The organism is Marisediminitalea oceani (assembly GCF_003731635.1).
In the GTDB taxonomy this organism is placed as follows: domain Bacteria; phylum Pseudomonadota; class Gammaproteobacteria; order Enterobacterales; family Alteromonadaceae; genus Alteromonas; species Alteromonas oceani.
This window is the reverse complement of record NZ_RCUA01000002.1, coordinates 1-57,671: the sequence shown is the minus strand read 5'-3', so window position 1 is coordinate 57,671 and position 57,671 is coordinate 1. Positions and strand designations below refer to the sequence as shown.

At 50.2% G+C, this 57,671-nt stretch carries 48 protein-coding genes (1 of these 48 running past the window's edge); 22 read left to right on the top strand and 26 right to left on the bottom strand.

Features of this window, described 5'->3' with window-relative positions; all coding sequences use genetic code 11:
* From D9T21_RS00435 to D9T21_RS00405, 7 genes are all read right to left on the bottom strand, one after another.
* A protein-coding gene (locus D9T21_RS00435; RefSeq protein WP_123323228.1) for a response regulator crosses the window boundary here: on the bottom strand, window positions 1–563 show its start. It extends 1,396 nt beyond the left edge of the window; only the first 563 of its 1,959 coding nucleotides appear in the window; the start codon lies at window positions 561–563; its stop codon lies off the left edge, out of view.
* Window positions 564–576: 13 nt separating this feature from the next.
* Window positions 577–1,029: a response regulator gene (locus D9T21_RS00430; RefSeq protein WP_105934155.1), complete on the bottom strand. Its 453-nt coding sequence runs from the start codon at window positions 1,027–1,029 to the stop codon at window positions 577–579.
* Complete coding sequence (locus tag D9T21_RS00425; protein WP_123323227.1) at window positions 1,016–2,530, bottom strand: sensor histidine kinase; 1,515 nt, start codon at window positions 2,528–2,530, stop codon at window positions 1,016–1,018. Before D9T21_RS00425 ends, D9T21_RS00430 begins: the two co-directional genes overlap by 14 nt.
* Entirely contained in the window at window positions 2,527–2,769 is a 243-nt protein-coding gene (locus tag D9T21_RS00420) for a hypothetical protein (RefSeq protein ID WP_123323226.1), read from the bottom strand. Before D9T21_RS00420 ends, D9T21_RS00425 begins: the two co-directional genes overlap by 4 nt.
* 6 nt (window positions 2,770–2,775) lie before the next feature.
* Window positions 2,776–4,110: a sigma-54-dependent transcriptional regulator gene (locus D9T21_RS00415; RefSeq protein ID WP_123323225.1), complete on the bottom strand. Its 1,335-nt coding sequence runs from the start codon at window positions 4,108–4,110 to the stop codon at window positions 2,776–2,778.
* A 92-nt stretch (window positions 4,111–4,202) separates the two neighbouring features.
* A complete protein-coding gene (locus D9T21_RS00410) occupies window positions 4,203–5,114 on the bottom strand; it encodes a LysR family transcriptional regulator (RefSeq protein WP_123323224.1) in 912 nt (303 codons plus the stop codon).
* Between the two features lie 74 nt (window positions 5,115–5,188).
* Complete coding sequence (locus tag D9T21_RS00405; RefSeq protein ID WP_105934150.1) at window positions 5,189–5,536, bottom strand: rhodanese-like domain-containing protein; 348 nt, start codon at window positions 5,534–5,536, stop codon at window positions 5,189–5,191.
* A gap of 197 nt (window positions 5,537–5,733) precedes the next feature.
* On the opposite strand from D9T21_RS00405, the gene D9T21_RS00400 reads away from it, so the two are divergent.
* On the top strand, window positions 5,734–6,033 hold the full coding sequence (locus D9T21_RS00400; protein ID WP_123323223.1) for an ArsR/SmtB family transcription factor: 300 nt from the start codon (window positions 5,734–5,736) through the stop codon (window positions 6,031–6,033).
* Here D9T21_RS00400 and D9T21_RS00395 read toward each other — a convergent pair.
* On the bottom strand, window positions 6,030–6,704 hold the full coding sequence (locus tag D9T21_RS00395; RefSeq protein WP_123323222.1) for a PRC-barrel domain containing protein: 675 nt from the start codon (window positions 6,702–6,704) through the stop codon (window positions 6,030–6,032). The genes D9T21_RS00400 and D9T21_RS00395 overlap by 4 nt on opposite strands.
* A 204-nt stretch (window positions 6,705–6,908) precedes the next feature.
* Complete coding sequence (locus D9T21_RS00390) at window positions 6,909–7,265, bottom strand: MaoP family protein (RefSeq protein ID WP_123323221.1); 357 nt, start codon at window positions 7,263–7,265, stop codon at window positions 6,909–6,911.
* A 347-nt stretch (window positions 7,266–7,612) separates the two neighbouring features.
* Between D9T21_RS00390 and D9T21_RS22655 the strand changes: the two genes are divergently transcribed.
* The 5 genes from D9T21_RS22655 to D9T21_RS00370 all read left to right on the top strand — a co-directional run bounded on the left by D9T21_RS22655 (window position 7,613) and on the right by D9T21_RS00370 (window position 15,215).
* Window positions 7,613–7,780 (top strand): hypothetical protein, encoded by a 168-nt coding sequence (locus D9T21_RS22655; RefSeq protein ID WP_164464524.1) that lies wholly within the window; start codon window positions 7,613–7,615, stop codon window positions 7,778–7,780.
* A 98-nt stretch (window positions 7,781–7,878) separates the two neighbouring features.
* Window positions 7,879–8,721, top strand: a complete 843-nt coding sequence (locus D9T21_RS00385) for a LysR family transcriptional regulator (protein ID WP_123323220.1) — start codon at window positions 7,879–7,881, stop codon at window positions 8,719–8,721.
* Between the two features lie 46 nt (window positions 8,722–8,767).
* Complete coding sequence (locus D9T21_RS00380; protein ID WP_105934145.1) at window positions 8,768–9,121, top strand: DUF2750 domain-containing protein; 354 nt, start codon at window positions 8,768–8,770, stop codon at window positions 9,119–9,121.
* 280 nt (window positions 9,122–9,401) lie between these two features.
* A complete protein-coding gene (locus D9T21_RS00375; RefSeq protein ID WP_123323219.1) occupies window positions 9,402–10,703 on the top strand; it encodes a ribonuclease J in 1,302 nt (433 codons plus the stop codon).
* A 318-nt stretch (window positions 10,704–11,021) separates the two neighbouring features.
* Window positions 11,022–15,215 (top strand): EAL domain-containing protein, encoded by a 4,194-nt coding sequence (locus D9T21_RS00370; RefSeq protein WP_164464523.1) that lies wholly within the window; start codon window positions 11,022–11,024, stop codon window positions 15,213–15,215.
* 63 nt (window positions 15,216–15,278) lie between these two features.
* Here D9T21_RS00370 and D9T21_RS00365 read toward each other — a convergent pair whose 3' ends face one another.
* Together D9T21_RS00365 and D9T21_RS00360 are read right to left on the bottom strand one after the other, a co-directional pair.
* Window positions 15,279–17,537, bottom strand: a complete 2,259-nt coding sequence (locus D9T21_RS00365; RefSeq protein ID WP_123323217.1) for a xanthine dehydrogenase family protein molybdopterin-binding subunit — start codon at window positions 17,535–17,537, stop codon at window positions 15,279–15,281.
* Window positions 17,534–18,001: a (2Fe-2S)-binding protein gene (locus D9T21_RS00360; protein ID WP_123323216.1), complete on the bottom strand. Its 468-nt coding sequence runs from the start codon at window positions 17,999–18,001 to the stop codon at window positions 17,534–17,536. The genes D9T21_RS00365 and D9T21_RS00360 overlap by 4 nt, the downstream gene beginning before the upstream one ends.
* A 245-nt stretch (window positions 18,002–18,246) precedes the next feature.
* On the opposite strand from D9T21_RS00360, the gene D9T21_RS00355 reads away from it, so the two are divergent.
* Both D9T21_RS00355 and D9T21_RS00350 read left to right on the top strand, forming a co-directional pair.
* Window positions 18,247–19,926 carry an AMP-binding protein gene (locus D9T21_RS00355; RefSeq protein WP_123323215.1) on the top strand — a complete coding sequence of 560 codons (1,680 nt, stop codon included), beginning with the start codon at window positions 18,247–18,249 and terminating at the stop codon, window positions 19,924–19,926.
* 16 nt (window positions 19,927–19,942) lie between these two features.
* The gene (locus D9T21_RS00350; protein ID WP_123323214.1) at window positions 19,943–20,320 is read left to right on the top strand and encodes a hypothetical protein; all 378 of its coding nucleotides are present in this window, start codon (window positions 19,943–19,945) and stop codon (window positions 20,318–20,320) included.
* A 45-nt stretch (window positions 20,321–20,365) separates the two neighbouring features.
* On the opposite strand, the gene D9T21_RS00345 is transcribed toward D9T21_RS00350, so the two are convergent.
* Window positions 20,366–21,022: a dUTP diphosphatase gene (locus tag D9T21_RS00345; RefSeq protein WP_123323213.1), complete on the bottom strand. Its 657-nt coding sequence runs from the start codon at window positions 21,020–21,022 to the stop codon at window positions 20,366–20,368.
* A gap of 548 nt (window positions 21,023–21,570) precedes the next feature.
* Here D9T21_RS00345 and recC point away from each other — a divergent pair.
* Genes recC through recD form a run of 3 tightly spaced genes read left to right on the top strand, consistent with a single transcriptional unit; the run spans window position 21,571 to window position 30,292 of the window.
* Complete coding sequence (gene recC / locus D9T21_RS00340; protein WP_164464522.1) at window positions 21,571–24,858, top strand: exodeoxyribonuclease V subunit gamma; 3,288 nt, start codon at window positions 21,571–21,573, stop codon at window positions 24,856–24,858.
* Window positions 24,855–28,427 (top strand): exodeoxyribonuclease V subunit beta, encoded by a 3,573-nt coding sequence (gene recB, locus D9T21_RS00335; protein ID WP_123323211.1) that lies wholly within the window; start codon window positions 24,855–24,857, stop codon window positions 28,425–28,427. Before recC ends, recB begins: the two co-directional genes overlap by 4 nt.
* Window positions 28,427–30,292, top strand: coding sequence for an exodeoxyribonuclease V subunit alpha (gene recD / locus D9T21_RS00330; RefSeq protein ID WP_123323210.1), 1,866 nt, complete (start codon window positions 28,427–28,429; stop codon window positions 30,290–30,292). The genes recB and recD overlap by 1 nt, the downstream gene beginning before the upstream one ends.
* Here the strand turns inward: recD and D9T21_RS00325 are convergent.
* Window positions 30,282–31,370, bottom strand: coding sequence for a M14 family metallopeptidase (locus D9T21_RS00325; protein WP_123323209.1), 1,089 nt, complete (start codon window positions 31,368–31,370; stop codon window positions 30,282–30,284). The two genes, recD and D9T21_RS00325, sit on opposite strands and share 11 nt — an antisense overlap.
* Before the next feature lie 2 nt (window positions 31,371–31,372).
* Window positions 31,373–32,833 (bottom strand): glutamate-cysteine ligase family protein, encoded by a 1,461-nt coding sequence (locus tag D9T21_RS00320; RefSeq protein WP_123323208.1) that lies wholly within the window; start codon window positions 32,831–32,833, stop codon window positions 31,373–31,375.
* Between the two features lie 301 nt (window positions 32,834–33,134).
* Between D9T21_RS00320 and D9T21_RS00315 the strand changes: the two genes are divergently transcribed.
* Window positions 33,135–35,483, top strand: a complete 2,349-nt coding sequence (locus tag D9T21_RS00315; RefSeq protein ID WP_241155591.1) for a zinc-dependent metalloprotease — start codon at window positions 33,135–33,137, stop codon at window positions 35,481–35,483.
* 435 nt (window positions 35,484–35,918) lie between these two features.
* Here D9T21_RS00315 and D9T21_RS00310 read toward each other — a convergent pair whose 3' ends face one another.
* Window positions 35,919–37,055 carry a M14 family metallopeptidase gene (locus tag D9T21_RS00310; RefSeq protein ID WP_123323207.1) on the bottom strand — a complete coding sequence of 379 codons (1,137 nt, stop codon included), beginning with the start codon at window positions 37,053–37,055 and terminating at the stop codon, window positions 35,919–35,921.
* A 9-nt stretch (window positions 37,056–37,064) separates the two neighbouring features.
* Window positions 37,065–37,832: a molybdopterin-synthase adenylyltransferase MoeB gene (moeB, locus tag D9T21_RS00305; RefSeq protein WP_123323206.1), complete on the bottom strand. Its 768-nt coding sequence runs from the start codon at window positions 37,830–37,832 to the stop codon at window positions 37,065–37,067.
* 82 nt (window positions 37,833–37,914) lie between these two features.
* Here moeB and moaB point away from each other — a divergent pair, with 82 nt between their 5' ends.
* From moaB to D9T21_RS00270, 7 genes are read left to right on the top strand one after another with little or no spacing between them, the layout of a single operon-like run.
* Window positions 37,915–38,424, top strand: coding sequence for a molybdenum cofactor biosynthesis protein B (gene moaB / locus D9T21_RS00300; RefSeq protein WP_123323205.1), 510 nt, complete (start codon window positions 37,915–37,917; stop codon window positions 38,422–38,424).
* Between the two features lie 2 nt (window positions 38,425–38,426).
* Window positions 38,427–38,906, top strand: a complete 480-nt coding sequence (moaC, locus tag D9T21_RS00295; RefSeq protein ID WP_123323204.1) for a cyclic pyranopterin monophosphate synthase MoaC — start codon at window positions 38,427–38,429, stop codon at window positions 38,904–38,906.
* Window positions 38,896–39,138 carry a molybdopterin converting factor subunit 1 gene (gene moaD / locus D9T21_RS00290; protein WP_241155588.1) on the top strand — a complete coding sequence of 81 codons (243 nt, stop codon included), beginning with the start codon at window positions 38,896–38,898 and terminating at the stop codon, window positions 39,136–39,138. Before moaC ends, moaD begins: the two co-directional genes overlap by 11 nt.
* 1 nt (window position 39,139) lies before the next feature.
* Window positions 39,140–39,613, top strand: a complete 474-nt coding sequence (locus D9T21_RS00285; RefSeq protein ID WP_123323202.1) for a molybdenum cofactor biosynthesis protein MoaE — start codon at window positions 39,140–39,142, stop codon at window positions 39,611–39,613.
* A 6-nt stretch (window positions 39,614–39,619) separates the two neighbouring features.
* On the top strand, window positions 39,620–40,381 hold the full coding sequence (gene modA / locus D9T21_RS00280; protein ID WP_123323201.1) for a molybdate ABC transporter substrate-binding protein: 762 nt from the start codon (window positions 39,620–39,622) through the stop codon (window positions 40,379–40,381).
* Window positions 40,382–40,383: 2 nt separating this feature from the next.
* Complete coding sequence (modB, locus tag D9T21_RS00275) at window positions 40,384–41,058, top strand: molybdate ABC transporter permease subunit (RefSeq protein ID WP_240621960.1); 675 nt, start codon at window positions 40,384–40,386, stop codon at window positions 41,056–41,058.
* Window positions 41,043–42,068, top strand: a complete 1,026-nt coding sequence (locus D9T21_RS00270) for an ATP-binding cassette domain-containing protein (RefSeq protein ID WP_123323200.1) — start codon at window positions 41,043–41,045, stop codon at window positions 42,066–42,068. The genes modB and D9T21_RS00270 overlap by 16 nt, the downstream gene beginning before the upstream one ends.
* A 12-nt stretch (window positions 42,069–42,080) precedes the next feature.
* Here D9T21_RS00270 and D9T21_RS00265 read toward each other — a convergent pair whose 3' ends face one another.
* Window positions 42,081–43,055 (bottom strand): diguanylate cyclase domain-containing protein, encoded by a 975-nt coding sequence (locus D9T21_RS00265; RefSeq protein ID WP_123323199.1) that lies wholly within the window; start codon window positions 43,053–43,055, stop codon window positions 42,081–42,083.
* A gap of 321 nt (window positions 43,056–43,376) precedes the next feature.
* On the opposite strand from D9T21_RS00265, the gene D9T21_RS00260 reads away from it, so the two are divergent.
* Together D9T21_RS00260 and D9T21_RS00255 are read left to right on the top strand one after the other, a co-directional pair.
* Window positions 43,377–46,787: an ATP-binding protein gene (locus D9T21_RS00260; RefSeq protein ID WP_123323198.1), complete on the top strand. Its 3,411-nt coding sequence runs from the start codon at window positions 43,377–43,379 to the stop codon at window positions 46,785–46,787.
* A gap of 109 nt (window positions 46,788–46,896) precedes the next feature.
* Window positions 46,897–47,802: a diguanylate cyclase response regulator gene (locus tag D9T21_RS00255; protein WP_123323197.1), complete on the top strand. Its 906-nt coding sequence runs from the start codon at window positions 46,897–46,899 to the stop codon at window positions 47,800–47,802.
* Here the strand turns inward: D9T21_RS00255 and hemN are convergent.
* From hemN to D9T21_RS00205, 9 genes are all read right to left on the bottom strand, one after another.
* Window positions 47,799–49,169, bottom strand: coding sequence for an oxygen-independent coproporphyrinogen III oxidase (gene hemN / locus D9T21_RS00250; protein WP_123323196.1), 1,371 nt, complete (start codon window positions 49,167–49,169; stop codon window positions 47,799–47,801). The two genes, D9T21_RS00255 and hemN, sit on opposite strands and share 4 nt — an antisense overlap.
* 160 nt (window positions 49,170–49,329) lie before the next feature.
* Window positions 49,330–51,909 (bottom strand): TonB-dependent receptor, encoded by a 2,580-nt coding sequence (locus D9T21_RS00245; RefSeq protein ID WP_123323195.1) that lies wholly within the window; start codon window positions 51,907–51,909, stop codon window positions 49,330–49,332.
* Between the two features lie 128 nt (window positions 51,910–52,037).
* Complete coding sequence (locus tag D9T21_RS00240; protein ID WP_164464520.1) at window positions 52,038–52,310, bottom strand: hypothetical protein; 273 nt, start codon at window positions 52,308–52,310, stop codon at window positions 52,038–52,040.
* Between the two features lie 240 nt (window positions 52,311–52,550).
* Window positions 52,551–52,946 (bottom strand): DUF3718 domain-containing protein, encoded by a 396-nt coding sequence (locus D9T21_RS00235; protein WP_123323193.1) that lies wholly within the window; start codon window positions 52,944–52,946, stop codon window positions 52,551–52,553.
* A gap of 297 nt (window positions 52,947–53,243) precedes the next feature.
* Window positions 53,244–53,639, bottom strand: coding sequence for a DUF3718 domain-containing protein (locus tag D9T21_RS00225; RefSeq protein WP_123323191.1), 396 nt, complete (start codon window positions 53,637–53,639; stop codon window positions 53,244–53,246).
* A gap of 315 nt (window positions 53,640–53,954) precedes the next feature.
* Window positions 53,955–54,350 carry a DUF3718 domain-containing protein gene (locus D9T21_RS00220; RefSeq protein ID WP_123323190.1) on the bottom strand — a complete coding sequence of 132 codons (396 nt, stop codon included), beginning with the start codon at window positions 54,348–54,350 and terminating at the stop codon, window positions 53,955–53,957.
* A gap of 303 nt (window positions 54,351–54,653) precedes the next feature.
* Complete coding sequence (locus tag D9T21_RS00215; protein ID WP_123323292.1) at window positions 54,654–55,577, bottom strand: LysR family transcriptional regulator; 924 nt, start codon at window positions 55,575–55,577, stop codon at window positions 54,654–54,656.
* A 125-nt stretch (window positions 55,578–55,702) separates the two neighbouring features.
* On the bottom strand, window positions 55,703–55,846 hold the full coding sequence (locus D9T21_RS00210; protein WP_105935396.1) for an entericidin A/B family lipoprotein: 144 nt from the start codon (window positions 55,844–55,846) through the stop codon (window positions 55,703–55,705).
* 33 nt (window positions 55,847–55,879) lie between these two features.
* Window positions 55,880–56,854, bottom strand: coding sequence for a mechanosensitive ion channel family protein (locus tag D9T21_RS00205; protein ID WP_123323189.1), 975 nt, complete (start codon window positions 56,852–56,854; stop codon window positions 55,880–55,882).
* A 289-nt stretch (window positions 56,855–57,143) separates the two neighbouring features.
* Here D9T21_RS00205 and D9T21_RS00200 point away from each other — a divergent pair, with 289 nt between their 5' ends.
* Entirely contained in the window at window positions 57,144–57,449 is a 306-nt protein-coding gene (locus tag D9T21_RS00200) for a 4a-hydroxytetrahydrobiopterin dehydratase (RefSeq protein ID WP_123323188.1), read from the top strand.
* The last annotated feature ends 222 nt before the right edge of the window (window positions 57,450–57,671 follow it).

Here is a 57,671-nt window from a genome sequence, read left to right as displayed (position 1 = left end):
AAGATGGTTGAGAGTTCAGCGTTAATTCGCTCGTTACCAGGGCTGTCGAGCAACAGCTCGGTATAACCGAGAATAGAGGCCAGTGGGGTTCTGAGTTCATGGCCAAGATGGGCGAGGAATTTATCCTTGGCTTTGTTTTGCTGCTCGATGCGATTACGTTCTAATCGTTCAGTTTCAATTTCGCGGCGTACCAGTGCATAGCGGATAGTCCGCATAAAGCGTGGCGTATCGACTTCGGCTTTGGTTAAAAAGTCCTCGGCACCGGCGCGCATTACCCTGTCATCAACGATACTGTCTGCCTGGCCTGTGAGGACCACTACAGGAATGGTTACCGACAGACTTTTAAGCTTTTCCAGCACGTCCATGGCATTTTCCTGACCCAACAGATAATCGAGCAGGCACAAATCGAAGGTATCTGTTTGCAGATGTTCAATGGCTTCTTCACCCGTTTTGGCCCATACCAGCTCGAACACCGGCGACTTGCACTGCGAGAGTGAGTCGGCGGTCAGAAAATAATCGTCTTCGTCATCTTCAACCAGCAGTATGCGAACATGGTCAGTCATGGGTCACGAATGCCTATTTATTGTGAGGGAGTTCAACAAATTCTATCCAGTAGCGACCGATAGCGCGCATCAGATCCACCAGTCCCTCAAAGTTAACCGGTTTAGTAATGTAAGAGGCTGCGCCGAGGTCGTAACCGCGGATCATGTCTTCTTCTTCTTTCGAAGTCGTCAGGATAACCACCGGAATGCTGCGTAAGTTTGGGTCGGCCTTGATGTGCTGCAAGGCTTCCCGGCCATCCATGCGCGGCATGTTCAAATCCAACAAAATTAAACTCGGGCGGGGCGAAGTGGCAGGATCGGCAAATTTACCCTCCCGACGCAGATACTCCAGCAGTTCAACGCCATCTTCTACGCAGTGTAAATTGTTAAGCACCCGGCCTTCTTTTAACGCGTCGAGCGCCAGTAATCTGTCGTCCTCGTCGTCATCGGCCATTAATATGGTAACGGGTAAGCTACTGTTCGGCATGACTTATCACTCCCTGTTGTTGCAAGTTGGTAAACGGCTGGCCGTCTTCGGGCAGGTACAATTCGAACCTGGCTCCCTGGCCGGGCTCACTAAAGGCTTCGATGGTGCCGTTATGACGTTCGATAATGCGGCGGCAAACCGCTAAGCCGATACCGGTACCTTTATACTCTGAGCGCCCGTGTAAGCGTTGGAACGGGGCAAATATTTTTTCGGCAAAGCTCTGTTCAAAGCCTATACCATTGTCCTGTAAGGTTAGTTTAAACCAGCTCAGGCCTGGTAACAGATGAAGGGCTTCTGCCTGCTCCTCATCGATAGCCTCATAGCGTAAAGTAATAATCGGTGGCTGGTCTGGCTTGGTAAATTTCAGTGCATTAGACAACAAATTTAAAAACAGCTGACTCATTTGTGAGGCATCGGCTTTCATCACCGGTAATGAATCGGTGTGAATTTCTGCCTGCTTTTCTTCGATGGTGATTTCGAGATCTTCCAATACCGAGGCAACGACGGTATTTAAATCGGTATCTTCAAAGTCCTTACCGCGGGTAGTTACCCGGGAGAATGACAATAAATCACTGATCAGCATAGACATACGCTCGGCGGCATTGAGCATGCGGCGCAGGAAGTCCTGACCACGCTCATCCAGTGCATCTTCGTAGCCGGTGCTGATGCGATTGCCAAAGGCGCGTATCTTTCGTAAAGGTTCCTGTAGATCGTGGGAGGCGACAAAGGCAAAATCTTCCAGTTCACGATTGCTGCGAGACAGCTCTTCCGCGTAAACCTGTAACTCCACGGTACGTTCTTTTACCCGTGATTCCAGCACCAGGTTATGTTGCTGCAATTCCCGTCTGTGGCGGATGGTTCCGCGGATGTTCATACGTAGTAACATGAAAATACTGATCACCAGCAGGCCGGTGGTCAGTGAGGAGATAATCAGGTTAGTGACTGAGTCTGATCGCAGTTTAAGTAGCGAATCAATGTGCTGTGCCTGTACTTTGTATTCTTCTTCGGCAATCTGGACAAACACCTCTTCAAACTCGTTATAGAGTTCCAGTCCAACGTCAGACTGAAAAATAGTAATGGCTTCGTCCTTGCGGCCCTGACGTGCCAGTTCGACCGTTTCAATAAGCTCTGACAGCTTGGCTTTTGATAGATCTACCAATTGCTGCAGCCGCACTTCCTGTTCGGTAAAGTCTGAACGAATTGCGTTGGCTTCTACCTGCTCAATAATGTTGTTGACCTTATTAAGTGTTTTTTCGTAGTCAACTAAATAACGTTCCCGTTCGGCGAGTAAGTAGCCGCGCTGGCCGGACTCGGTTCTGAGTACGGCAAGGTGGAGGGTATTAATAGAGTTAATCACCTGGTTGGTGGTAAATAACCGCCGCTCAAGCGAGGCCAGCTCATCCATGGTGTGGATGGTGTAAGTGGAATTAGCGGCAATAACTATGATAACCAGGGTAACCAACAATATCGACGAAGCTGTATTGCGGATAATGGTCTTCATTCTGTGGGACTGCCTTCGTCGTTTGCGTCTGGAGAAAACTGCGCTACCAGCTCACTAAGACCATCACTGCAGTCTTTACTACCGGCAATGATCTTATCCAGTGCCGTCAGCGCTTTTTCCTTTGGTACAGCACCTTCAAGGGCCAGCTTAATCAGCTCCGACTGCATGGTAATTCGATTTAACGGGCGGCGCGCGTCGTGCACCGCCTTTTGTAATCGTGCAAATTCACCTTCATCCATATTGTATTATTCCGAATCACTGTTAAGGTCGCCATAGGCATGTAATCGGTTATACAGGGTTTTGGTGCTGATCCCAAGCATTTCCGCTGCAGTGGTTTTATTGCCATCTACTTTTTCTAAGGTCGCGTAAATTAACTCTTTTTCGACCTCTTCAATGGTTCTGCCCGCCTTCAGGCCCGTTGAAAGCGTTTGCTTTTTGGCAAACGGTGACTCAATGGTTTTGGGTAATTCGATCTCGGTACCTTCCGGGTCACTCATGATGGCAGCGCGGTGCACGAAATGGCGCAGCTCGCGAACGTTACCAGGCCAGTCGTAGGTTTGCAGTTTTTCCAGCTGTACAGGCTGCCAGCGAAACTGACTGCCATTTTCTTCGTTGAGCTGGTTAATAAAGTGTTCAGCCAGAAGCGGAATGTCTTCCTTCCGTTCCCGTAGCGGCGGGATCGTGATAGGGAATACGGCCAGACGAAAATAAATGTCTTCACGCAATACCTTGCTTTCGGCGATTTCTTCCATGCTGCGGTTGGTGGCCGAAACTACCCGGCAGTTTACCGGCATCGCCTTGGTGCCGCCTACCCGGATCACGACTTTGTTTTCCAGAACCCGTAACAGGTTGGGCTGCATGTCGATAGGCATCTCGGTAATTTCGTCGAGGAAAAGTGTGCCGTTTTCTGCTTGTTCAAAGACGCCTTCCTTGCGGCCTACAGCACCGGTAAACGCGCCTTTTTCGTGGCCGAATAACTCACTGCCGATAAGTTCTTTTGAGAACGCGCCGCAGTTGGTGGCTACATAAGTACCTTCACAATCAGACGCTTCGTGAATCGCGGCAGCAACCACTTCCTTACCCACACCACTTTCGCCAAGCAGCATCACATTGGCTTTGGTTTTACTGACCCGGCCTATCAGCTTATATAGCTCCTGCATCGGGGCTGATTCACCAATAAGCTGGCCGAAATGTTTGGTAATGGCGGTGGTTGAACGTTTACTGGCAGGTTGCTTTTTGCCCTGGAGTACCGACTCTAAATCTTCCCGTTGAATGGGCTTCACCAGATAATCGATATTCGGACCGCACATGTCCTTGATAATTCCTTTTACCGAGGGGTGACCGGTGATGAGGGTTACCCGGGTGTTCTGCTCGGGCTGCAACGATTCCATCAGGTGCAGTCCTGAACCATCAGGTAACATGAAATCTAACAGGATATGGTCAAAGGTTTCTTTAGAGAGCCACTCGCGAGCTTCGGCGAGGGTAGACGCGGTTAATACTTCATGACCAAGAAATTCGATGATTGTACAGGCGACGTCGGAAAACTCCGCGTCATCATCCACTAAAAGTACGGTTAACATTGTCGCATCCTTGTATGCTGATTATTTGGTCAATTTAACTGATACGACAATGGGTTACATTAAGATCATCAGTTTTTAGTTTAATTACAGGGTTAGTTGTTATCCAGTGAGTCGGCGCTGGGCAACAGCATGGTTTGATAGCGTAACTCACCAATGAAAGCCCGGGCAGCCGGACCAAGGCGATCGCCGTCGGCAAAACACAGATGCAGCATTGCTTTACGTAATCCGCCTTGCTCCATGGGTAGGGGCTTTAAGGTGCCATCTTCAAGTTTATCGCTGATAATTGCAAGGGGTAACCAGGCGAAGCCTAACCCCTGACTGATTATGTCGATAGAAGTGCGAACATGACTCACAGTCCAGCGCTGTTCTGCACCGAGCCAGCCGGACTCAGCTTTACGTTCCGTGGAGGAATCGCGCACCACAATCTGGCGATAACTTTTTAGATCATCCAGGGTCAGCGTGCGGTTTAATTCGTGCAATGGGTGGCTGGGATGGGCAACGGCAATAAACTCAATATCGCAAAGATCCTCACTGAAGCCGTTGGGGTAGGGGAAAGGTGAAATACCGATATCCACATCGCCATCCTTAAGTAAGGTGTTGGCGCCGTTTAACACCGTTTCCATCAGTTCAATACGCAGTAACGGGTACTCCTGGGAAACTTTATTGAGTGCGTGGTAAAGCATTTGTGGCGGAAAAATAATGTCCGCCGCCACACGTAAATAGGTTTCAATTCCCGACGTAAGGCTGCTGGCCACACTTTCGACTTTGTGAGCTTCTTCCAGCAGGAAACAGGCCCGGCGGTACATCAGCTCGCCGGCTTCGGTCAGGGTAACGCGACGGCCCTCATTGAGAAACAGGGTAAGGTCCAGGGCGTGTTCGAGTTTCTGCACCGCATGGTGGATGCTGGACTGACTTTTATGGACCTGCTCAGCGGCCTGATTAAAACCGCCGGCTTCCACGACAGCCTTAAACATGCGCCACTGTTCAAGGGTTGCTTTTAACATACCGGGTAAACTCCACGAAAACTGGCTTATACGGCCAGCTTATTGTTTTTTGCGAGCTTACACCGGTTAGTAAATTAGTTAAATGCCTTTTGAATGGTTGGCACGTCGCAGGTCATTACAGCAACGTGCTGATAGCCCATTTTCGCCAGTTGTTCGGCGGCGAGCATTGCCCGGGCACCTGAGGCGCAGTGTAGGAAAATCGGTGTGCCGGGATCCTTCACCAGTTCCAGCATCTTCATTTCAAGTACGCCGCGGGGAATATTAATTGCGCCGTTGGCAGGGGAATTAGCATGTTCTGCAGGTTCTCTGACGTCAATTACATAGCCATTAAGTTCCGCTCGTTCTTTAGCGGCTTCTGCCGCGGTGATTTTTCTGGGGGCCGGGTCGATGGCCGCTAAACGTTCCGGGATAGTTAAAAGCATAATGTCCTCTGGTAAAAAACAAGTTATATTAGTTAAAGCTAATATTGAGGGTTGTTCTTGTCAACAGCAAGCGTTAATGAGATAACTACTCTCAATTTTGTGATATTAAATGATAACCATTACTTGCTTAGGCGACCAGTTTGCAGTTCAATATGCCCATAGCGTGCAGTGAGCCTGAACAAGACAAGGTAAAAGCTATGGACCCAACGCAAATGCTGAGCCGCTCTGAAGAAGCTGAGCAATTTCTAAAACAATTATCGAATAAAACCCGGTTGATGGTGCTTTGTTCTCTGCTGGAGGGAGAGCGCTCGGTGACTGAATTACTCGACGACGTGCCAGTAACTCAGCCTGTGCTCTCACAGCATTTGGCATTGCTCCGTGAAGCCGAGTTTGTAGCCACCCGCCGCAGCGGCCAAACCATTTATTATCGTCTGGCGGATAATCGCATTATCCAAATCATGAATCTGTTATACGGTTTTTTCTGTGCGGACGACTAGTCCGCACTCACCGCACCCTCAAGTTCTTTCTTACTGATATCAAGCTCAATGGCATGACCGGCCCAGTCAATTTTTACAATATGACGGCAGTCTACTTTTACCCTTTTGCCTCCGGGCAGCCAGTCGTTAAGATTAATAATCAGGTGTGTAACAGACCACTCTGGCAGTTGGATAACAAAGTCTTCAACATGGCCTGCCTGGCCATCACTAAGCGCGATGGTATATCCGCTGAGCTCGTCACAGGAACGCAGGTGCGAATTGTCTTCTTCTACCTCTGCTTGCTCCTGGGCATAATTATCAACCAGTTCCAGAGGGTGGGCGTACTCGCCCCAGGCACCCGGCCCCGTCCAGTAGTAGCCGTAGCCAAAATATTTATAAAGCAACGATTCGTACTCGCGGGATACAGGCTGGTGCTCTTCAAGAGAAGGGCTGTTCTTCAGCGCTTCTTTAGTAAGGGAAACGGCCAGGCTTTCCTCATCGGGCAGTAAACTTTCGATGGAGACTGGCGTGATGACTACCTTACGACTCAATGGCAGCCAGGTGTTGGTATCGGCAACGATATATCTGACGACCCACTGGACATCGTCAATTAATACATCCTGACAGCCGCCTATATCGCCATCAGTCGCGTGAATTGAATAGTGGCTTAACTGCGAGAATCGCGTTTCCATAATAACCTCCTTGCTTTACTGACCTGAATTACCGGTCACTAATTTATAAGGTGCGGTGCATAGGACGGATCACTCTGATACCCATGAGCCGGGGGTGATCACATCTTTAAAATGAGTGTAGACAGGAGAAAACAAAAAAGACAGCCGGCAGTCGGGAGACTGCCGACGGGTGTATGCTGAATGACGGGTATACGGCGGTAACGGTTAAGCTACGTCAAACTCGTCGTCAGAGTAATCCTCGTCATAGTCAGACTGATTACTGGCTGAACTATGCAGGGTATAGAATTGTTTGCGGTTGCGCGCCAGCTTGATGTATTTCAACCAGGCTTTTTCCAGCAGGCTGTTGGCTTGTTGTTCACCTTTCAGCACCGCGATGAAACGTTGCTCTTCGGCGTTTTCCGGGCTCAGTTCACCAGACTCCAAGCCAGCCAGAGTTTTGCCATAGGCGCTCAGCACATCGGCTTCGGGAATACTAAAGTCACCCGACTTACGGAAACCGTAAGGAAAGTGTTGGCGGTCAATAAATTGCTTAGCAGGTACACGTATATCTGTCGTCTTCATGATACGAATTCTCTTGGTTGAGTAATTTCGTGCACTTTTAATTTATAAATCTGCAAATGAAAAACAAAAAATTTTTACCTTCACAATAAAAAAAATTGTTTCACAAAACTGCCATCTTTCGATTCATAAAATGAGTGATAAAAACCAGTCATGGTAAGGGCTTTGCAGCCTCTGACAGCGCTGGGATGAGGCCCCGTAAGCAGTACTTTGTTAGCGAGTGAAAATGTAAATTGGTTAAAAAATGCTCAGAAATAAAGTTTATCGTGACGATAAAAACTATTCATTTCCTATTTTTTAACAGCGAGGAATAATAAATGGGTTAGTGTTCAACCAACCCAGAGAAGACAATGAGCAAAGACTATCGTTACCAGCGGGAAGAATGGGACTCGGTAGATGACGAAGATGGTGGCGATTACCGCAAAGACCATAAACGTCAGCAATCTATGAAAGACAAGAAGAAGGCGATGCACCGACGCGATAAACAGCGGCGCGCTCAGCACGATAGCTTCGAGTGAACGCCAAATAAAACGGGCCGCCCGGCACGTTTTATTTTACTTTACTGAAAACTTGTGCCAGCTTATGCGTATGGACGAGAGTCATAGTACGTATAAGCATGGACATTCGTTTTCTGACCACATTTGTAGAAGTAGTTAAAACACGTCATTTCGGCAAAGCAGCCGAGAATCTTTATTTAACCCAATCGGCAGTCAGCGCCAGAATTAAGCAGCTGGAAGAATACTTCCACACGACTTTATTTGTGCGCCACCGTAATAGTATCCAGCTCACGCCAGCCGGCGAGCGGCTGTTGCCTTATGCCGAGCAGCTTAGTGCTACCTTGTTACAAGCTAAACAAGAGTTACAGCGCGAAGCTGGTGAGTATCTGGTATGCGGTGCCGGCCAGTTAAACAATGAGATCTGGATGCCTGAATTGCTCCGCCAAATCCACGGAGCGTTTCCCGAGTGGGCAATCAAAGCCGAGGTATTGCCATCTGAGCAAATTTCCCGGCAGTTGCATGACCGCAGCATCGATATTGCTTTTTCCAGTGAACCGCTTAAGTCGGAAGAATTTACCGGGCAACTATTGAAGGCTATGCCTTTGGGCTTGTTCAGTATAAATCAGGCCGAAGTGGACACCGGACCGGAGCAGTTTGTGTCGATAGACTGGGGCAGTAAGGCCCGTGATGAGCTCCTGACCCGTTTTACTGAATACCGGGATGCCAAGTTTACTACCAACTCCCTGCGTCTGGCCCTTGCGACATTGCAGCAAGAGGGCGGTGTAGCGGTGTTACCGGTTGGCCTGGACTGGTCACAGTGGGGGCTGGAAAATGTGCGTTGTATTGATCATTTCACGCATGCCCAGTGTAAACTGTATATGTATTACATGAAGTCTGTCAGACGAGCCATTGTGCCTGATGTAGTGAGTGTGGTGAGTCAACACTTTACTCAGGACGTATAATAACAGAGCAACATGCTCAGCCTGAATTGAAACAAAGAGAATTATAATGTTGAAAGACGACGAATTTATTAGCCAGAACCCTGAACAACGCCTGGCCAGCTTTTTTGCAACGGTAAAAGAGCAGGGCGAATTGTTTATCCTCAATGATGATGATGGTTGCGTAATGCTGACCTCAGATGATGAGGAAGGCGTCCCGGTGTGGCCAACGGCCAGCCTGGCGAGTATGTGGGCCGATCAGGAGTGGGCTCACTGTGAACCCAAAGCGATTAGTCTCGATGTCTGGCTGTCACGCTGGACTTCAGGTTTGTCCAAAGACTTTCTCAACGTCATTATTGCCCCCATGCCAGCCGAGGAAAGTGAGCTTATGGCCCCGGAAGATTTTGCCGATAAGCTCGCCTGAGCTGAACCATAATCCGCAATAAACGTAATAATTTCCAGGGTGTGTTGGCTTTGCTGATTAAGGTCAATAACATCCTCGGTAAAGACCATCATAATCGCGTCTTTGTCATTGCATAAATGCTTGTCAGTAATGACGGCTATGGTGTGACAAACTAATTTCGTAAACCACAACCATCAGTTAGCAAATTGCTCAGGAGGAGACTATTTCAAGCTTTTCAACCTTAACACCCGGTGCAAATGATTTATGGTTTTTACCCCTGGGCGGAACGGGTGAGATTGGCATGAACCTCAATTTGTACGGCCATGACGGCCAATGGTTGATGGTGGATTGTGGGGTTACGTTTGATGAACCTCTGGTGGCGCCGTATCTCAACCAGAATACGGGCTCCAGGTATCATGTTGTGGCGCCGGATCCGGCGTTTATTGTGCAGCAGAGAGAGCAACTGGCTGGTTTGGTTATTACCCATGGTCATGAAGATCATGTAGGTGCGGTTGCGGCATTGTGGCCGCGCTTACGCTGCCCGGTTTTCGCGACGCCGTTTACGGCAGAAATTTTACATCGCAAACTGGGTCAGGTAGGCCTTGCTGGCAAGGTCCCTGTTCAAATAGTCAGCCCGGATGCCACCTTAACCGTTGGGCCATTTGTCTTATCCTGGCTGGCAATTACTCATTCGATCCCTGAGCCTCAGGCGCTGCTGATTAGCACCTCTGCAGGCACGGTCTTTCATACCGCAGATTGGAAGATTGACGCGCAGCCAGTTAGTGGCAAACCTTTCAACGCTAATCTCTACCGGCAATTGGGTGAAACAGAACTACTGGCTTTGGTTGGCGATTCTACCAATGCGTTAAAGCCCGGCTTCTCCATCTCCGAACGGATTTGCGCCGAGGGCCTGAATACTGTTATCAAACGCTGCACCGGCAGGGTGGTAGTGAGCTGCTTTGGCAGTAATATTGCCCGCCTGATGTCACTGGCACGTATTGCTCAGCAAACCGGGCGGTATATGGCCCTGTTAGGGCGATCGTTGGAAAACATGCACGGCGTTGCCAAAAAAACCGGTTACTGGCCCGATAATTTGGACGTATTGGAAAAGGCGCACATTGGCTACCTGCCCCCGGATGAGGTGCTGGTAGTTGCCACTGGTAGTCAGGGAGAGCCGCGCGCGGCGCTTAACAGAATGGCCATTGATGCTTCCCCTTATTTTGAACTGGAGGCCGGTGATACGGTGATTTTTTCAAGTATTGTTATTCCCGGCAACGAAAAAGCAGTGGAGCGCCTGCTTGAAAAGCTGCGCAAGAAGGGCGTTGAAGTCGTTTTATCCGAAGACAGCGATGTGCCCATACATGCCAGTGGGCACCCCTGTGTCGAGGAATTAAAGCTCATGTATCAGTGGACAAAACCGCAGATCGCCATCCCTGTACACGGTGAACCGGAGCACCTTGAAGCCCATGCCGCAGTGGCGCGTGAGATGGGCGTAAAGCGCACTTATGTGGGCCGTAATGGCGATTTATATCTGCTCGCACCGCAACCGGGTATCCGTCGTGCCAGGGTCAAAGCAGGCCGGCTTGCGATTGATCAGTCCTGAATAATTCTTTGCAACATGCCATTTGAGGCATGCCTGAATACATACAGGAATGAATACCTTATGGTGAGATTCCTGCCCCATCTCCTGCCCGCAAAATCGTAATTTTTCTGTCTAAAAGTATAAAATTCGCGCTTAAGCTGTGTTTTATAGGGCTTACGCATACAATTTGTGGCGTTTCTATGCTATGAATAATAGGTCTGGTGTGGCTTTTACGCCCCGGACTGCATAGCTTCCATAATTCCATAAACAGATAATAATATCCCGGACAAACGGGGAAGGTTGAATATTTTAATGGTTAGTAGTTGGTTGTCCTCCACAATGTCTCGCTGTCTGCTGTTTTGCTGCTTGTTGCTCAGTATCCCGCAAGTTGCTCTGGCGGTTAGTCTCAACAGCGAACCGCTGGTAAGTAATCCACTGGGTACGGTGTTATCGACTCAGCAAGGACTCAAACAGGACAGCATTCAGGACCTGCTAATCGATAATGACAGTTTTTTGTGGATCGCTACCGAAGGCGGCCTGGACAGGTTTGATGGCCATCGCGTAGAGCATATTGCCGGTGAAGACGGATTGCTGGCGTCCACACCTATTCAAAACCTTTTTCTGGACAGTAAAAACCGTTTGTGGATCAGCACCTTCTACCGTGGCCTTTATCAGCTGGATTTGGCAACCAATAAGCTCCGCCTGGTGATGGAGCTGCCACAACTGGAAATTACCGAGTATAACCAAACGGCTGTGCAATTTATTGAAATGGCCAACAGCGACATGCTGGTATTGTTCGATCAATCGCTGGTCTTTTACGACACCAGCAATGACTCCCACGAAGTGTTATATCAGGTAAATCTGCAGGATAAAGACCGTGCGCCCTATTTCAGGGACATGTTGCTGGTTGATAACATGTTATTAATCGCATCTTCAGAGGGCTTGATGCTAGCTGACTATTCGGCGCAACAGCTTACTTTTAAAGATATTGAACACCGCGTAGATGAAGATTTTAATTTCGATAATGGCAATACTAAAAGGTTGTTGCTGGACGATGACGGCGCGCTGCTGGTAGGCACTGTTTCGGGCCTGTATAGCCTGCCCTGGGAGTCGTTAAAAAGGGCGCACCGGGGTGATGGTGTGGTGAAGGACAGTAAGCTGATTATCCGGGATCGAAACATCTGGGAGTTGAAAGCAAAAAACAATAATTTAGTGTGGATTGGTTCCGACATCGGTTTATTGCAATTAGAAAGGAATGACAGTGGTTGGCAAGCTTCTTACGTATTAGAGCCATCTACCGGTGATGTAGCCCTTTCTCGCTCTGACGTCCGCTCAATTGCGCTGACTTCTGATAACAATCTGTGGATTGGCTCCTATTTTAACGGAGCATTGTTCTGGTCGCCGAGCAGTTTCAATTTTAAAACCGTGCAAAATCAGGGCAACAAAAAGCCGCTTAGTGATAATGTGATTTGGTCAATTTTTGAAGACAGCGACCAGACATTATGGATAGGGTCAGATAATGGCCTCACGCACTACGACCCCGTCAGCGCAGACAGCCAGTTTTATTTGGTCGCGGATGGCATCCCGGACCCTTACAGTATTCATACCATCGGTAAAATCATGCCGGCAAGCGAACCGGGTAAATTATTACTTTCTACTTACAATGGTATGGTGCTTTTCGATAAGGCGAACGGCGATTACGAACGATTAAATTTTGGCCTCAGTTCAGAAGAGGCTGACTACGTGGCCGGGGCTTCTTTCGGGCCAGACGGCGAATTGTACTTTTATGCCAACCATTTATACCGCTACAACTTTGCGAGCGAGACGCTGACCAGACTGGATACCCTGGAGGACCAGATAGCACTCAATCAGGTAATGAACTTTATCGGGATTAACCCCCTTAATCCCGAAGAAATGTTGATGGCCATGTACGATGGCCTGTGGACCTTTAACGTTAATACCCAACAAGCCCGGCAATTGCACCGTTTACCTGATCGCCTGGTCAATACCGAATTATGGCCCGACGTCGTGAACCTGGACGGCCACGTATTGTGGGTGGGTTACCCTGGATACGGTCTGGTAGGCCTTGATGCTACTACCTATGAAGAACGTTATCATTTTGGTCGTGATGCGCTGGGCCAGGCGGTGGTATTATTTGATTTGCTGGAAGATGATGACGGCTATTTCTGGTTTAGCTCGCTCAATGGCATCCACCGTTTTTCGTCAACCGAACTTACCTTCACTCAGTATGAGTATGGCCGGGAACTCAGTATCGCCGAGTTTAACCAGGGTGCCAACGCCAAGTTACAAGATGGCCGCATGGTCTTTGGATCGCCAAAAGGCCTGGTGTTTTTTGAACCGCATAAATTAAATCAGCTCAAGCAATCTCAGTTATTATCGGATGAATCGCGGCAAATGGTGATCACTGGTATTCAGTTATCCTCCCGCGACCTGAATTTGCCTAAGCAAAACCTGGCTAATACCAACCTGAAACTGTCCCATGATGACTATGGTTTAACCATTGAGTTTTCTTCCTTGCTGTATCATCAGGACAGGGATGCGCAATACAGGTACGTGTTAAGCAAGGGTAAGCAAGTTCTTAGTGAAGATATTACCAAGGACACCCGGGTGATCCTGCCTTCGCTGGCAGCAGGTGATTACCGCTTTGAGGTGATGCCGGTGTCACAGGCCCGGGAGCAGACATTGTTGCCCGCCAGCCTGACCATTCACATGGCATATCCACCGTTTGGTTCGCCTCTGGCCTATACCCTTTATGCAATGGTGGTAGTAGGCTTACTGGGCGCTTATCTGGTCAGTCGTCACCTGCAGCTACTGCGCTTAAAACAGGCCCAGCAGCAGGTTAAGTTATTTGGTAATGCTTTTCGCCATACCAGTGACTGGGTGGTTATTTTTGATGAATCTCACTTGCCGGTAGCGGCTAATCCGGCTTTCGAAAAGACCTTCGGTATCAGTGATAAAGAACGGCTCGACCGTCAGCTTTATCGGGTATATCAGCAGGTACCCAAGTTGGAAGCACAGCTATCGGGCCACCTTAAACTGCTAAGCGATGATGCAGTCTGGAAAGGCGAGGAGCGTATTCAGACGCCCGATGGACGCCAGTATGATGTGCTTGTAGACATTAATCGTATGACAGGCGAAAAGGGCGGTGATGACACGCACTATCTGGTGGTAATTTCCAACATCACCGAACAGAAAAACGCCGAACGTAAGCTGGTGAAAATTGCCAATTTTGACAACCTCACCGGTCTGGTGAATCGCAGTTTGCTGCTGGATCGCCTGGAACATGCTATTGACTCCGCCGCGGCTCACGATCACACCGTTGCGGTATTGTTCGTTGACCTCGACCGCTTTAAAGGAATTAACGATTCTCTAGGCCATGATTATGGCGACAAGTTGCTTAGAGTGATTGCAAATCGCATGCTCAATCAGGCATCCAAGAGCGATACGGTAGCTCGCTTAGGCGGTGATGAGTTTGTTATCGTTATGGAAGAGGTTGAGAGCGAGTCGGCGGTATCAAGTTTCGTGTCGCAGCTCATAGAGTCTATTGAAACCCCCATTTCACTGGGTAAAGAAGTCCTGCGGGTGTCCTGTTCAGTGGGGATTTCATTTTTCCCTGATGATGCGACCGACCCGGCAGAACTGCTTAAACAGGCCGATGTGGCCATGTATACCGCTAAGAAGAATACGCTGAGTGCGTTTATTTATTACACCAAGGAAATGAACGAACGGGCAATTGAGCGCCTGGCACTGGAAAACCGGGTGAAGTCGGCTTACGAAGAAAACGTATTTGAAAACTACTATCAGCCCATCGTGAATCTGACTACCGGTAAAACCGAAGGGGTTGAGCTGCTATTGCGTTGTCATTTTAACAACGAGTGGATCTCGCCAGCCGCATTTATCCCGGTGCTGGAGGAGCTTCGTCATATTATTGAACTAACCCGCAAAGCAACTGACACTGCCATTAATGATTTACAGCAGTGGTATGCAGAAGGTTACACCGGGTACGTATCCATCAACCTGTCGGCACTGCACTTTAAAACCCATTTTGATCTGGACTACATCGAGGAGCGCTTAACCGAGGCGGGTCTGCCTCGTACAGCCTTACGTTTTGAAATTACCGAAGGGGTGCTGATCGATAAATCAGACGAAGTGCTGCTTGAGCTGAAACGCATCCGCGATGCCGGCTTCAAGCTGGCACTGGACGACTTTGGTACGGGTTATTCGTCGTTGAGTTATCTGCGCCGCTTCCCGCTGGATGTGTTAAAAATTGATAAAAGCTTTATCGATGACGTTAAGGAAAGTGTGGAAGAAAACGCGCTAGTGCAAACAACGATTAATCTGTCTTTAAGTTTAAAAATGGACTGTATCGCCGAAGGTATTGAGCACACTGAACAGGTGCAGTACCTGCTTAATCACGGCTGTTATCGAATGCAGGGATATTTCTTCTCACGGCCGGTGAATGCCGATGATATCAGGCCATGCCTGTGTAAAACCTGGTCGTTGCCAGAATAATCATTCAGATCAAAAAAAGCCCGGTCAATTTGTATAGACCGGGCTTCTTTTATTGCTTAGCTGTTAGGCGGTTTTAATATTCAATGGAATAGGCAGGTTACGGAACCGTTGGCCTGTCGCGGCAAACAGCGCATTGGCCAGCGCAGGCGCTGCAGGTGGTGTCGGCGGCTCACCCACGCCACCCGGCAGGGCTTCGGTTTCGATGATTTCCACGTCAATACTCACCGGGGTTTGCGGCATGCGCGCAACCAGGTAGTCGTGGAAATTGCTCTGCGTGATTTCACCATTAAGTGCAGTAATCTGGCCAATAGCACAGCTGATACCGTAAATCAGACCGCCTTCACACTGCGCCTTAACATGGTCAGGGTTAACCACGGTGCCGGCATCAATAGCGATGTAGGCTTTAGGAATGGTCCATTCACCACGACTGTTAACCTTCACCTCAATAACGGCTGCTGAATAACTTAAAAATGACCGGTGCGCGGCCAGACCCAGATATCGGCCTTGTTGTTCACGCTTATCCCAGTCTGCCATGGCAGTCACTTTATTAATGACATTTTTCAGTCTGGCAGTATCCACCGGGTAGTCGTTGAGGTCATCGCCATAGTTGCCATATTTGGCGTTACTGGCGGCAAAATCCACATGCCGGTCTTTACCAATCAGTTGCAGCAGGAAGTCCTTGTGGTCCACTTCGGTTTGGTGGGCCAGCTCTGCCACAAATGACTCTTTGGCAAACGCGTGGTAGACATTAGCTACACTGCGCATCCAGCCGATACGCACATGAGCATTCGCTTCACCGCGCTCCAGTTGCAGATTAGGGACATCAAACGGTGTATCCAGATGACCTAAATCCAGTTCGCCGTCGCTGGGCTTATTGGCTGCCGGATTGAAGGTTGATGAAATCGGCGGGAAGACCGTTTTGTGGTACCAGCCGGTAACGTTGTTATTGTCATCCAGCGTTGCACTTAAGCGCTGGCCACTGACTGAATGATAATAACCATGTTTTATGTCGTCTTCACGACGCCACACCACCTTCACCGGACGACCGGCTTGTTTGGCCAGCAGGGCAGCCTCAACCGCAAAGTCCGGCTTCGCTTTTCGGCCAAATCCACCACCGAGTAAGGTAACGTTAATGGTGACGTTTTCCACCGGGATTTTTAAGGCCCCGGCAACTTGCTGACGAGCAGTTTGTGGTGATTGCACACAAGCCCATATTTCAGCGCTATCGTCGGTTACTACAGCGGTTGCGGCCGGCGGCTCCATTGGGGCCTGCGCCAGGTGCGGCGCATAATAACTGGCATCCACTACTTTAGCGGCGTCGGCCGTGGCCTGTTCAAAATCACCCAGCTTACGCATCACTTCGCCAGGTTTGGCTGCGTTATCTAACAACGCCTGCTGGTAGTCTTCGGAGTTGTAGCTGACATGATCGCTGGTTTGCCATTCGGTTTTCAGTGCGTTACAGGCCTGCCAGGCCAGCCAAGTATTGGTGGCCAGTACCGCAATACCACCCAAAGGATTAAACAGCGCCGGGGCAGAGGCCGCTGGCATGTCGATAACATCGACCACACCGGCCATTTTTTTCACTTCAGCCTGATTTGAGGATTTTACGCTGCTGAATAATACCGGCGGGCGTTGGATAACCGCGTAAAGCATGTTGTCCATGACCACGTCCTGACCATACACGGCGGTGCCGGTGGTCATGCCGGTTAGATCAACGCTGGGCACTGCCTTACCAATTTGCGTCCACTTATCGCGGGATTTCAGCTTTAAATCACTCGGCTTGGGAACCGGTAACTTAGCCGCTACGGCCACCACATCGGCAAAAGGCACTTTACGGCCGGTGGGTTTATGCACGACAAAATGCGCCTGGGTCTCACATTCATAGGGATCGACCTGCCAGCCTTTGGCGGCAGCCGTACACAGCATCAGGGCAGCGGTGGCGCCGGCTTCGCGTAAACGCTGGAAGTTGCGTCGAACACTGCGGGAACCATCAGTGTTCTGATCGCCATACTTAGCATCGCCGGTAGCTTGCTTAATGGTTACGTGTTGCCAGTCGGCACCAAGTTCTTCCATCATTATTTGCGGAATACTGGTACGCACCTGTTGACCCATCTCTGAGCGGTGGCAGGTAATTTCAACTTTACCGTCATCGGCAAAACTAATGAAAACATTGGGGGCAAAACTATCTTGCTCCGGCGCATTGGCAAACATTGCCTGTGGGCGGGTACCTGGTAACAGGGCCAGACCAAGAGTAAAGCCTGAGGCAGTAACGCTGCGTTTCAGAAACGTGCGGCGGGATTGGGAAACGGTTGAATCACTCATTTGGTCACCTTCACAGCGATTGACTCCGCCGCCGATTTAACCGCAGCGCGAATACGTGGATAGGTACCACAGCGGCAGATATTGCCCGACATGTGGGATTCGATTTGTTCGTCAGTCACTGGTTGTTGTTTGTCGACCAGTGAGGCCGCCTGCATCATCTGACCACTCTGACAGTAACCACATTGCGGCACGTTATGTTCACGCCAGGCTTGTTGCACCGGGTGCGAGCCATCTTCTGAAAGGCCCTCGATTGTGGTGACGGCTTTGTCACCAATCGCTGCCATGGGAAGCTGGCAGGAACGGGTCGGCTCGCCGTCAAGGTGTACCGTGCAGGCACCGCAAAGGGCCATACCACAGGAATACTTGGTACCGGTCATCTTCAGTTCATCACGGATGAACCAAAGCAACGGCATACTGGGATCCCCCTGGTAGTCAAACTCCTGTTGATTAATAGTGACTTTCATAACGTTCCTCTTTTTATCCCAGACGATAGTTTCGTTAAGTGGGATTAGATCAACATGTTCACGTTGATGATTCAATAAAAACGGGTTAAACGGCGGTACACCACGACTAATTTCGCCCGATTAAAACAACTGTTTTAACCCATTTAACCACAATTCGTTAGCTTTATTGCCCTTGTTTTTGTAAAGTCTTTGTTAAGTATTCTACAAATAATAATAACCAATAGATATAAAAGGTGGAAACGACAATGTCAGATGCGTCTGCAGACCACACAACTTCTCAAGTAATGTCGCCTCTCGAATGCTTTTATTACCGTGAACAACATAGCCCGGATCATCTTTGCCTGGTGCAACCGGTAGAGGGGAGCTATCACACCTATTCCTGGGCAGAGGTTGCATCTCAGGTGCGCAAACTCGCCTGGCGCCTCAGCAATATGGGTCTGGATAAGGGCAGTCGGATTGCCATTTTGTCAAAAAACTGTGCCGAATGGCTGATGGCTGATTTGGCGATCATGCTGGCCGGGCATGTGTCTGTGCCAATTTTTGCCACCGCTGGTGAAGATACTATTCGTTACGTACTCCGGCATGCCGATGTGAAAGTCGTTTTTGTTGGCAAACTGGATGACGGCCCTAAGCAGGCGACGGCCATAGATGATGAAATTACCACGGTTTCCTTTCCTTATCCGGGCGTGAAAACCACTTATAGCTGGGCAGAGTTCAGCCACTGTGACAGTTTTACCGACAGTCCGACTCCGGCCGCTGATGAGCTAATGACAATTATCTATACATCGGGCAGTACCGGCAGTCCTAAAGGTGTTATGCATTCTTATAGCGCCATGGCCTGGGCGGGCGCCCAGGCGAAAACCGATCTGTCACTGGGAGAGGATGACCGGCTGCTCAGTTATTTACCGCTGGCGCACATTACCGAACGGGTATTGATTGAAATGGCGGCGTTACAATCGGGCATGACGCTCTATTTTATCGAGTCACTGGATACCTTCCAGCGTGATGTACAGGAATGTCAGCCTACCTTATTTGTTTCAGTACCGCGCTTATGGACTAAGTTTCAGCACGGTATTCTGCATAAACTGTCACAAACCAAACTCAATATTCTGCTGCGCATACCGGTAGTGAATGGCGTGATTAAAAACAAAATTCGCAATGGTCTGGGATTATCTCAAACCAAGTTGTGCGCTAGCGGATCTGCGCCGTTACCGCCGGTGATCACTGCCTGGTTTGAAAAGCTGGGCATCGAAATTTGTGAAGGGTGGGGCATGACAGAAAATGCCGCACTGGGCACGGCGTGTCTGCCATTTCGCAAGGATAAAATTGGTTGTATAGGCCGCCCCTGGGGAGGCGTATCGCTGAAGCTGTCTGAACAGCAGGAGTTATTGAGTAAGTCGCCGGGCAACATGATGGGCTATTACCTCGACCCGGAGCGAACGGCCGAAGCCTTTACCGGTGACGGCTATTTGCGTACCGGAGATAAGGCTATCGCCGATGGTGATGGTTACTATTCTATTACCGGTCGTATAAAAGACATCTTTAAAACCGCTAAAGGTAAGTACGTCACACCGGCGCCCATTGAAGCCAAACTAATGGAAAACAGTGTCATTGAGCAGGTTTGTGTAACGGGGGCGAGTTTACCTCAGCCCATTGCGTTACTGGTGTTATCCGAAGAAGCCCAGGAACAGTCAAAAAATCAGATTACAGCTTCCCTGCAACAAACGTTGAATAAAATTAACGGCGGGCTGGAGAGCCATCAGCGTCTTGATCACCTGGTGGTGATGGCCGAGCCCTGGACTATTGAAAATGATCTGCTGACACCAACGCTTAAGGTAAAGCGTCATGTACTTGAGGAACGCTTTCCAGAAGTGATCCATCAGGCCTATAATGACAAAGTCGTCTGGCAACATGATTCAAACTAAGAACTAAGGAGATATTATGAAACGTAGCAAGGGATTGTTATTAGGCTGCATGTTGATGGGCTTTTCGGCCGGCGCTCTGGCCGACCTCGCGGCGTTAAATGACGCCGCCAAAAAGCTTTGCAATAAAAGTAAGGTTTGCCTGCAGCAGGAAATGGCCGCCGAGGACGATTTACCACCAGGTATGGCAGCCATGCTCGATAACATGATGGGTGAGTTGTGCAAGCAGTACATGTCTATCGCAACGGTGGGCGAAAATCACGAAATCATTGAGCCGGCAACGGCATGCCTGAATTCCATAGCAGATAAAAGCTGTGATGAGCTGTTAAACGGTGAGGAAACAACAGCCGCCTGCCAGCGCTATGAACGCGTGGCAGAAAACTACCGCCAGTACTAAAGTGGGAGTGTACCCTATCCGCTGCTACGGATAGGGTGCAGTTATTCAGGAAGGGTAACGCTGTTGTAAGCCCTGATAAACCTCATCGGCATAGTCAGGGTTGTTAATATCCAGTGCGTCCAGCACATCTACCAGATGCTCATTGTCTTCGCGACCCTGCCAGGTTTTTTGATAGGTACCGGCTTTGTAACCATTATCCTGACGGAAAAAGTTCAGCACGTTTTTACCGACATACTGACGGTAGAGTTCGTCACCGGACATCTCGCACTGTTCAACAATATGCATAAACAATGGCACGCTGAATCGTTTAGCGGCACACAGACCCGCCATTAATTCCAGATTATCCAGTAATGCCTGCTTCTCGATGGCATAGTCTTTACCGTCAAAGGTCACCATGGGCTCGGCTTGCTGAGCCAGTTGTGCCGCCAGCGCATGAGCCGTTGCCTCAACATCGCCATTATAATCAATAATGCTGGCCGACAGGGCAAAGTGCCAGATATCCACCAGTTCCATTTGCAGTTGTGGCAGGTCTTTGTGCTGCGCTTTCCACCATTTCCAGCCGTGGTGTTCGATTGCCTCTACCGACTCCACCATCGCGGCGCGTAAATAACCATATCCGGCGGTTAACCATTGTGGGTTTACTTTGCAGTTCATTTTGTTCTGCAGCGACAACATGGTGTTTAATTGTTGTTGAGTAAGCATAAATTACCTAATTTTGGGGTTGCTGACGGAGCGGCAATGCGCAGCGGGAGGCATGGCTTGCAGTCCTGATTCATGGGCGGCTAGTTTACCACGGTGGAATAGCGGGATGAACGCTGGTGTAGGCAAAATCATTAATTTGGGAAGCAGAGGTGCAATGCAGATGCACTTTTAATGAGCGCGTGCACCAATATGAGGAAGCATTAGAATTTATACGATTTGCGCTATTTTTGTAAGTTGTTGATTTTTAATATTTTAAATGTTGGCATTTATTCTGCAATGCCAAGGTTGTTAACTGCGCTGGATTCTGGCGCTAACTTTGGCCGGTGCCAGGCAACGCCGGCTCAAAGTTGTCAGAATATGGCCCGTAACCTTCCCCATACAGATTTTTCGTGTCCTGAGGTCTGTATGGGTTTTTTTATGTCCAAATTCTGTTGCGCGTTAATATAGCTCACTGCGCATATTTTGGCCAGTTAATTTTCCCGCATATTTCTAAATTCATCCTTAAGGTGCATACTAGGCGTTCATTCGGTAACAGGAACACCGACGCTTTGCTCACTCTTTATCCGTCAAATAAACTCGAACATTTAAGCTTTTTGCTGGCCACTTTACTCGACCGTCAACCCGCAGCAGGTCTGAGTCCGGACGTGATCCTGGTAGAAAGCCCCGGTATGCAACACTGGCTAAGTATGGAACTGGCTGCCAGTCGTGGTATCGCCATGAATATTGACTACCCGCTACCGGTCCGCTTTATGTGGGATACCGCCAGAGCGGTACTCGGGCCCGAGGCGGTTCCAAGGGAATCACCGTTTCGCCGGGAAACTTTGCGCTGGCGGATTTACGACTTGCTAACCCAGCCTGAACAACTGACTCACCCGGCGATGTCGCGAGTGTTACGGTTTCTGGATAAAAGTCAGGCCAATGGCAGCGGCCATTTACAAACCCTGCAATTAGCCGTGGCGCTGGCCGATTTACTCGAGCAATACCTGTTATACCGGCCTGACTGGCTGCTGGCCTGGGAGCAACATCAGCAGGTCGTGGTAGAAGATGCTGATGAAGTCTGGCAGGCGCATATCTGGCGACTGCTGGTGAGTGATACGCCTGCGCATCCGGCGCGTCTGCACGAGCAAATGGTCAACGCCCTGCAACAGCCATCCGAGGCGGTGATTAAAGCCTTACCGAAACGGATTATTTTGTTTGCCATTAATACCATGGCGCCGCAGTTCGTGGCGTTTTTGGATGCGCTGGCGCAATGGGTGGATGTACACCTGTTTCATTTAAACCCCTGTGTGAATTACTGGGGCAATCTCGCTAGCCGTGGTGAGCAGGCCCGAATGCTTCGTGAACAGGGGATTACGGCCTGGCTCGAACAGGCGCAGGAAAACCCGTTGTTGGCAAACCTGGGACGACAAGGCCGGGACCTGTTTAATCAGCTTACCGAGCTGCAAAGCTATGAGATCAGCGCCTTCGATTTGCCGGCGCCGGAAGAACAGTCAGCGCAGACGTCGATGTTGAGTCAGGTACAACATGACATTCTTGAAGCGAGCAACGGCAGCACCGACTTTCGCTGGACAGCCGGTGATGACAGCATCCTGATCAATTCTGCTCACAGTACGCTGCGAGAGGTGCAGTCTCTGCACGATTATTTACTGCACCGGTTATCTGAGGATCCGGCGCTGCAACCGCGGGATATTCTGGTCATGTGCCCGGCTATTGAAGAATACGCCCCGGCTATTGAAGCGGTGTTTGCCAGAGTCGGTACGTTAAACAGTGACGATGATGCCTCGCCGCGACTGCCCTGTACCATTGCTGACCGTTCGCCACTGGATGCCGATCCGCTGGTGGCGGCATTTTTGTCGCTATTATCCTTACCCGACAGCCGTTTCAGTGTTACGCAAATTCTTGAATACCTGAGTCTGCCGCCGTTACAACGAAAATTCAGCCTCAGTGAAGAAAGTCTCACGGTGATCGAGTACTGGCTGGAGCGGGCGAATATCCACTGGGGACTGGATGGCCGTCATAAAGCACAGGTAACGGAATCTGCCGTCGACAGTGACATGTACAGCTGGCACTGGGGCTTGCAACGTTTACTGCTGGGAATGATTAGCGAAGATGCCACGCTATTGCTGGATAACTGCGTAACGGTGCCAGACGTAGAAGGGCAGGAGAGTGTTGAGCTGGGCAGACTGATGCTGATTGTAGAGCAACTGCAAGTTCATAATCGGGAGCTTGCCCGCCCGCGAACTGCCGATGACTGGCAGCTGTATTTAAATACCTTGCGGGAAGACTGTTTTATTCCGGGTAATGACGATATCGACAGCTGGGAGAGCATTGGTAAAACCATTGCTGATTTAGCCTTACAGTGCCAGCAAGCCGGTTTTACCGGGGAGCTAAGCCTGGCCGAAGTGCGCGATGTGCTGACCAAGCGCTTTGCCACACCGGATGCCGGTAACCATTTTATGACCGGGCAGGTCACCTTTTGCTCTATGCTGCCTATGCGGAGCATTCCCTTTAGCGTGATTGGCATTCTGGGCCTCAACGACGGGGATTTCCCGCGCAGTAACCCGCCGGGTAGCATCAATATGATGGCTCGTCACCCGGGGCGCCTCGGCGATCGGTCCCGCCGTCAGGAAGACCGCTATTTGTTTTTGGAAGCATTAATATCGGCCCGTCAGGCCCTTTATCTGAGTTTTCAGGGGCGCAGTGCGTTAAATAATGCTGAGCGCCAGCCCAGTCTGGTGCTACAGGAGTTAATGGACTTCCTCGGCCAGGCTTACGGCTGGCAACCAGAGGCGGTGAGACAACTGCCATTGCACCCGTTTAGTCCGGCGGTGTTTAATAGCCCTTGGCCGGCATACAGTCAGGGCTGGTACCGGCTGGCACAGTCCATTGCCGGGCTGCAGAATGAGGAAACCGAAAGTGTTATTGAGGTGTCGGCAACCAGCCATCAGACCCGCCAACTCAGCGCTACCGACATAGCACGCTGCTTTGATGATCCACTGGCCTGGCTGGCCCGGCAACTGGGCCTCAGACTGGAACTCGATAACCGCCTGTTAGAAGACAGTGAGCCTTTTGAAACCAATAAGCTTAGCCGTTATCAGTATGTGGATGAACTGGTTAATAACCCGGCAAATACCAGTGCCGACCAGCTCACTGCAGAGTTTTTGTTAAGCGGTGAACTGCCTGATACCCCCATTACCCGCGCTGAACTGGCCAGCTGGCAGGAGGCCGCAACGCTGCTTAATCAGGCAGTGCCCGGTGGAGATGATCACCTGTTAGCGTGTCGGGTGAGTTTAAGTGACTGGCAGTTGTATGCTACCTGTTATCAGCAGGACGAGACCCTGGTGGCTTATCATGTCGGGCAGCACCAGCTAAGGCGCAGCTTAACGGCCTGGCTGACCATGCTGATTGCCAATAGTCAGGGCATATCGCTACCGCTGACCCTGCATTATATCGACTGGAAAAAACAGCCACTGGCACTGAAATCAGAAACCTATCAACCCCTAACGGCCGATGAGGCCACAGCGCAGTTGCACAGGTTTATTGAGACGATTAAACAAATAGAAGCAGGGCCAAGCTTACTTTATCTGGCGGTGGCCGAAGCGTTTTATAAGTATGCCGGCATGAACACCGACAGTGATGACTGGCATGAGAGTAAAGAAATTGCTAAACGCTGGGATGATATCACCGACAGCAATAACCCCTACAGCAAGCTGGGCAGTAACGGATACTTTAACTGGTTTTACAACTACATTCCGCCCGCTTCGCAACTGCCTCTTGAGCAACTGGCCGATCTTTACTGCGCTTTTCTGAGCAACTTCAAAAGGGGAAGAAAATGACCGCACAACATCTGGATGTCATTAATCTGCCCCTGCGCGGACGTCACCTGATTGAGGCCTCCGCCGGTACCGGTAAAACCTTTAATATTACGCGGATTCACTTACGTTGCCTGCTTGAGCAACGCCTCACCGTGCAACAAATACTGGTAATGACCTTCACCAAAGCGGCCACCGAGGAAATTCGCGGTCGTATTGCTGCCACGCTGCGGGACGCCCTGGCATACTGGCAGGCGCGCACCCTTGATAAGCCTTTCGACTCAGACCCGGTACTCGACGAGCTTTATCAGCGAGTTGCTGCTGAGGAGGCGTTAGCCCTACTGCAGGCGGCCCTGTTGGAGCTGGATGATGCGGCCGTGTTTACTATCCATAGCTTCTGCAACAACGTGTTATCCGATATGGCGTTTACCTCGGCAGCGCCGCTGGAACTGGCGCTGGCAACCGATACCCGGGCGATGTATTTGCAGGGCTGTGAAGACTTTATCCGTAAAGTTAGTCGCGATGAGGAAGCCTTTGCACAGCTGGCCAGTCATGGCTGGCATACTCCCGAACAGCTGTTGAGTGATTTTCTGCCATTAATGGAGTTTGCTAACCCGCCGTACATAGCCTCAGAGCAACAAATCAATGAACAGTTCGATGCGGCGCTAAACAATCTGGCCGAGCAATACCAGCCCCAGGCAAGAGCGTTGTATACCGCATTGGTGGATAACGAATCGTTGTTTTTAACCGCCGTCATTAATAACGATGAAGAGCGCGCCAGAGAATGGCAGGTGATACTCGACTGGCTGCAAAACGGCCCGTTAACGGATATCCCCGAAGAGTTAGGTAAGTTTATCAATGGCAATCGCTATCGCGCCAAGCGCGAGGGCATTGCCGAGGCGAAAGCCCTGGTTGAACCGGCTAAAACCTTGCGTACAGAGTTGACCAAAGCCGTTGATAAACTGGCTAAATCGCGTCAGGCGCTGCTGGATAAAGCGCCGGTATATGCGGTGGTTTGTGAGGCAGTGGCGTTTGTGCGGGATTATGTCAGCAAACAAAAGCAGCGTTTAAGTACAGTGGATTTTAACGATCTCATTCGCTTGCTGGCCGCACAAATAGACGCCCCGGATTCGCCGTTGTGTGTGCAACTGCGCCAGCGCTATCCGGTGGCGCTGGTGGATGAATTTCAGGATACCGATGCCGATCAGTATCACATTCTGGCCAACGTTTATCCCGGGCAGGATGGCGAGTCTCAGGTGTCTACCACCCTGTTAATGATAGGCGACCCCAAACAGGCCATATATGGTTTTCGTGGCGGTGATATCTTTACCTATTTACAGGCCGCAGAGCAGGCGGAGTATCGCTGGATAATGGATACCAACTGGCGGTCGGTAAAGCCCATGGTGGATGCCTACAACCGGTTGTTCTGGGGCGCAGCCATGAGTCAGTCGCGCCGTGACCTGTTTAATTTTGGTATCACTTATGAGCCGGTTAATGCCAGCAGCGGCGCTAAAGCTGCTAAGACGCCGCTTAAGGATGCTGCAACAGACCGAAGTGCGCTGACATTTATTGCCGACGAGCCCGACGAAGATGCCAGTAACAGTAAAGGGGCTACCCGCCAGCGCCTCGCTGAGTTACTCACCCGGGAAATCATGCGTTTGCTGGCTCAGGCCCAGCTCGGGGAGCGTAATGTACAGCCTGCTGACATCGCGATTCTGGTACAAACTGGCAAAGAAGCCACAATAGTTCAGAACGCTTTAAAGACGGTGGGCTTACCCTCAGTGTATCTGTCTAACCGTAACAGCTTGTTTGCCAGTGCCGAAGCTGCCGATACGCTAATGGTGTTGAATGCTATCTGGCATGCCCATGATTTGCGCCTGGTCAACGGCATTATCGCCAGCCCGTTGCTGGGCCTTAACCGCCAGCAGATCCAGACGCTGCTCACTGACGAATACGCCAGCGACTGGGATGCACTATTACTACAGATTGCCCAGTGGCGTGAGATCTGGGCCCGGCGCGGTGTTATGGCGTTGCTGCTGGCGATGTTGCAAAACAGTTATCTTCCGCACCAACAGGAGGCCGAGCGTAGCCTGACCAATTATCAGCATCTGGCCGAGGTGCTCGAGGAGACCGCCAGAACTTATAATCAGCCCGGCCATCTACTCAACTGGTTACACCGTCAGGTGCGTCAGCCAGAGCAGGCACAGGAACACATTCAACGCCTCGAAAGTGATGCAAGGCTAATTCAGATTGTTACCCAGCACGGCTCAAAGGGCCTTGAATACCCCATTGTGTTTGTGCCTTTTGCCAGTGAGTACCGTGATCCGGTGAAGTTTGGTAACAGTCAGTCAGAGGTGTTGCGCTATTACGATCCGCACAGCGCCAGCCAGCAAATGGCCCTTGGCGCGGCCCCGGATGTGTTGGCACGGGTGCGCCGTGAGGGCGAAGCCGAATCCATGCGGTTATTGTACGTAGCTATCACCCGGGCTTCCCACCGCTGTTATCTGGGCGTAGGGGAAGATAAACTCAGTGACCAGTCGGCGTTAGGACAAATTATGCGCCGCGCGGATTTTGATGGCTGGCGTTGTGCTATAGAAGCGCTGATACAGGAAGGCAACGGTCATACTGCATTGATAAGTGAAGTGGCGGAAGAGAGCTTGCCGGCGACGCAAATTGATTCGGTTAAGCTCAGGTGCGCAACCTTTGAACGAGCGCTTGAGGATAACTGGCGATTGTACTCGTTCTCGGCAATCACCCGGCAGGCGGTGCACACCACCTTTCGCCATCGTGAGGCAGAAGCCGTAGCGACAGACAACAATACGTTGCCGGTGACCGCAAAAAGTGAAGAGCTTCGTTTTCAGCTTAAAGCAGGCGCCCAAAGTGGTAACTTGTTACACGACATTCTGGAGGTGACAGACTTCAGCGCGCCGGACTGGGCGGAAACCGGGGCGGCGGTTGCCCGCCGTTATGGCATTGATGAAGCAGACCATGACGCTCTGTTTAGCTGGCTCGATGAAGTGCTTACCACTCCCTTGGAATTAGCCGGAGCGGGACCGGTGAAACTGGCCGATTTGGCCATGGCCGATACACTGCGTGAGGCGGAGTTTTATTTCCCTCTGCACCAGGCTGATCGCCGCGCCGTGGGGCGGATTTTGCAGCAACACCGCCAATCACAGGGTGGTGTTGCCTTACCTGCCGTACTCGATGGCGTCAGGCTGGAGGGCATGATGCATGGTTTTATCGACTTGATTTTTTGCGTCGACGGCCGCTATTTTGTGGCCGACTATAAATCCACCATGCTCGGCGACAGCCCCGAAGACTATCAGCCACATAAACTGAATCAGAATAACCAGCAGCATTACTATGACCTGCAATATCTGATTTACAGTGTAGCCTTGCACCGCTTTTTAGCGCAGCGCATCGAAGATTATGATCCGGATATCCACTTTGGTGGTGTAGCCTATTTTTACCTGCGCGGCATGTCTGGCGATTTTCCGCCTGGAAGCGGCGTGTTTTTCCATCCTCTATCGGCAGATTTGATTGCTGAGATGGAACGGGCGCTAACCGGTAAAGTTATGCAGGAGGCACTGTGATGTTTGCCAGCTATTCCCTATGTGCCGCGCGCCTGGCGGATATTGAAGCGATTGATTATTTCTTTGCCCGGGAGCTTACCGGGCTGGTGGAAAGCAGCAATGAGACCGACTTTTGTTTATTGCTGGCGCTGAGTCGGGCCCAGCGGATGGGCAACAGTTGCCTTATCGTGAGCGAACTGGCCGGTGAACACTCTTTTGCCCATAGCGATGAACCCGACAGCGGATTTATATTTGCTCAGCAGGATGAGTTGCTTTTCCGTGCCGAATCAATGGTTAAACACCCAGGCATGGCTGGTCGGTTGCATTGGTATAACGGGCGTCTGTACACCGCCCGTTACTGGCAATTCGAGCAGCAACTGGTTGCCAGTATTGCTGAGCGCAGCAATCCCGCTCCGTTAACAGAGGAGCAGACGGAGGCGTTATTACAAGCCTGGCCAAGCTTGTTCCCGGTGCAGCAAAGCGAGCAGCAGGACTGGCAACAGGTCGCTACTGCACTTTGCATTAACCGCTCCTTTGCAATGTTATCAGGGGGCCCCGGTACCGGTAAAACTTATACCGTGGCCCGCTTACTGATGGCGCTGCAGGTTGCCTGGCAAGGCAAATTAAACGTGGTGCTCACAGCGCCGACCGGCAAAGCCGCCCAGCGGCTCACCGAATCGGTGGATGCGGCACTGGCGCAATTTTCCGGTCATCCAACGCTGGCCGCGTACAGCAGTGCCATGCAACAGCCCGCTATGACCTTGCACCGCTTGCTCGGCATGCCACGCTGGGGAATTCAAAGCCGCTTTAACCAGCACAACCCGGTGCCGGCGGATGTGATCATTGTGGATGAAAGTTCAATGATTGACCTTGCCTTAATGACCCGTCTGTTCCGGGCGTTGGCACCACATACCCGGGTGATCCTGGTGGGCGATCCAAAACAATTACCATCGGTCGAGGCAGGGAATGTGCTGGGCGATATTATTGCCGCGCTGGGCGCTGAATTAACGGATAGTGTTGATCAAGCATCTGCCGGGCAGTTTGCCCGCCTGTGTCCGCATTTACCGCCATTATCTGTGAGCACCGACAACCGGCCGGTGGCCATGCACTTTGCCCTGCGCCGGGCCCAGCGCTTCAGCGGTCAGTTGGCAGAAGTGGCCAGTGCTATGAATAACGGCCAGATTGATGGCATCTGGAATGAGTTAAGTGTGCTTGAGGCCGGCCAGATGCATAGTGTTGATGGTGTGGCTACCAGCAGTTTTAGCGCGCTGGATAACCACTTCGAGCAACTGGCGATAAACTGGTTTAGCGCAATCAGCCAGGCTGGTTCACTGCCTGAAGCCATGAACCATTTACAAGCCGGGCGCTGGTTAACGCCATTCAGGCAGGGAGACTGGGGAGCACTGGCGCTTAATCAGCGCATAGAACGTTTACTGTCGCCGGGCGATAGCCGTGGCTTTTATAAAGGCCGGCCAGTCATGATCACCGAGAACCATCACGGCCAGCGCCTGTACAATGGTGACATTGGTTTAATCTGGCCAGATGAGCGCGGCGTACTTAAAGCCTGGTTTGCCGGCCAGGACGGTTCATTTCGGGCGATACCTATTATGCGCCTGCCTCAGCACGAAACCGTGTATGTGATGACTATTCATAAATCCCAGGGTTCCGAATTTGACCGATTGTTGTTATTGGTGCCGGAAGCGCCTTCACGCCAGGCCGCAAGCCTGTACAGTCGTGAACTGGTGTATACCGGCCTGACCCGGGCTAAAACCGGAGCAGTGCTGGTCACTAGCCAGGCGATTTTGCAGGACGTCGTAGCCCGCCGTCAGCAGCGCAAAACAGGCTTACCGCAATTACTCGCCGAAGCTATTGGCGCTAATCGCTGAGTGGCACCTCACTGAGGTGCTGCTGTCGTTTAGAAGTGGTAAGTTGGTTATTAATATCCACGAAATACAGTAAACAGTCCGATTTGGCGATGTCACTGCGTGTGGTCACCATAAAAAACTTCAACGGCCGGGTGACCGTGAGCTCGTTGTTATCCGCGCAGAAATAGTCGCTCAGGAACTCCTGGGGTTGCTGGCCGGCCAGCCTGAAATGTTCCAGCCGGGCATGATCCAGCCAGCCTAATACCTCACCGGGGCGGGTAATGCCAAAGTTACGTTGTTCGATATCCTGGCGGATGGTGACATTGGCGCCAAATACGGGCCGTTCTGCATAAGCCAGCGTGGCGTGGCGATGAATCTCCAGACGTTTGGGCTGTTCCAGTAACTCAATATCCTGACGCGGGGCAAAGACATCCTCAGCTGTCAGATAGGAGCGTAAGCCGTTATAAGCATTTAAGGTGGCCAGCTCATCCATGGCACCACCGGATTCGATGGTAACGATAGGACAGCAAAAAGGCACTTCCATCAGCGAGCCCAGCTCAATATCGGTATGAATAAACCAGCGGGTAAAGTGCGACGCCAGCGCTGTATACTGGGTGCCTAACCGGGTGGAGACGCTGAAAGCCGGGCCGCTGCCGGAGGTATTATGTACATCAACAATGGCTTCAGGCGCTAAATCCACCAGGTAATCCAGTACCTGCTTGGCCAGCATACCCGGTGCATCGGTATAAGGCGGTTTGAAACAACGGTTAATGTCCCGGTGATCCGGCAAAGCCCGGTAGGTGTAGAGGGGTTCATGCAGCGCGGCATCGACCGATACCACCATAAAGGTAGTGTCGGCATAGGGCTTAAAGCCTTCTTTTAACAGGCGATGTAAAGCCTGAAACCCAGACGGTTCGTTACCGTGTAACAAGGTTGTGATGGCGCGTTTTCGGCGGGTTCTGCCGGGCATAAAGATAATCGCCGGTCCGCCCAGCATCTGGAGAAAACTCACGCTGGAATCAGGGATTTGCTGTGGAGCCGGCGCATGCAGTATTTTAAAGCCGGGCAGAGCAGGTGTGGCTAGTCTGGCGGTTCCCATTGCTACTCCCAGTAGGCCACAGGTTCACCACTGTGGCTCAGTTGATAGTACCGGCGACACAGTTCGCCCAGTACTTTTGATTCAGGATATTGGCTCATTAAGGTTTTATAGGTGTTTAACTGCCACATGGCGCCGGTTTGCCGTGCTGCCAGGCGATGCTCGATAATACCCAGGTAATGATCCCGCTCTGCGCGACTAACGCCGATTTTTGCCAGTCCATCGTCTGCCTTACCGATTAGATCAGACAGAATTGCCGTGACCTTGTATTCCTTTAACTGATGCTGGTGTTTTTGCGGCCACAGGACTTGTGCATTCAGACCGGACTGAGCACAGCGGTAAAAGTTATATTCGGTATAGCGGAAAGGCAGGCGCTGCAGATACTCTTCAATATGATCCGACAGCGCTTCAACCAGGCCAATCTGTAAGGCAGCATTGGCGAGCATATCCTGATTGGTAGGGCCGGCTGGCAGACTGCGGTATTCAATGCGTACATGACCGTTTTCACCTGGTTCGAACACCGCGCGGTTCCAGCTCCATACTGTACCGTGATGTAAGTTGAGTTCGGCAAAAGGTTTGCTGGCGCCGTTTAACCGCTCTGCAGTGACCGGTAAAACTGCCGGGTACAGGGCGACGCTCTCGGTCAGGCAGTCGGTTATGCCGTTGCGTAACCAGCCGTGACCATAACTTACGCGGGCTGGCTGACGCCATTGGGTGGCATTGGTGTCGCGATAATCGATTGCCTGTTTGAACAGCGCAATACGCGTTTCCTGCCACAGCCGTTTGCCCATAAAGAACGGCGAGTTTCCAGCCAGAGCCAGCACCAACGGTGAGATAAGCTGCGCGGTGTTATAACAATCGGTAAACCGGCTGTGCGCGATGCGGTGATGTAATTGAAAAGAGGTGTTAGCGCCTTCCAGCGTGACATCATCACAGGTCGTGCGCACCACATCCTGGCCATGAATGTCTATGTCGAATGGCGCGCCACGCTGCTCGCTGAGTTCCTGGGTGAGCGCTTTATAACGGGGCCGGTTGGTCAGGTAGTCTTCGGTTAAATGACTACCTGCCAGAGTGGGCAATATGCCAATGGCCATCGCGTGGCCATCGAAAAGGCTGGCAGTTTGGTCGACCACCCGACTGGCTTTGTCTAACTGCTGCTGAAGCTGCGAGAAGGGCGTACCGGCGGCGTTAACCGGTTCAAGATTGAATTCCAGATTGTATTGGTTTAATTCTTCCTGAAGACCATCGATACGGGCTCTTTCGAGAATGGCTTCATTAATAGGCGCCGGGTTGAACTGGCGATTAACCAGGTAAAATTCTAACTCGGCACCGAGACTGACTTCGTCGCGGTTGTAGCAGTCGCGATTGAGCTCATGTCTGACCTCGCACAGTTGTGCCTGCACCCGTTGGTCAAACAGTGCACGTTGAGCGTCTGTAAAATCATGTTGTTGAAAATTAAGACCCATGCTTTCTCTGTGTCAGTTAACAATACTAAGTGTAGCCTATCGCTAAGCAGAGTAACGACAGGCGGCAAAATGCTCCTTGATACAGATCAAGCCAGATCACAACTGGCTGAGCGGCATATTATTGTTTGCGATAAATCAACGATCGCCATGCGTTATTGGTCGGCGGTAATGGCGGTTTGGTCAGTCGTGACTGGATTTATGCGCCCGGTTTGGGTAGCGTAAAGTGAGTACCAACAATAAATTAAAAAAACCGGAGGGAATCCCGTTGCGCGTTTATGTTCTGCTAGCCAGCCTGGCGCTGATGGCTGTTTCGCCTGTATGGGCGGAGACCATCGCATCCTTTACCAAAGATATGCAAAAGCAAACGGGGTTTATCCCCGTTTATTACAGTAGTGAAGACGATAAGGTTTATCTGCAAATTGAAGCGCTGGATGAGCCATTGTTATTTCAGTCCAGTCTGCCCCATGGTGTAGGCTCCAATGATATTGGCCTGGATCGCGGCCAACTGGGCGCCACGCGTTTGGTGCAGTTTGAGCGCTACGGCAATAAGCTGCTGCTCAAGCAACTCAACACCGAGTACCGGGCGAGTGCCGATAACCCGGCTGAACGGGCCAGTATTGATGAGGCGTTTGCCGATTCGGTCATTGCCGGCTTCACCATTGCGGCCAGTGATGATGACAGCGTGTTAATCGACTATACCAGTCAGTTACTGAGCGATATTCACGGCGTCGCTGAACGTTTGAAAGGCCGTCAACAAGGCAGTTTTAAAGCTGATCCGCAACGCAGTGGCGTATACCTGCCGAGAACCAAAGCGTTTCCTTTAAATACGGAACTGGAAGCACTGGTTACTTTTGGTGGCAAAGGTACCGGCGCATATTTACGTCAGGTCACACCGGATTCCGACAGTGTCAGTGTACACATGCACCATTCATTTATTGCCTTACCCGACGATGGCTATGAGCCACGTGAATTCCACCCGTTTTCCGGTTACTGGAAACACAGCTGGCAGGATTATTCTGCGCCGATTACCGAACCTCTGGAGCAGGCTTATATTCGCCGTCACCGGCTGGCCAAAAAAGACCCTTCCGCTCCGGTGAGTGAAGCCGTTGAGCCGATTGTTTACTACCTCGACCCTGGGATCCCTGAGCCCGTGATGAGTGCTTTACGGGACGGTGCGAGCTGGTGGGATCAGGCGTTTGCCGCAGCAGGCTATAAAAATGCGTTTCAGGTAAAAGTATTACCCGAAGGCGCCGACCCCATGGATGTGCGGTACAACGTGATCAACTGGGTCCACAGAGCCACCCGAGGCTGGTCTTATGGCTCGTCTGTGGTGGATCCGCGCACCGGTGAAATCATTAAAGGGCACGTTACCCTTGGCTCACTGAGGGTCCGTCAGGATTACCTGATAGCACTCGGGTTAACCAGTCCGTTTACCGGTGACAGTGAGGCAACCAAAGAGCAAAAAGAAATGGCGCTGGCACGCATTCGTCAGTTGTCTGCTCACGAGGTTGGCCACACGCTGGGTATCGCGCATAACTTTGCCGCCAGCGAAAATGGCCGCGAATCGGTGATGGATTATCCGCATCCGAAAATCGAGATTAAAGGCAATCAGCTCTCTTTAGCTAATGCCTATGATACCGGGATGGGAGAGTGGGATAACTATGTTATTGCCTACGGTTACCAGGACTTTGCCGAGGCTACAGACAGTGCTGAAGCGCTGCAGGCTATGGTGGTGGACGCTCGGGAGGCCGGACTGAAATACAAGTCAGACGCCGATGCCAGAGCGTCTCGTCATGGCTCATCCGATGGACATATGTGGGACAACGGGGCGAACCCGCTGGCCGAATACGATCACTTGCTAAAAGTGCGTGATATTGCACTGGGTAATATGGGCCTGAACACCATCGCCTCAGGCAGCAGCCTGTCGTCACTGGAAAATGCTTTGGTGCCGGTATATCTGTTACACCGTTATCAGCTCGAAGCGGTGGCCAAGCAGGTGGGTGGTGTGCACTATTTCTATGAGAATAAGGGCGACCTGGATAAACCCATGGGGGTTAAGCTGGTGCCATCAGAAACCCAGGTTGAAGCGATGATGCGTTTAATTGATGCATCGAGCGCCGAGGTGCTTAAGATGCCTCAGCGTTTGTTATCCCTGATAACGCCGCCGACCTTTGCAGAGGCAGAAACCCGTGAGCAGTTTAATGGCCGGTTGGGCCGGGTGTTCGATCCGATTTCTGCCGCCGAAAGTGCAGCAGCATTCAGCCTGGAACTGCTGTTACACCCTGAGCGATTAAATCGCCTGGCCTATCAGCACAGCCGCCAGACCAGCATTCCTGGTGTTGATGATTTGATCCGCAAGATTTTCTCTGTGCACTTTTATCGTCAGCCTGAGCCCAGTGATAATCTGGTGGCCCGCCTGCAAATGGTGGCACTCCAGAGCGTGATGAGCTCACTGCAAAACGATGCCACGTCACCTGAAGTGAAGCTGGCGATCACCGCCGAACTGATGACGCTGACGGAATGGCTGGAAGATGAAGATGAAGTGCCGGGTTACCGGGCACTGGAGCATTATCTGGATCATTACCTTGAAACAGGCGACTGGCAGATGGACTTTAAAGTGAAGCCATTGCCACCGGGCTCGCCAATTTAATCCGGCGATTTCTTTAAATCGAAAGAGGGCTTTTTAGCCCTCTTTTTTAATCTTATGCCGCCTACTTGAGTAGGCGTCAGCAATTTTGGTATTGCATTGCAATGGTTGCCGGGAGTTGGCCAAGGAAGATGTTTATAGTTTTTGTCGGAGTCGCCGACAGCGACCAGAGGGTGTTGTGCGACACCCTCTGGACTCCCCGCAGCCCTTATCAGTGAAAAGCGTCATCGTCTCTGGCAGAACAAACTAGACCGTCAATGACGGCACATCCCTGTGCCGCATCGACTGAATCCTCATCCATGATGATTCTTCTAGTTTGTCGTGTATGCCAGTGACGAAGACAACACTGAAGAAGGGCACAAGTGTTGTTCTCTCTTCGATTTAAACAGAGCGCCCATTTTTTTGTGGGAAGCGCAAACCACCTTCACCGGTAAGTTATTATGTGTCCTGCTGTCGCGTGAGGTAATAATACTCGGTGAAGCATTTGTACAGCTGGGTACCACTGAGTACCGAGGCTGAAGGAAAATGCAGCATAGGGATCAGATCGCAGGGTGCGAGAATGTCGTGGCTGCCTTTGTCATTGTCCAGTTCGTCGATGTTCAGAACGCGCGCCAGTAGCTCGCCCTGTTTAACGTGCTGACCGGGCCGAGCACAATATTCCACCATGCCTCCCCAACTGGTGAACAGGGTTTTATAGTCTTTAAGCGCTACGCCTATACGGTCCATGACAGCCGGACTAACCTGACTTTCCGGTAATAAGCCCTTCACGGTCAGATAACTGATAATGCTGCGGGCATCGATTTCCCCTTCGGCAAAATCAATCACTTCCTGACTGCCCATTTCCAGCGTAAACGCCTCGATGCCAAAATCAATGTCGCGGTTATCCCGCTGATTAAGGCTATCGGTAAGCGTCCACCACGGGCAAAAAGTAGCTTCATCCAGAGCACCGGCAAAAACATTGGGGATAAATATACAATGGGGAAAGTTAAACGCCCTGGCACTTTCGCGGGCATACTCCGGAATATAAATGTGGCGGGTTGATACTGGTCCGTTATGTAAATCCAGTACAAAATCGGCATCCAGCGCCAACTGTTGCAAGCGCAGGTTAAGTTGCTGAGCCAGGCCCAGTCCCCAGGGGCTGGCAAGCTTATTGGCGATGGCAGTGCGTAAATGGTCTCGAAAGCGCTGTTTGATTGAGCTCACCGATTCTTCAGCGGTAACCGTATTTACAAAGGCTGCTATCTGTTCCGGGTCGTAATAATATCCGCGGTTCCAGTTGGTACCGTTTACCGGGTCAAACCGGCCAAGGGTATATTCTCCGGCCTTGATGTTGGTACCCACCGGATTACAGTTTGGCACCAGCACAATTTCGCCGCAAATAGGCATCGTCTGCAGCCACTGAATAAGGTGGTAGATCACTACGTTACCCTGAACTTCGGCGCCGTGAATAGAGCTTTGGATATACACTTTGGGCCCTGGTCGCTGGCCTTTAATATGATACACCGGCACATTCATGCTGCGGCCTGAGGCATTCTGGGCGACCCGGATATGTTGTTTATTTACCTGATTGAGCATAACGATTCTTTATTTGTTTGTTTTTATGGATTGGCAAACCGTGCACTGCGGATCGGCCGGCACCGTAAATTGTTGCCAGCTAAGCGACAGACCATCGTAAGTGAGTAACCGGCCGGCGGGCAATACTTGTTTGCCCATTAGCCAGAGTAAGGCAATGTGCGCCTGTTGAGTACCAATGGTGGCGACCACCGGGGCAAAGATACCGGCTTCTACGCAGGACAGCTCTTGTTCACTGAACAGGCGGGTAATGCACTGATAACAGGGGCTGTGATTAAGCGGGTCAACCATCAGCAATTGACCTTCAAAACGAATGGCCGCACCGCTAACCAGTGGCCGCTGTTGTGCGTAACAGATGGCATTAATTTGCTGGCGACTGGCTGGATTGTCGGTGCAGTCCAGCACCAGATCGTGCTCGCTAACGGCCTGTCTCAGTGCCTCATCGTCAAGCCTTGTGTTAACGGTCCTGATACGGCAGTCGGGGTTGAGTTCGTGTAATCTGTCGCGGGCGGCGTGCACTTTAAACTGGCCGACCTGAGCGCGGCTAAACAGCAGCTGCCGGGGCAGGTTAGAGGCTTCTACCTTATCATCGTCGACTAAGGTAAGCTGGCCTGTGCCACTGCTGCATAACAGCTGGGCAGCCGGACAACCAAGCCCGCCGATCCCGATGATCAGCACCCGGGCATTGAGTAATGCTTCCTGGCCTTCCAGGTCAATCTGGGGCAGCACTATATGGCGATTATATGTGACCGCCTGGGGATAGCTGAGCGTATCTGCCATGGTTAGACTTTTATCCTGTTATATTTCAACGCATAATGTACCAATTCGACAGTCCTGTCGCAGCAGATTTTTAAGGACCATCATGACTACCGCTTCCGAATCACTGGCTATTGCCATTTTAACCGTATCAGATACCCGTACCCTGGATACCGACACCTCAGGTCAGTACCTGGTTGACGCCGTCACTGAAGCCGGTCACTCCGTGGCCGACCGCCAATTGGTGATTGATGATATTTACCAGCAGCGGGCCATCGTATCGGCGTGGATTGCTGACCCCGCAGTGGAAGCCATTCTGGTGACCGGCGGTACCGGTTTTACCGGCAGAGATTCAACGCCCGAGGCGCTTAGCGTTTTATTTGATAAAACCGTAGACGGCTTTGGCGAATTGTTCCGCTATCTGAGTTTTCAGGAAATTGGTACCTCTACCATTCAGTCGCGGGCGTTGGCTGGTTTTGCTAATCGTACCGTTATTTTCTGTCTGCCTGGCTCTACCGGCGCCTGTAAAACGGCCTGGCAAGGGATTATCCGTTCACAACTGGATGCCAGTTTTAAGCCATGTAACTTTGTTGGTCATTTAAAGGGCAATCATTAGTTATGCAATTGTCTCATGTGAACCAACAGGGCGAAGCCAATATGGTGGATGTCAGCGGTAAAGCGGTAACTACCCGTGAAGCTATTGCCGAAGGCGAGTTACACTTAAGTGCCGAGGCGCTGGCGCAGGTTAAAAATAACAGTGCCGCCAAGGGCGATGTGCTGGCTGTGGCCAGAATCGCGGGTATTCAGGGGGCAAAACAATGTGCCAGCCTGATCCCCTTATGTCATCCTCTGGCGCTGAGTAAGGTGGATATTGAATTCACGCTTGATGAGCAGAATAACCGCATTATTACCCGTTGCCGCTGCAAGCTTAATGGTCAGACCGGCGTAGAAATGGAAGCGCTGACCGGCGTTAATGTGGCGCTATTGACCCTGTTTGATATGTGCAAGGCGGTGGATCCGGCTATGATAATGACCAATGTCCGGGTGCTACACAAGCAGGGCGGTAAGAGTGGTCAGTGGAGTCGTGATGAAGGTTAAGTTATTTGCCCAGATCCGGGAAGTTACCGGCACCGAGTCGCTGGAAATGGCGGTACCGGATGATGCCACCATCGAAGGTGTGCGTCAGGCGTTAATGGCTAAAGGCCCGCAGTGGCGGGAAGCGTTGTCGGCTAACGTGCTCTGCGCCTGCAATCAGACACTTTGTGATGGCACCATGGTGGTGTCTGAGCAGGATGAAGTGGCGTTCTTTCCACCGGTTACCGGAGGGTAGAATGTTTGCACGGGTCAGTGAAGCCGATTTTTGCCAACAAGCGCTCTACGATGAGCTTTGCGAACATAACCAGGCCAGTCAGTCTGGTGCCGTGGTTACCTTTACCGGCCGGGTGAGGGATTACAATGCCGAGGGGGCCATCGACGGCATTGAACTGGAATACTATCCGGGCATGACCGAGTCAGCCCTGCAGCAATTACTCGAGCAGGCAACCGCGCGATTTAAACTTACCAACGCCGGCATCTTGCACCGGGTGGGCCGGTTACCTAATCAGGCGCAAATTGTCTGGGTCGGCACCTGTGCAGCGCATCGCCAGGATGCTTTTAGCGGGGCGTCGTACATTATGGACATGCTCAAACAATCGGTACCTATCTGGAAAAAAGAATGGGCGGGAGATACGTCAACCTGGGTAGCCGCCAAAGGCACAGACAGTGAGGCGGCAATGCGCTGGCTGACTGATGATAAGGATAAATAACCGGCCATGAACCGAATTATGCAGTGTTTGTGGGCAATCGTTGTGGCTGTGTGCGCAACTCAGGTGGCTCATGCTGCGCCATCCATCAATGTCGCCGTAGCGGCAAATTTTGCGGCACCACTGCAAAAGCTACTGCCGGAATTTGAGGCGGCTAGCGGTATTAACGTGCGGGTAAGTGTTGGCTCGAGCGGCGCTTTATTTGCGCAGATCCAACATGGCGCGCCCTATGATTTATTTTTATCCGCCGACAGTAAACGGCCTCAGGCGCTGGTCGCCTCAGGCAGGGTAACGCCGTCTGCGGTGCAGACCTACGCGGTTGGCCATCTGGCGCTGGTGGGCAACATTGATGGCCTCAGCGATCCACAGTTAACGGCGGCGGGTACCAGAGTTGCCATCGCCGAGCCAGACATAGCTCCTTACGGACGAGCAGCTAAACAGTTGCTGGGGCAGGCCGGGTTATGGGAAAAACTTGTACCGGGGCTGATTCGCGGGACTAACATTCAACAGACACTGCAATTCTGGCAAACCGGCAATGTGGATGTGGCGTTTATTGCTGCTTCTCAATGTGTTACCTATCAACTGACTTGCCAGACTCTGCCGGATAGCTACGCGCCGATTATTCAGCAACTGGCGGTTACCGGTCAGGGTGAATCCGCTGTAGCTGCTGAAAAGCTCGCCGCATTCCTGCGTAGCCCCAAAGTTCAGTCGCAACTGGCCAAAGCAGGGTATGCGCCGCTCGCGTCAGGCCCAGCTGAAGGAAGTCGTTAAGCGTGGAATTTTCAGCAATCTGGCTTACCCTCAAACTGGCAGGGCTATCAACGTTACTGCTGATGCTGGTTGCTATACCGGTGAGCTGGTGGTTAAGTCGCTGGAACAGCCGCTTTAAGGCAGTAGTGCAGGCCTGTGTGGCATTACCGCTGGTATTACCACCCACTGTACTGGGTTTTTATTTGCTACTGGCGTTTGCGCCCGACAGCCTGATCGGCGAACTGTGGTTATCCATTACCGGTGAGCGCCTGGCATTCACTTTTGAAGCTCTGGTATTCGGCTCGGTAATTTATTCGTTTCCTTTTGCGGTGCAGCCACTGTATGCAGGCTTCGCGCAGTTACACCCGCACTATTTACACACTGCAAAGATGCTCAATTTACCCTGGCACGTGCGTTTGCAACGGGTTGTTTTACCGGCTGTGAGGCCAAGCCTACTGATTGCTGCCGGATTGAGTTTTGCCCACACGGTAGGCGAATTTGGCGTAGTACTGATGATTGGTGGCAACATACCCGGAGAAACAAGGGTAGTGTCTATTGCGCTGTTCGACCAGGTGGAGTCACTCAATTATGGCAGTGCTCACCAGCTGGCTGCCGTGTTACTGGTATTCTCGCTATTTTTGCTGATTGGCCTTTACTGGCTGCAGGGGCGGCGGAGGCTTAAATGGAATGTCATGTAACGGCTCAGGCCGGCCAGTTTACGGTGGATATAGCGCTATCGACTGCTGCTGAGCCAAATTGGCTTGGCATAGTCGGCCAATCCGGCGCCGGTAAATCTACCTTTTTACAGGCGCTGGCTGGATTTAACGCTGCGGCCAATGTCACCGGCCGCTGGCACGATAAAGATCTCAGTAAGCTTGATCATGCGGTACTGGTGAGTGCGCAAACGCCGCTGTTTCCGGCTCTCAGCGTGGCAGGCAATCTTGAGCTGGTTGCTCGCCATAATCAGCAACTGGACAATGTTAAGACCATAGTGGCGCTGTGTGAATGTACTGCACTAATGTCCCGGCAAACTAATGAGCTGTCAGGCGGCGAACTACAACGGGTAAAACTGGCCAGGGCGTTACTGGCAAATCCAGCGCTGTTGCTGCTCGATGAGAGTTTCAGCGCCATGGATCGTGCCCTGCGCTTTGGTATTTTACATAAACTCAAAGCTTATCTGAGTCCGGACGTCAAAGTAATCATGGTGAGCCATGATATCAACGACATCATCGTGAGTTGTGATCATCTGAGCATCATAGAAAGTGGCCATTGTGTGGCCTGTGGACCACTCAGTGAAATGCTTAACCCTGCCAGGGGCCAACAAGCCAATGCTTCGTTGCCTTTAATCAGCGTGCTACACGGTGAAATAGCAGAGCGAAATAAAGGGATTAGCCGGATATCTGTGGGCGAGACATCGGTTAAAGTGGTGGATGAATCAGCTATTCCGGTGGGACAGTCTGTACGGCTGTTGCTTCCAGCCAGTGAAGTAACGCTCGCCACTGAAAATAGTACTGCGCTACACACTAATTGCCTGCAGGGAACCGTGCAATCGGTAGTACCTTATTCGGCTACGCAAGTCGCGGTAAAAATTGTGTGCGAGGGGCAAGAGTTAGCGGTGCTGCTGGATAACTATGACAGGCGGATTAATGCGCTGCAGGAAGGGCAGTTGGTCTGGGCGTATTTCAGTGGCCAGCTAACGCTGGCCTGAGCCAGCATGACATTAACATGCCTGATTTTGCTTCTCTGTACTGCCTGTAAGCCTGGCTTTACCGGCCAGTTTAGCTTCGTAAAGGTACAAGTCGGCCTCACTCAGCAGTTGTTCCAGGTCAGGCGTATTAGTCGGCGGCGATATCACATAGCCGGCGCTGATAGTGACTTTTCCCAGCGGACTGGCTTCATTATCGATTGATAAATTAGCAATGGCGTCTACCATACGCTGGCCGATATTCCGGCATTCTTCCTGTGTGGTGTCAGGCAGGAATACGCTAAATTCCTCGCCACCAAAACGTACAATACTGTCGTGGGGGCCGGGCAATTGATCTTTAAGGGTTTGCGCCACGTCAAAAAGACACTTATCTCCAGCTACGTGACCGTAACGGTCGTTGAAGCCCTTAAAGTAGTCGATATCAATCATGATAACGCCCAGAGATTTACTCTCCCGGGACAGCCGTTTGAGCTGTGTCGGGATTTCGGTAAACAGATAGTAGCGGTTATACAGGGCGGTTAACTGATCTTTGAAAGTCAGTTCGGTTAACAAGTCGAGGCGCAATTTACTTTGCAATAAGTTTTTTACACGGTGGACCAGAGTCGAGGCAACAACCGGCTTTCTGACGTAATCTGATGCTCCGGCCTGCCAGCACTTATTCTGGGTTTCAGCATTGCCGTCACCGGTTATAAATACTACCGGGCAAGCGGATGTATTGCGGTTTTGCTTTAACTGTTGGCAAAGTTCTATGCCATTAATGCCAGGCATATTGATGTCGAGAACAATGAGGTCCGGCGGTTGTTTTTCACAATAATCAATCACCCGTGCCGGATCGTGAAGAAACTCGCACTGCACGATATCACTTAAAATAGTGGTGATTAACAGGCAACTGGATTGCTCGTCATCAACCACCAGCACTTTGCAATCTGCTAGACCTTTACTGGCATAAACCGATGCTTCTAGCGTGGTGTAAGCGGTTGTTTGTGTCATTGGGTCTTTCTATGCTGCTTTGCTGTTGTTCTGTTGGCAAGCCTGCTGCTTAGCGTTACCTCACCCCTAATGACATCCTGTGTCGGTTGACTATCCGGTGCGCTCTGGACTCTGACTCCGTGTGAGCTAAATTAAGTGTACATGATTACATAAATTTTACAATTGAAGGTGATCAAAGCCAGTACTTGCCAAACGTCTGGTCACCCGGCTGATTATTTTGTCTCTACTGTCGTAAAAGCGAAAATTTCCACTAACCTTAAAAATAGGCGTTGTAAAAGCTATGCGAGCAGTTGCCAGGTAGCTTCATAAAGGGTTCAGTGTTTGAAGAAAATATCAGTCAGGGCATATTCATTTGCTGCGGCATTTATCATTTTTGTCGTTGCAATGATTGCCGATCATTATATTACCGCTTCCTATAACCAGTCTGTGGTGGAAGACGTGCAAATAAACCTGCGTGAGGTGGAAGCGTTGATTAAAAACGAGTACGCCTCCTATCGGGATGACTTATTTTTCCTATACTCCACCCCGCCAATAAGCGGCTTAACCCGCGCAGAAAGCAATAACGGCCTGGATCCGCTGGATAACGCTACCACTGCGCAATGGCAGAACCAGCTAACCAAAATCTTTCGCGGGTTTATGGAAAATAACCGGAGCTATTATCAGTTACGGCTGCTTGACCAGCAAGGCAACGAAACCATTCGGGTAGAGCGAAAAAACGGCAGAGTCTCGGCCGCTACTGAAAGCAATCTGCAGAATAAGGGTGACCGCTATTACTTCACCACTACTAAGATGCTTGGTAAAGATCAACTCTTTGTATCGAATATCGATTTAAACCGGGAATATGGTCGAATCGCCTTCCCTCATCAACCCACTTTACGCCTGGCGCTGCCTATTTTCTCTGACGGTGAGTTTTTTGGTGTGCTGATTGCCAATATCGATGTGTCTGAATTACTTGATGAACTGGATCTGCTGATTGGAGAGCATTTGGATGTCGTGCTAACTGATTATGAGCAATACTTTGTCAAACACCCTCAGGCTGAACTGGCATTCACTCGGGACCTTGCGCCAGATCGCACATTTAGTAGTGAGTATAGGGTTAACCCAGCAGAAATAGGTGGCTTAAAGCGCTTTGCCAGCCCGGGAGCAGGGGCCTCTGCTTTGGGAGCCAGTAAGGACATTTTCGTTGCAGCGGGTGAAACAGGTCTGCTGCATGTTTATTTGCTGGTAAACGATGATTACTACCTTAGCCAGTTGACTAGCCGACGACTGGAGTCAATGGCCGGGCTCGGTGCCGTGCTGGTGTTCGCCGTGTTTGCCCTGCAGTACCTGGGCAGCAATAACCAGCGTTTAAGCAAATTGCTCGTGGCTGCCGAGGAGGCGAAGGCGGCCGTGGATGTGGCTGAGGACGCCGTTATTACGGTTAGTAACAACTGGCGCATTAATACATTTAACCAGTCTTTTGAGCGCATGTTTTTACTCGAGGAGCAACAGGTCAGAGAACAGAAATTTACCGACTTGCTACGGCACTTAGGTGGTGAAGAGGTGGCAGAATCGCTAGAGTTACACCTGGGAACCGGGGTGAACGGTGCGGAATGGCATCGTCAGGGCAACGGGGGTATCAGCAAGTGGTATCACTGCAAAGTGAATAAAATTGATAATTCGCAGGCAGAGGCTGCTTATGCGATTGTTATCCGTGACATTACGGTAGAAAAAGAAAGCCTGATAAATGTGGCTGAGACCAACCGTCAGTTAGAGGAGCAGGTGGAGCAGCGTACGGAAGAGCTTAAAAAAGCCCGGGACGAGGCGTTGGAACTGAGCCAGCTTAAAACAAACTTTATTTCTACCATCAGTCATGAAATGCGTACGCCACTTAACGGGATAGTTGGTGCCACAACACTCCTTCGTGGCGAGGCTCTCACTGCCAAGCAGTCACAACTGCTGACTATGGCCGAAGGCAGCGTGGATAATCTTAAGCACCTGATCAACGACATTCTGGATCTGTCTAAGATTGAGGCCGGAAAACTGGAGCTGGATTTTCAAAATTTTAACCCGGAAGCACTGATTGAGGGTATCACCAGTACCATGTCGGTAGTCGCGAGCCAGAAAGGGCTAGGTTTTTACATTGATACCAGTGAGTTAAATTTTACATTGGTACACAGCGATCCGCACCGGCTTACTCAGGTTGTTAATAACGTACTCAATAATGCGATTAAATTCACCAGTGAAGGCTACGTGTTGCTGACTTCACGAAGTGTGGTTGAGCATAATAATGCCAGCCTGATAATTGAAATAACTGATACAGGTAAAGGGATACCACCTGCACAACAGGGCAAGCTGTTCACGGCCTTCAGTCAGGCCGATGAGACTATTGCTGCCAGTTATGGTGGCACCGGCCTGGGATTGTCGATCTGCCGGGAAATCCTGTCGTTGCTCAACGGTTCCATTTCAGTCGAATCGGAAGAGCAGGCGGGGTCGACATTTACCATAAAAGTGCCGCTGGATCTGTGGCAGGTCAGGGAAGAAGAAGAGCCGCGGCTGGCCGACTGTAACGCAGGATTATTGATAGAGAGTGAACCACTGGAAGGTGTGTTGCAACATTTATTAGTGTGTAACGGTGCAGAGCCGATGGTGTACCACCGTATGCTATCCCTGAACGAAGTTCAGTCTTGTACTTATCTGTTTGTTGAACAAAACAGCAGTTATTATGGTGCTTTTACCCATTACTGGCAGCAATGGGTGGCAGAACAACAATCCCTTCCATCACTGTTCGTAATCGCTAAAAGTGCATCGGATGCCGATCACAGTTTACCGCAGGCAACTGTAATGGTGCAGCCACTGTATCGGTCTGTTTTCCTTTCTAATGTAATTGATAGCAGAGCGAAACAGACGTCGTTATTGGTTCAAACTTCCGACAGCCGGCGCAGTTCAGACGTGCGTACTGACTATTCCATGGCTGCGGTGGATATTAGTGCGCAGCATATTTTAATTGTCGATGACAACGAGATTAACCGTCAGGTGGCTGAGTTTATTCTCGAACCTTACGGGCCAACGGTGTTCAGCGCCGTTAACGGTGCGGATGCAATTGAACAATTAAGCAATAACCCGGATATCAATCTGGTTTTAATGGATTGTAATATGCCGGTGCTCAATGGTTACGATGCCACCCGAGCGATTCGGGGCGGACAAGCTGGCGAAGTACACCGAGATATTCAGATTATTGCGATGACGGCTAACGCCCTGAAAGGCGAGAGCGAAAAATGCTATGACGCTGGCATGAATAATTACCTGACCAAACCCATTGATGCCGGTGAGTTCATCGAAAAAGTTACTGACAGCCTGAGCTTAGCTAAGGTGGATAGAGTACCGAATCAAACCCATGAAGAACCAACGCAAGCTATCTGGCAATGTGAGGAAGCGCTGGTGCGTCTGGACAACAACAAGGCGCTGCTCAAAAAACTGTTGTCACTGTTTATTAATGAAAGTCATGAAAAACGACAAACACTCGCGCAGGCAATTGCCGCTGAAGACAGGGAAAAAGTGCGCTTCACGGCCCATGCGTTTAAAGGCAACGCTGCTGATGTAGGCGCTAACGCGCTTAAAGAAATGCTGACTGAGCTGGAATATCAGGCGAAAACCGCTAAAAAAGCAGAAATGCAATCGGTTTATGAGCGTATTGTCAGGCAGTTGCCAGCACTGATAGCGCAATTTGAACAATTCATTGAAGAAAGCTAGCTAATGTCAATAAATTGTCATGCGTCAAAATAATGACTACTAAAGTTGTATAGCGCTTTGTTAAAGGAACGTATATAACTTAACAAAAATGTGGTTTCGGAGTACCTAGGTGAAACACATCGATCAATGTTCAGTGTTAGTTGTTGATGACGATGAAATTACACGATTGATGCTAATAGCAGTATTAAGCGACATCTGTCATTGTGAAGCAGCAGGAAATGCCCAGGAGGCGTTTAATTTTCTGGCAGTTCATCCGGTTGATTTGATTGTGCTGGATATTCAGATGCCGGATATGTCGGGCCTGGAATTCTGCGAAAAAGTCCGCGCCAACAACAACTTTGTTAAAATCCCCATTTTGTTTATTACCTCTTCGGTTGAGCGCAATATTCAGGAAGCCTGCTGGATTGCCGGTGGTAATGACTTTGTAAAGAAGCCGGTTATCAGTAATACCCTCAAGCAGCGTGCTGAGAACTTACTGAAGAGCAAAATTGTTGCTGATTCGATGTTTCATACTGGTTATGACGATCCGCTTACCGGTATGAAGACCGAGCATTATTTAATGAAAGAAGTCAGCGAGCATCTGCAGTACTGCCAAATCAATAATCAGCCGTTTTCGATGTTGCTGATAAAAATTGCCGGTATCCACGATATCAACGAACATCAGGGCTTTCATCAGGGCAATCAGGCTATTCAGGCGGTTGCCCGGGTAATTGAGGGCCAACTTACCCTGCCGCTGGCCAAGTGCTGTCGGATAAGTGGTGCCACTTTTGCTGTCAGTTTACCTAATGTTAGTGAACAGCAAGGACTGGAATTTACTGACAAAGTGAGTGATGCCATGGGCAAGTATCTTTTCAGCAGTGGCACAAAATTACCGTTAAACATCCGCTTTAAGTCGTCTATAGCCAGTTGCGATGGCAATACTGGCTACAATATGGATGAATTGATGGGCCAGTGCCATGCGTCACTGGCTGCTAATCCGGTTGGCAGTTATTTAAAGCCCGGCGGAGCAGGTTAAATTACCCGTGAATATCGACGCTGATGAACCTGTTTGGCCAGGTAGGCGTCGAAAGACATACTGATGATGCGGATCAGTAAGCGCGCTTTTGGGGCTACCCGGATATGCTGCGCGGTGACCGATACCAGCCCATCGTCTATAAAGGGATCCAAAGCCGCAATGGCATCAGCAAAATAGGCGTTAAAATCAATATCCCACTCTGACTCGATATCGCAGATGGCCAGGTTCAGGTTACACATCAGTTGCATAATGACCTGTCGGCGCAACATGTCATCGCGGTTTAATAACACACCTTTACTAGTAAGGTTCGATGGTTCATCCAGCGCTGCGTAATAATCGTTAAGGGTTTTAGGGTTCTGACCGTACATATTGTGAACCGCAGAGATAGACGAAACGCCTAAACCGAGCAGGTCGAGATCCCCACGGGTGGTATAGCCCTGAAAGTTGCGGTGCAGCTCACCCTGACGTTGAGCGACGGCGAGTTCGTCGTCGGCCTTAGCAAAATGATCCATGCCAATCAGTTCGTAACCTACCTCACTCAGGGTGGCCATGGCCTGTTTCATTAATGCCAGTTTAAGCTCGGCAGAAGGCAGCCATTCATCTTTAATTTTACGCTGCGCGGCAAAACGCTCCGGCAGGTGTGCATAGCTAAACAGTGAAACCCGCTCTGGCTCCATGGCTTTTACTGCCGCCAGGGTAGTCTTAAAGGTTTCCTCGGTTTGATGGGGCAAACCATAAATGAGGTCGAGGTTTACCGATTCAAAGCCAACCTGTCTGGCATGCTCTACCAGAATGGCAATATGTGACGTACTCTGAACCCGGTTAATCGCTTGTTGAACGTTATAGTCGGTGTCCTGTACGCCAATGCTGATACGGCGGTAGCCCACGTTGGCAAGGGCGCTGATGTAGTCGGTGTCGACTGTGCGGGGATCTATTTCGATGCTGCACTGAGCGTCGTCAGCAAAGTTGAAGGCATCTTTTAACAGTGCCATTAAACGCTGATGTTGCTCAGGAGAAAGAAAGCTCGGTGAACCGCCGCCAAGGTGTAACTGCCGAACTGTATAATGGCCGAAAGCGGCTGCACGCAGGGTAATCTCTTTACTCAGATAATCCAGATAACGGTCTGCCTTATCGGCGTGGCGGGTAACGACCTTATTGCAACCACAGTAATAGCACAGCGAATGACAGAACGGGATATGCACGTATAACGACAAATCCTGCGCAGGACTGGTTTGTGCGGCCGTTAGCAGGGTGGCATCACTCACATCGTTATTAAATTCCAGAGCGGTAGGGTACGAAGTGTATCTCGGGCCGTTGATGTTGTATTTGTTAAGTAGCGCCGGGTCAAAAAAATCGATAGTTTGCATAGCCTGAATTCATTTGTTTATCGTTATGGGAACCGGATAGTTCCTGATAAGCCATAGCATACAGATTCTGTGCAAAGACAATTTGATCTCGTTCAATAAATAGCGGCGAATTGGTATTAGTTACCCGGTGAAAGGGAACACCGGGTAACTGAATGGGTAATTAAAAGTGGGTTCTCAGGGTAATGCCCCAGGTGCGTGGCATGCCAGGGTAAGCCATAATCTTGCCCGCCTGAACCGGTACATCAAAACCATTTTTAGCCACGTACTCGGTACCAAACAGGTTCTTACTCCAGACAATTAACTGGCTGTCCCACGCTGGCATTTCCCACATCCAACTGGCGTTAACCAGATCGAAGCTGTCGAGATGTTTGTAGGGATCGTTGGTGTCATCCATGAACAGATCACCGGTGTACAGATAATCCACGCGCACTGTGGTGGGGAAGTCAAAGACATCAATATAATGCTCAAGACCCAGTGTATAACGGGTTTCTGGTTCAAAACCGACCCGATCGCCAGCCCGTGAACAATAAGGATCTTCCACGTTTTGCCGGCCCGGATCGTCAATCCCGGTGTGCCAGGTATAGGCAACCCAACAGGTACCATTGTCAAACTCGTCAAAGGTGGCCAGTGTGCGGGCAAAATTTAACGATATCTGGGTAGAGGCAACGGGTAACCAGACCAAATCGAATTCAACGCCTTTGGTGCCGATACTGCCAGCATTTTGCAGATTAAAGCCAGTCCCGGTAAAAGTGGATGCCTGAAAGTCGTCGATATCGGTTTTATGCAGGGCAAGATTAAAGCGTAAATTGTAGTCAGGGAATTCCTGCTTCACACCTAACTCCCAGGCCCGGGACGTTTCGGCTTTGAATACCGGATCGAATCCAGGCGCTATACGGTCGGTATTGATGCCACCAGACTTAAATCCATTCGCCCAGGACAGGTATATCAGGCGTTCATCATTGGGCTGGTAACTAATTTTAACCGTGCCGGAAACATTGTCGTCGGATAAGGATTCCTGCATGGACGGCCGCGGCAGGATGGAAGCTGTATTAAGAAAATAAAATCCCCAGCCCGGATTCTGAAACGGTGCGATGGCTGCCAGTGAATCCGCATCGGGCATTTGCATGGTGGCAAGTGCCGTGGCGATATCCGTTAAAGCTGGTACAGCGGCATAGGGGTTAGGAATGTCTTGCGGTTGAGTAGGTAAACCATTTATACCCGGCCCAACTTCGCTGAATTCGCCATTTAATGTTTTATCTTCGGTGGTCCAGCGGATCCCGGTAGTGAGGGTCCACTGTGGCAGAAACGTCCAGTCTGTCTGGGCAAATACCGCATAACTGTCCTGGGTCTGATCGGCACTGTGCGGGAAGTCGGTGCCGCCTGGTGTGGCCGGCGCAACCGGTGCTATCAGGCCACCGCTTAATGTACTTAGCGTGTTAATCCCTTCAATAAGAGGCTGGAGTTCGGCTGCACTGGTGGCAAAAAAGGCCGGAAAATCACTGCCAATCATGTTATTGAAATCGAGGTCAAGGCGCTGATGAAAGTAAAAGACACCGGCAATGGCAGATAACGAGGGCGAGGCATAGTGAACCCTGAGTTCCTGAGTCACCGCGCGCTGTGCCGAGTCATTGGTGGTGGATAATAGCTCGCCATCGGAGAAATCAGAGTCGATATAGTCAAAGCTATCAAACTTTCTCAGTGAACTGACCGACACCAGCGATAAGGTGTCGCTGATTTGCCAGTCGATCTCTGCAGATAGCCCCCTATCTTGCATGGCTGAACGCGGCGAGGTGCTAAGCGCCGTGGTGAAATCAAAATACTGCGCCTGGGTAAATACGCGGCCACCTATTAATGGCGACGCGATAAGGCTATCGGTACCATACTTTCCTGCAATCTCGTTTGCCTGGGCGTTACCCTGCCAGGTGAGCGCCGCACAACAGCGCTCGTCGAGCTCCGCATAGTCGGCGATAACTCTAACCGATAGTGCATCTGTGGGGGTATACAACGCTTGCAGACGAAAACCTGAGCGGTCGCGGTTGTTAAGATCTTTGCCGGGGTGGGTCTGATCGGTTACCCAGCCATCACGGCGTGCGGTAAAGCCGCTTGCGCGCATAGCCAGTACGTCGTCAATCAGGGTGACCGATTTAGCACCGCTTATATTTAGCGTATTGTAATTGCCGGCAGTGACCTGAAAAAAGCCCCGGCCATCAAAATCGGCATTAACGGTATTAATAACCACTGCACCGGAAGGCGTATTCTTACCAAACAAGCTGCCCTGTGGTCCTCGCAGTACTTCTACCGACTGGATATCCACTAAATCGTTAATCACCGAGTTCTGGCGCGCGCGATAAACACCATCAACATACAATCCCACCGAGGACTCAAAACCAAAGTTTTGCGATGAAGTACCAATCCCGCGAATGGCGAAGGCACTGTTGGTTGCACTCTGACTCTGAAAAGCTGACAGGGTAGGGACACTGCGTTCGATATCAAAAATATCGAAACTGGCTTTTTCTGCTAACAGCTCACCACTAAGAGCGGTAACTGCTACCGGCACTTCCTGCAAGTTTTGCGAACGCTTTTGTGCGGTAACTTCAATGGTTTCCAACCCGGACTCAGATGTCGTGGGAGAAGATTGTGCAAACACTGAAGAAGAGAGTATCGCGGTAGCCAGTAATGACATTGCCGGCACAAGCTTTCGTGAGTGGTACGAAGATTGAGAAGACTGAGGTTGTTGCATAGATCGCCCTGACTTTTTATCGGCAGTAATTGGCGCATAGTGTAGTGACAATTAGGCCTGAGGGGTAGTAAATGAATGCAACAAATTGTGATAACTAATAATTGGTACAGGGTTGGCCAGGTAGTAGTTTACCGACCGGCTTGTTGTCCCGGCTGTTGATTAGCACCGTTCAAAGATAACGCTGGCGCTGTTGTGAAAGTATTTTCTGACCGATTATTTTTTTTGATGTACTTATTGAGTAACTGGTCAACCGGCAGACGCGAAGAGTCGGCGCGTAGCTTTTTGACCAGTTGTGGAGCACTGTCAACAGAAGCAGGTTGGATATTATGCTCGTTGGCCATGGTTGTGCCTGTAAATAAACAGCAGGTCAGCAGGCTAAGGGTAACGATTTTGATTTTCATAATATGCTCGCTTTTATTGATCTCGGTCAGCAACAATGTCATTACACCTTAGTTGTAGATGTGATGACACACTGAGAATCATACATTGGTATTCAAGTTAATACGTTACATCTGTAAGTGTATGTTTTGTGGTGAGTTATCAAATAAAGGAAAGGCGCCCTGAGGCGCCCCACCGCAGAGCCCGGAGCTCTGCTACCATGTTGAAATGTTTACATGGCTATCATGAATTCGTTATCAGTCTTATAGACGGGCGAGTACTTCTTTAGCAATGGCGTTGTCTTGCATGCCATTATCGTTAATCCAGGCTTGCAGTGTTTTACCGTCTTGCTCTGGTTCGCTTAAATCACGGCTTGGCATCTTTTTCACCAGCAGGGTACCCACTTCTGTCGCGTTATTTTGTAACGCGGTGCGGATAAGGCTCTGGCCGTTACAGGTAATACCAGCATAGTAATCGCGAAGTTTTAAACGGTAGTCAGACTGAACGTCACGCATTTTTTTACGCAGTTCGCCTTTATCATCAGCACTTACGATAGTGCAGATGTTGGCTAGCGCCTCTTCCACATTGGCGTGGGCAGTGGCGTTAATTCCGAAAGAAGCAGTTAATACAACAGCAGCAGTTTTAGCAAATTTCAACATGGTAGTAATCCTTTTAAGTTAGCAGTCTTAAAATTTTGTTTTGTTTTGTTTGTTTTGTTGAGGCTATTAGACCCCAAACTAACATTCGCTTAAACAGCAGGGCTGATACATTGGTATTTATTCTAATACCTGGATTTTGAGTAGCTTTACTTTCAAAATCAGTGGGTTGAGTTTTTATTGTCCAGCCAGAAAGGAAAAAGGCGCCTTGCGGCGCCTTTCCAATGCAGGGGACTGCTATGCTCCCTGCAACCATGTTGAACAGCTTACATGGTTATCATGAAAGAGGGGGATGATGTCTTACAGACGATCCATCACTTCTTTTGCAATAGCGTGATCCTGCAGACCGTTGTCGTTGATCCAGGCTTGCAGTGTTTTACCGTCTTTTTCCGGCTCGCTCAGGTCACGGCTGGGCATTTTTTTCACCAGCAGAGTACCTACTTCAGTCGCGTTATTTTGTAACGCGGTGCGGATCAGGCTTTGGCCATTACAGGTAATGCCTGAGTAGTAATCGTGCAGTTTCAAACGATAGTCAGACTGAACGGCACGCATTTTTTTACGCAGCTCGCCTTTGTCGTCAGCACTTACAATAGTACAAATGTTAGCTAAAGCTTCTTCCACGTTAGCGTGGGCAGTGGCGTTAATACCAAAAGAAGCAGTTAATACAAGAGCAGTAGTTTTAGCAAATTTCAACATGGTGGTAATCCTCGTTAGTTTTAGCAGCCTTTAAGGGAAATAATTTTGTTTGCTTTGTTTTGTTGGGTCTATTAAACCTAAAGTATAAGGCTGATTAAACAGCTCAGGTGATACATTGGTATTGGACTCAATACCTTTTTTCGCTGGCGCAAAGGTAAGTAAAATCAATGTGTTGTGGTTTGCATTGAGAACAGGTCTGGAACACAAAGAAAAAAGGCGCCTCTCGGCGCCTTCTAAATGCAGGGGACTGCTAAATTCCCTGCAACCATGTTGAACTGTTTACATGGCTATCATGAAATGGGTACGGTGGCCGCCTTACAGACGGTCCATTAACTCCTTGGCAATGGCATGGTCCTGCAGACCATTTTCATTGATCCACGCTTGCAGCGTTTTTCCGTCTTGCTCTGGTTCGCCCAGCTCACGGCTAGGCATTTTCTTCACCAGTAGCGTGCCAACCTCAACGGCATTATTTTGCAGGGCAGTGCGGATTAAGCTCTGACCATTGCATGAAATACCTGAGTAGTAGTCTCGCAGCTTGAGACGGTAGTCCGATTGAACAGCCCGCATTTTCTTACGTAACTCGCCTTTATCATCGGCACTTACGATAGTACAGATGTTGGCCAGCGCTTCTTCTACATTAGCATTCGCGGTGCCGGTAAGCGCCAGCGATGCAGTTAAAGCAAACAAAGAGGACTTAACAATTTTCAACATGGTTAGCTCCTTGAAAGATAGGTTATAGGTTAAGTTAGGTGGTCAATCAGTTGTTTGTTTTGTCAGGTTCATTAAAGCTCTGTCTGCGTTACTGGTAAATTGCGCGGGTGATACATTGTTATGAAGGTAAATACCTTTAAGCGTGAAGAACCCTGATTTTATTGGTATAGAGCATTGAATATTAATGAATAAGTAGATTTTCAGCGGGGATGTAACTATGTGCAGATAGCTGTGCTTCACCTGCATTTAAACTGGTTATTGGTAGCCTCGCACGGGACAGCGAGGCCTTTTATGTCAATTAGTTCAGGCAGCGTGTTGATTTAAGGGCGGCGAAAGAAACGCCTGAGCGATATCGATTAACTGCTGGCGCACCCAGCGGTGGGCCGGATCTTCGTTGGCACTGACGTGCCAGTACACATAATAATCAAGGGGCTGCAGAGCAAAGGGGAGTTCACTCACGGCGAGATTGTAATGTTTAGCTAAGTGTGACGGTAAACAGGCAAGGAGATCCGTTTTTACCAGTACGCTGGGGATGGTAAGAAAGTGATGGCTTTGCATGGCAATACGCCGTTGGTGGCCGAGCTTAGATAATTCAATATCCACTTCACTGGCCTGTTCCTGGCGTTGGGAGACCTTTATATGGCCATAAGTAAGGAAACTTTCCATCGACATGGGTTCGCTGAATGCCGGATGTTCCGGCCGGCCAACCACCACAAGACGATCTTCAGCTATTTTATGACGCGCCAGATACTGATCGGTAAGTGTCTCGCTGTCGGCGTAAAAATCGAGTTGTCCACTGGCCAGGGCATTGACCACCTGTTTTTTATCAATGTCGTAATTGGTGATGGTAATGGCTGGTGCCTGAGCTTCAATTTTTGCAATCAGCCGCGGCAGGATGCTGGCTTCAATGAGGTCCCGACAGGCAAACTGAAAGGTTTTTTCAGCTACTTCCGGATTAAACTCGCGACTTTGTAACACACTGGTTCGTAATAGCTCCAGTGCCTGACGAGCCGGGCCGATAAGGTTTTGTGCTACCGGTGTTGGACTCATGGTATGGCCGGTTCTGACAAATAACGGGTCGTTGAGCAGATCACGAAGCCGGGCCAGCGAATTACTCACTGCCGGTTGAGTGATGCAAAGGATATCAGCAGCTTTGGTAAGATTACCTGCGGTATAGATGGCATCAAATACAGCAAACAGGTTTAAATCGATTCGGTTTAAATTCATGTAAGAAGTGGCCCAACCAGTTAACTGCAATCATTATTACCATTATTAATAGAAAATCAACATTTCTATCACATTGATTGATTGTCAGACCAGTTGGGGGCACTGCTAGGCCTTTGCTAATTCCCTTAGTTTTTGTCTGCGGCTTCCTCGAGCTGTTCACCTGCTTTTTTAATATCTTTGCCGAGTCCCTCCATTGTTGCACAGCCCGTTGTCATACCGGCAACAGCGATTAATCCGAATAAAAAAAGACGCACATTACGAAACTTCATGGGATGTCTCCAAACAAAAATTAAAACTGTTTTCTAACTATCATCGCTAGGACTATCACCGTCTTCACTAGCCGATGGCTGGGAAGCACCATCATCTGTTTGGTTTTCAGGTAAAACAGAATCATTAAGCATAGCGTTGAGTTTCTCGCCTCCCTTAGCACCGAAGTCCAGCGTACGAATAGGGAAGGGAATAAGTATATTAGCATCGCTCAATGCTCTCTGAATGGCAACGATTACCTGATGTCTTGCCGCCAGAAAACCGGGCTCGCCCGGGTATTCAATCCAGAACCAGACCAGCAAATTAATACTGCTGTCGCCAAAGGACTCAGCCCACACACCGGTTTCTTCTTTTCTGATCACAAAGTCAAATTCATTAACAGCTTCGGTTAACACTTCGGCGGCTTGCTGAGGATCGTCCGCGTAGGAGATGCCGACTGGTACTTCAATGCGGCGATGGCCATTAACGCTGTAGTTGGTAAGAATGTTGCGAAACAGGATCTTGTTGGGAATGATTTCCCGTTGACCAAAGAATGTCATCACATGGGTATTACGCAGGTTAATTGCCTCTACGTTACCAAATACGCCTTCGGCTTCGATGACATCGCCAATCTGAAAGGGTTTACGCACCCCCATGGCAATCCCGGCAATTAGGTTCTCGGTAATATCCTGGAATGCAAAACCAATTGCCAGACCAACTATACCGGCACCGGCCAATAATGAGGTTACTGTTCCCCGCAGCCCGATAAAATCCAGTGCGATAAAAATACCCGCGGTCGCGATAGCGACTTTAATTATGGAGGTGAGCAAGCCGACAATCTGGGTGGAGTCAAAGGTGCGGGATAACACGCGGTGAGCGAGATTACCGACAATTTTAGCTAACAGGCCAAAAGCCATGGCAATAAAAATGGCCACGGCAATATTAGGCAGGTGTTTAATACTTGCTTCGACCCAGCGTTCAAGCTTTTCATTGATTAGTTGCCAGAAAGTATCGAGTTGTAGTGCTTTCATAATTCTCCACAAACAGACGGTGAGTCATCGGGTTGATTGTCTGAAACGGGTAGTGCAAGCATTGCACCATAGATAGTTGTTATTTAACTTTATGATTTATTGATGAATTTAAGTTGTTCTGAATAAGGTGGGAGCATCGCGTGAGTAAAATTTTCCTGCTAAACACGAAAGGATTACCCTGCTGCATGGATTACTTTACAGTTGCTGGCATAAAGAAAGCTGATGTGCCTTTGTGAGGCCGCCAACATTCGTTAAGGTAATATTTAACATCTTCAATCAAGGAGTTCTTATGACCACTAAGCTAAATGATACTGAAATTGCAGAGCAACTAGCGGCCTTAAACACCACCTCGGCAGAGGGAAGCGCCTGGCAGCGCGATGGCGATGCTATTACCTGTACGTTTACTTTTAAAGGGTTTATCGGAGCCTTTGGCTGGATGTCACAAATTGCTATCTGGGCAGAGAAGCTGAAACACCACCCTGAGTGGTTTAATGTTTATAATAAAGTTGAAGTCAGATTAACCACCCATGATGTGGGCGGCCTCAGCGAGCTGGACTTTAAACTGGCGCAAAAAATGAATCTATATTTTAAATAAATACGTAATAAATAGTACGCTTAATAAGCGTTGTGATGGGTATTTAACCGGTTGGTCAAAAAATTGAAACAATTCACCAAACAGGCCTTGCCAACCACTAATCCCTATGTATAATACGCACCACTTGAACGGCACAGCGCATTACGCGGTCCGGTTCAAACCAGTTCAGACGCGGGATGGAGCAGTCTGGTAGCTCGTCGGGCTCATAACCCGAAGGTCGTA

Excerpts from the sequence above, each read along its gene's own strand:
- D9T21_RS00430 (WP_105934155.1), bottom strand. The coding sequence starts at position 1,029 with ATGCCGAACAGTAGCTTACCCGTTACCATATTAATGGCCGATGACGAC.
- D9T21_RS00425 (WP_123323227.1), bottom strand. The coding sequence starts at position 2,530 with ATGAAGACCATTATCCGCAATACAGCTTCGTCGATATTGTTGGTTACC.
- D9T21_RS00420 (WP_123323226.1), bottom strand. The coding sequence starts at position 2,769 with ATGGATGAAGGTGAATTTGCACGATTACAAAAGGCGGTGCACGACGCG.
- D9T21_RS00415 (WP_123323225.1), bottom strand. The coding sequence starts at position 4,110 with ATGTTAACCGTACTTTTAGTGGATGATGACGCGGAGTTTTCCGACGTC.
- D9T21_RS00410 (WP_123323224.1), bottom strand. The coding sequence starts at position 5,114 with ATGTTAAAAGCAACCCTTGAACAGTGGCGCATGTTTAAGGCTGTCGTG.
- D9T21_RS00405 (WP_105934150.1), bottom strand. The coding sequence starts at position 5,536 with ATGCTTTTAACTATCCCGGAACGTTTAGCGGCCATCGACCCGGCCCCC.
- D9T21_RS00400 (WP_123323223.1), top strand. The coding sequence starts at position 5,734 with ATGGACCCAACGCAAATGCTGAGCCGCTCTGAAGAAGCTGAGCAATTT.
- D9T21_RS00395 (WP_123323222.1), bottom strand. The coding sequence starts at position 6,704 with ATGGAAACGCGATTCTCGCAGTTAAGCCACTATTCAATTCACGCGACT.
- D9T21_RS00390 (WP_123323221.1), bottom strand. The coding sequence starts at position 7,265 with ATGAAGACGACAGATATACGTGTACCTGCTAAGCAATTTATTGACCGC.
- D9T21_RS22655 (WP_164464524.1), top strand. The coding sequence starts at position 7,613 with ATGAGCAAAGACTATCGTTACCAGCGGGAAGAATGGGACTCGGTAGAT.
- D9T21_RS00385 (WP_123323220.1), top strand. The coding sequence starts at position 7,879 with ATGGACATTCGTTTTCTGACCACATTTGTAGAAGTAGTTAAAACACGT.
- D9T21_RS00380 (WP_105934145.1), top strand. The coding sequence starts at position 8,768 with ATGTTGAAAGACGACGAATTTATTAGCCAGAACCCTGAACAACGCCTG.
- D9T21_RS00375 (WP_123323219.1), top strand. The coding sequence starts at position 9,402 with ATGAACCTCAATTTGTACGGCCATGACGGCCAATGGTTGATGGTGGAT.
- D9T21_RS00370 (WP_164464523.1), top strand. The coding sequence starts at position 11,022 with ATGTCTCGCTGTCTGCTGTTTTGCTGCTTGTTGCTCAGTATCCCGCAA.
- D9T21_RS00365 (WP_123323217.1), bottom strand. The coding sequence starts at position 17,537 with ATGAGTGATTCAACCGTTTCCCAATCCCGCCGCACGTTTCTGAAACGC.
- D9T21_RS00360 (WP_123323216.1), bottom strand. The coding sequence starts at position 18,001 with ATGAAAGTCACTATTAATCAACAGGAGTTTGACTACCAGGGGGATCCC.
- D9T21_RS00355 (WP_123323215.1), top strand. The coding sequence starts at position 18,247 with ATGTCAGATGCGTCTGCAGACCACACAACTTCTCAAGTAATGTCGCCT.
- D9T21_RS00350 (WP_123323214.1), top strand. The coding sequence starts at position 19,943 with ATGAAACGTAGCAAGGGATTGTTATTAGGCTGCATGTTGATGGGCTTT.
- D9T21_RS00345 (WP_123323213.1), bottom strand. The coding sequence starts at position 21,022 with ATGCTTACTCAACAACAATTAAACACCATGTTGTCGCTGCAGAACAAA.
- recB (WP_123323211.1), top strand. The coding sequence starts at position 24,855 with ATGACCGCACAACATCTGGATGTCATTAATCTGCCCCTGCGCGGACGT.
- recD (WP_123323210.1), top strand. The coding sequence starts at position 28,427 with ATGTTTGCCAGCTATTCCCTATGTGCCGCGCGCCTGGCGGATATTGAA.
- D9T21_RS00325 (WP_123323209.1), bottom strand. The coding sequence starts at position 31,370 with ATGGGAACCGCCAGACTAGCCACACCTGCTCTGCCCGGCTTTAAAATA.
- D9T21_RS00320 (WP_123323208.1), bottom strand. The coding sequence starts at position 32,833 with ATGGGTCTTAATTTTCAACAACATGATTTTACAGACGCTCAACGTGCA.
- D9T21_RS00315 (WP_241155591.1), top strand. The coding sequence starts at position 33,135 with ATGGCTGTTTCGCCTGTATGGGCGGAGACCATCGCATCCTTTACCAAA.
- D9T21_RS00310 (WP_123323207.1), bottom strand. The coding sequence starts at position 37,055 with ATGCTCAATCAGGTAAATAAACAACATATCCGGGTCGCCCAGAATGCC.
- moeB (WP_123323206.1), bottom strand. The coding sequence starts at position 37,832 with ATGGCAGATACGCTCAGCTATCCCCAGGCGGTCACATATAATCGCCAT.
- moaB (WP_123323205.1), top strand. The coding sequence starts at position 37,915 with ATGACTACCGCTTCCGAATCACTGGCTATTGCCATTTTAACCGTATCA.
- moaC (WP_123323204.1), top strand. The coding sequence starts at position 38,427 with ATGCAATTGTCTCATGTGAACCAACAGGGCGAAGCCAATATGGTGGAT.
- moaD (WP_241155588.1), top strand. The coding sequence starts at position 38,896 with ATGAAGGTTAAGTTATTTGCCCAGATCCGGGAAGTTACCGGCACCGAG.
- D9T21_RS00285 (WP_123323202.1), top strand. The coding sequence starts at position 39,140 with ATGTTTGCACGGGTCAGTGAAGCCGATTTTTGCCAACAAGCGCTCTAC.
- modA (WP_123323201.1), top strand. The coding sequence starts at position 39,620 with ATGAACCGAATTATGCAGTGTTTGTGGGCAATCGTTGTGGCTGTGTGC.
- D9T21_RS00270 (WP_123323200.1), top strand. The coding sequence starts at position 41,043 with ATGGAATGTCATGTAACGGCTCAGGCCGGCCAGTTTACGGTGGATATA.
- D9T21_RS00265 (WP_123323199.1), bottom strand. The coding sequence starts at position 43,055 with ATGACACAAACAACCGCTTACACCACGCTAGAAGCATCGGTTTATGCC.
- hemN (WP_123323196.1), bottom strand. The coding sequence starts at position 49,169 with ATGCAAACTATCGATTTTTTTGACCCGGCGCTACTTAACAAATACAAC.
- D9T21_RS00245 (WP_123323195.1), bottom strand. The coding sequence starts at position 51,909 with ATGCAACAACCTCAGTCTTCTCAATCTTCGTACCACTCACGAAAGCTT.
- D9T21_RS00240 (WP_164464520.1), bottom strand. The coding sequence starts at position 52,310 with ATGAAAATCAAAATCGTTACCCTTAGCCTGCTGACCTGCTGTTTATTT.
- D9T21_RS00235 (WP_123323193.1), bottom strand. The coding sequence starts at position 52,946 with ATGTTGAAATTTGCTAAAACTGCTGCTGTTGTATTAACTGCTTCTTTC.
- D9T21_RS00225 (WP_123323191.1), bottom strand. The coding sequence starts at position 53,639 with ATGTTGAAATTTGCTAAAACTACTGCTCTTGTATTAACTGCTTCTTTT.
- D9T21_RS00220 (WP_123323190.1), bottom strand. The coding sequence starts at position 54,350 with ATGTTGAAAATTGTTAAGTCCTCTTTGTTTGCTTTAACTGCATCGCTG.
- D9T21_RS00215 (WP_123323292.1), bottom strand. The coding sequence starts at position 55,577 with ATGAATTTAAACCGAATCGATTTAAACCTGTTTGCTGTATTTGATGCC.
- D9T21_RS00210 (WP_105935396.1), bottom strand. The coding sequence starts at position 55,846 with ATGAAGTTTCGTAATGTGCGTCTTTTTTTATTCGGATTAATCGCTGTT.
- D9T21_RS00205 (WP_123323189.1), bottom strand. The coding sequence starts at position 56,854 with ATGAAAGCACTACAACTCGATACTTTCTGGCAACTAATCAATGAAAAG.
- D9T21_RS00200 (WP_123323188.1), top strand. The coding sequence starts at position 57,144 with ATGACCACTAAGCTAAATGATACTGAAATTGCAGAGCAACTAGCGGCC.